Origin of the sequence: Paenibacillus sp. FSL R7-269, from assembly GCF_000517865.1 — a bacterium.
In the GTDB taxonomy this organism is placed as follows: domain Bacteria; phylum Bacillota; class Bacilli; order Paenibacillales; family Paenibacillaceae; genus Paenibacillus_AQ.
Genome location: NZ_ASPS01000114.1, coordinates 1 through 57,671 on the forward strand (window position 1 = coordinate 1; position 57,671 = coordinate 57,671).

General features: G+C 53.5%; 50 protein-coding genes (1 of these 50 running past the window's edge). 14 read left to right on the plus strand and 36 right to left on the minus strand.

Annotated features, from left to right (window positions below):
- The 5 genes from C162_RS31290 to C162_RS31310 form a co-directional block, all read right to left on the minus strand.
- The coding region (locus tag C162_RS31290) for an ABC transporter permease (RefSeq protein ID WP_036701578.1) at nt 1-371 on the minus strand (371 nt) is incomplete at its 3' end.
- A 1-nt stretch (nt 372) separates the two neighbouring features.
- Nucleotides 373-1,119 (minus strand): ABC transporter ATP-binding protein, encoded by a 747-nt coding sequence (locus tag C162_RS31295; RefSeq protein ID WP_036701580.1) that lies wholly within the window; start codon nt 1,117-1,119, stop codon nt 373-375.
- Nucleotides 1,116-2,600, minus strand: coding sequence for a DEAD/DEAH box helicase (locus C162_RS31300; protein ID WP_036701582.1), 1,485 nt, complete (start codon nt 2,598-2,600; stop codon nt 1,116-1,118). Before C162_RS31300 ends, C162_RS31295 begins: the two co-directional genes overlap by 4 nt.
- Before the next feature lie 174 nt (nt 2,601-2,774).
- Entirely contained in the window at nt 2,775-3,551 is a 777-nt protein-coding gene (locus C162_RS31305; protein WP_036701584.1) for an SDR family NAD(P)-dependent oxidoreductase, read from the minus strand.
- A gap of 28 nt (nt 3,552-3,579) precedes the next feature.
- Nucleotides 3,580-4,035: a chemotaxis protein CheX gene (locus C162_RS31310; protein ID WP_036701585.1), complete on the minus strand. Its 456-nt coding sequence runs from the start codon at nt 4,033-4,035 to the stop codon at nt 3,580-3,582.
- Nucleotides 4,036-4,421: 386 nt separating this feature from the next.
- Here C162_RS31310 and C162_RS31315 point away from each other — a divergent pair, with 386 nt between their 5' ends.
- Entirely contained in the window at nt 4,422-5,324 is a 903-nt protein-coding gene (locus tag C162_RS31315) for a LysR family transcriptional regulator (protein WP_036701586.1), read from the plus strand.
- A gap of 45 nt (nt 5,325-5,369) precedes the next feature.
- Nucleotides 5,370-6,179, plus strand: coding sequence for a histidinol-phosphatase (locus C162_RS31320; RefSeq protein WP_036701587.1), 810 nt, complete (start codon nt 5,370-5,372; stop codon nt 6,177-6,179).
- A 216-nt stretch (nt 6,180-6,395) separates the two neighbouring features.
- On the opposite strand, the gene C162_RS31325 is transcribed toward C162_RS31320, so the two are convergent.
- From C162_RS31325 to C162_RS31355, 7 genes are all read right to left on the minus strand, one after another.
- Nucleotides 6,396-7,136 carry an NADPH-dependent oxidoreductase gene (locus tag C162_RS31325; protein ID WP_235218590.1) on the minus strand — a complete coding sequence of 247 codons (741 nt, stop codon included), beginning with the start codon at nt 7,134-7,136 and terminating at the stop codon, nt 6,396-6,398.
- A gap of 485 nt (nt 7,137-7,621) precedes the next feature.
- The gene (locus tag C162_RS34830) at nt 7,622-8,164 is read right to left on the minus strand and encodes a GNAT family N-acetyltransferase (protein WP_051494077.1); all 543 of its coding nucleotides are present in this window, start codon (nt 8,162-8,164) and stop codon (nt 7,622-7,624) included.
- 52 nt (nt 8,165-8,216) lie between these two features.
- Entirely contained in the window at nt 8,217-9,152 is a 936-nt protein-coding gene (locus tag C162_RS31335) for a metallophosphoesterase (RefSeq protein ID WP_036701589.1), read from the minus strand.
- 73 nt (nt 9,153-9,225) lie between these two features.
- Complete coding sequence (locus C162_RS31340; protein WP_051494078.1) at nt 9,226-10,059, minus strand: DUF3891 family protein; 834 nt, start codon at nt 10,057-10,059, stop codon at nt 9,226-9,228.
- A 276-nt stretch (nt 10,060-10,335) separates the two neighbouring features.
- Nucleotides 10,336-11,100, minus strand: a complete 765-nt coding sequence (gene sdhB, locus C162_RS31345; RefSeq protein WP_036701591.1) for a succinate dehydrogenase iron-sulfur subunit — start codon at nt 11,098-11,100, stop codon at nt 10,336-10,338.
- A gap of 38 nt (nt 11,101-11,138) precedes the next feature.
- A complete protein-coding gene (sdhA, locus tag C162_RS31350; protein ID WP_036701593.1) occupies nt 11,139-12,881 on the minus strand; it encodes a succinate dehydrogenase flavoprotein subunit in 1,743 nt (580 codons plus the stop codon).
- A 223-nt stretch (nt 12,882-13,104) separates the two neighbouring features.
- Nucleotides 13,105-13,770, minus strand: a complete 666-nt coding sequence (locus C162_RS31355) for a succinate dehydrogenase cytochrome b558 subunit (protein ID WP_036701595.1) — start codon at nt 13,768-13,770, stop codon at nt 13,105-13,107.
- 413 nt (nt 13,771-14,183) lie between these two features.
- Between C162_RS31355 and C162_RS31360 the strand changes: the two genes are divergently transcribed.
- Nucleotides 14,184-15,083: a LysR family transcriptional regulator gene (locus C162_RS31360; RefSeq protein WP_036701597.1), complete on the plus strand. Its 900-nt coding sequence runs from the start codon at nt 14,184-14,186 to the stop codon at nt 15,081-15,083.
- Nucleotides 15,084-15,197: 114 nt separating this feature from the next.
- On the opposite strand, the gene C162_RS31365 is transcribed toward C162_RS31360, so the two are convergent.
- From C162_RS31365 to C162_RS31395, 7 genes are all read right to left on the minus strand, one after another.
- A complete protein-coding gene (locus tag C162_RS31365) occupies nt 15,198-16,847 on the minus strand; it encodes an ABC transporter substrate-binding protein (protein ID WP_036701598.1) in 1,650 nt (549 codons plus the stop codon).
- Between the two features lie 65 nt (nt 16,848-16,912).
- Entirely contained in the window at nt 16,913-17,812 is a 900-nt protein-coding gene (locus C162_RS31370; RefSeq protein ID WP_051494079.1) for a carbohydrate ABC transporter permease, read from the minus strand.
- A 14-nt stretch (nt 17,813-17,826) separates the two neighbouring features.
- On the minus strand, nt 17,827-18,786 hold the full coding sequence (locus tag C162_RS31375; protein ID WP_036701600.1) for an ABC transporter permease: 960 nt from the start codon (nt 18,784-18,786) through the stop codon (nt 17,827-17,829).
- Nucleotides 18,787-19,368: 582 nt separating this feature from the next.
- Complete coding sequence (locus C162_RS31380; protein ID WP_036701603.1) at nt 19,369-19,776, minus strand: hypothetical protein; 408 nt, start codon at nt 19,774-19,776, stop codon at nt 19,369-19,371.
- Between the two features lie 131 nt (nt 19,777-19,907).
- A complete protein-coding gene (locus C162_RS31385; RefSeq protein WP_036701606.1) occupies nt 19,908-22,175 on the minus strand; it encodes an AraC family transcriptional regulator in 2,268 nt (755 codons plus the stop codon).
- A 246-nt stretch (nt 22,176-22,421) separates the two neighbouring features.
- Nucleotides 22,422-23,090 carry a potassium channel family protein gene (locus C162_RS31390; RefSeq protein WP_036701608.1) on the minus strand — a complete coding sequence of 223 codons (669 nt, stop codon included), beginning with the start codon at nt 23,088-23,090 and terminating at the stop codon, nt 22,422-22,424.
- A 12-nt stretch (nt 23,091-23,102) separates the two neighbouring features.
- Nucleotides 23,103-24,464 (minus strand): TrkH family potassium uptake protein, encoded by a 1,362-nt coding sequence (locus tag C162_RS31395; RefSeq protein ID WP_235218586.1) that lies wholly within the window; start codon nt 24,462-24,464, stop codon nt 23,103-23,105.
- Between the two features lie 265 nt (nt 24,465-24,729).
- Here C162_RS31395 and C162_RS31400 point away from each other — a divergent pair, with 265 nt between their 5' ends.
- The 4 genes from C162_RS31400 to C162_RS31415 all read left to right on the plus strand — a co-directional run bounded on the left by C162_RS31400 (nt 24,730) and on the right by C162_RS31415 (nt 29,191).
- On the plus strand, nt 24,730-25,110 hold the full coding sequence (locus C162_RS31400; protein WP_051494081.1) for a GntR family transcriptional regulator: 381 nt from the start codon (nt 24,730-24,732) through the stop codon (nt 25,108-25,110).
- A 4-nt stretch (nt 25,111-25,114) separates the two neighbouring features.
- Nucleotides 25,115-25,846, plus strand: a complete 732-nt coding sequence (locus C162_RS31405; protein WP_084649104.1) for an ABC transporter ATP-binding protein — start codon at nt 25,115-25,117, stop codon at nt 25,844-25,846.
- Entirely contained in the window at nt 25,843-27,411 is a 1,569-nt protein-coding gene (locus tag C162_RS31410) for a hypothetical protein (RefSeq protein WP_036701609.1), read from the plus strand. Before C162_RS31405 ends, C162_RS31410 begins: the two co-directional genes overlap by 4 nt.
- A gap of 76 nt (nt 27,412-27,487) precedes the next feature.
- Nucleotides 27,488-29,191 (plus strand): CPBP family intramembrane glutamic endopeptidase, encoded by a 1,704-nt coding sequence (locus C162_RS31415; protein WP_036701612.1) that lies wholly within the window; start codon nt 27,488-27,490, stop codon nt 29,189-29,191.
- Nucleotides 29,192-29,813: 622 nt separating this feature from the next.
- Here the strand turns inward: C162_RS31415 and uvrC are convergent.
- The 3 genes from uvrC to C162_RS31430 form a co-directional block, all read right to left on the minus strand.
- Complete coding sequence (uvrC, locus tag C162_RS31420; RefSeq protein WP_036701614.1) at nt 29,814-31,862, minus strand: excinuclease ABC subunit UvrC; 2,049 nt, start codon at nt 31,860-31,862, stop codon at nt 29,814-29,816.
- A 178-nt stretch (nt 31,863-32,040) separates the two neighbouring features.
- The gene (trxA, locus tag C162_RS31425; RefSeq protein ID WP_036701616.1) at nt 32,041-32,358 is read right to left on the minus strand and encodes a thioredoxin; all 318 of its coding nucleotides are present in this window, start codon (nt 32,356-32,358) and stop codon (nt 32,041-32,043) included.
- Nucleotides 32,359-32,577: 219 nt separating this feature from the next.
- Nucleotides 32,578-33,063, minus strand: coding sequence for a GNAT family N-acetyltransferase (locus tag C162_RS31430; protein WP_036701618.1), 486 nt, complete (start codon nt 33,061-33,063; stop codon nt 32,578-32,580).
- 170 nt (nt 33,064-33,233) lie between these two features.
- On the opposite strand from C162_RS31430, the gene C162_RS36280 reads away from it, so the two are divergent.
- Both C162_RS36280 and C162_RS31435 read left to right on the plus strand, forming a co-directional pair.
- Nucleotides 33,234-33,395 (plus strand): YqzM family protein, encoded by a 162-nt coding sequence (locus C162_RS36280; RefSeq protein WP_156949756.1) that lies wholly within the window; start codon nt 33,234-33,236, stop codon nt 33,393-33,395.
- A gap of 207 nt (nt 33,396-33,602) precedes the next feature.
- Nucleotides 33,603-34,976, plus strand: a complete 1,374-nt coding sequence (locus C162_RS31435; RefSeq protein WP_036701621.1) for a glycoside hydrolase family 43 protein — start codon at nt 33,603-33,605, stop codon at nt 34,974-34,976.
- A 71-nt stretch (nt 34,977-35,047) separates the two neighbouring features.
- Here C162_RS31435 and dnaI read toward each other — a convergent pair whose 3' ends face one another.
- The 3 genes from dnaI to C162_RS31450 form a co-directional block, all read right to left on the minus strand.
- Nucleotides 35,048-36,007 carry a primosomal protein DnaI gene (gene dnaI / locus C162_RS31440; RefSeq protein WP_036701624.1) on the minus strand — a complete coding sequence of 320 codons (960 nt, stop codon included), beginning with the start codon at nt 36,005-36,007 and terminating at the stop codon, nt 35,048-35,050.
- A gap of 18 nt (nt 36,008-36,025) precedes the next feature.
- The gene (locus C162_RS31445; protein WP_036701626.1) at nt 36,026-37,576 is read right to left on the minus strand and encodes a DnaD domain protein; all 1,551 of its coding nucleotides are present in this window, start codon (nt 37,574-37,576) and stop codon (nt 36,026-36,028) included.
- Between the two features lie 290 nt (nt 37,577-37,866).
- The gene (locus C162_RS31450; protein WP_025707684.1) at nt 37,867-38,163 is read right to left on the minus strand and encodes a YuiB family protein; all 297 of its coding nucleotides are present in this window, start codon (nt 38,161-38,163) and stop codon (nt 37,867-37,869) included.
- Between the two features lie 268 nt (nt 38,164-38,431).
- Between C162_RS31450 and hemQ the strand changes: the two genes are divergently transcribed.
- Nucleotides 38,432-39,190 carry a hydrogen peroxide-dependent heme synthase gene (hemQ, locus tag C162_RS31455; protein WP_036701632.1) on the plus strand — a complete coding sequence of 253 codons (759 nt, stop codon included), beginning with the start codon at nt 38,432-38,434 and terminating at the stop codon, nt 39,188-39,190.
- A gap of 76 nt (nt 39,191-39,266) precedes the next feature.
- Here hemQ and C162_RS31460 read toward each other — a convergent pair whose 3' ends face one another.
- Both C162_RS31460 and C162_RS31465 read right to left on the minus strand, forming a co-directional pair.
- Nucleotides 39,267-39,527 (minus strand): hypothetical protein, encoded by a 261-nt coding sequence (locus tag C162_RS31460; RefSeq protein ID WP_036701635.1) that lies wholly within the window; start codon nt 39,525-39,527, stop codon nt 39,267-39,269.
- Between the two features lies 1 nt (nt 39,528).
- Entirely contained in the window at nt 39,529-40,722 is a 1,194-nt protein-coding gene (locus C162_RS31465; RefSeq protein WP_036701637.1) for an NAD(P)/FAD-dependent oxidoreductase, read from the minus strand.
- 324 nt (nt 40,723-41,046) lie between these two features.
- Between C162_RS31465 and C162_RS31470 the strand changes: the two genes are divergently transcribed.
- Complete coding sequence (locus tag C162_RS31470; protein ID WP_036701639.1) at nt 41,047-42,021, plus strand: NAD(P)/FAD-dependent oxidoreductase; 975 nt, start codon at nt 41,047-41,049, stop codon at nt 42,019-42,021.
- Nucleotides 42,022-42,153: 132 nt separating this feature from the next.
- On the opposite strand, the gene C162_RS35735 is transcribed toward C162_RS31470, so the two are convergent.
- Both C162_RS35735 and C162_RS31475 read right to left on the minus strand, forming a co-directional pair.
- On the minus strand, nt 42,154-42,297 hold the full coding sequence (locus C162_RS35735) for a sporulation histidine kinase inhibitor Sda (RefSeq protein ID WP_036721967.1): 144 nt from the start codon (nt 42,295-42,297) through the stop codon (nt 42,154-42,156).
- A 327-nt stretch (nt 42,298-42,624) separates the two neighbouring features.
- Nucleotides 42,625-43,287 carry a YheC/YheD family protein gene (locus tag C162_RS31475; protein WP_036701641.1) on the minus strand — a complete coding sequence of 221 codons (663 nt, stop codon included), beginning with the start codon at nt 43,285-43,287 and terminating at the stop codon, nt 42,625-42,627.
- A 199-nt stretch (nt 43,288-43,486) separates the two neighbouring features.
- Between C162_RS31475 and C162_RS31480 the strand changes: the two genes are divergently transcribed.
- From C162_RS31480 to C162_RS31490, 3 genes are all read left to right on the plus strand, one after another.
- Nucleotides 43,487-43,696 carry a hypothetical protein gene (locus C162_RS31480; protein ID WP_036701644.1) on the plus strand — a complete coding sequence of 70 codons (210 nt, stop codon included), beginning with the start codon at nt 43,487-43,489 and terminating at the stop codon, nt 43,694-43,696.
- A gap of 341 nt (nt 43,697-44,037) precedes the next feature.
- On the plus strand, nt 44,038-46,833 hold the full coding sequence (locus C162_RS31485) for an O-antigen ligase family protein (protein WP_036701646.1): 2,796 nt from the start codon (nt 44,038-44,040) through the stop codon (nt 46,831-46,833).
- Between the two features lie 262 nt (nt 46,834-47,095).
- Nucleotides 47,096-52,234, plus strand: a complete 5,139-nt coding sequence (locus C162_RS31490; RefSeq protein ID WP_036701648.1) for a bacterial Ig-like domain-containing protein — start codon at nt 47,096-47,098, stop codon at nt 52,232-52,234.
- Nucleotides 52,235-52,411: 177 nt separating this feature from the next.
- Here the strand turns inward: C162_RS31490 and C162_RS31495 are convergent, their stop codons facing one another.
- The 7 genes from C162_RS31495 to C162_RS31525 form a co-directional block, all read right to left on the minus strand.
- A complete protein-coding gene (locus C162_RS31495) occupies nt 52,412-52,957 on the minus strand; it encodes a GNAT family N-acetyltransferase (protein ID WP_036701649.1) in 546 nt (181 codons plus the stop codon).
- A 23-nt stretch (nt 52,958-52,980) separates the two neighbouring features.
- Nucleotides 52,981-53,460, minus strand: a complete 480-nt coding sequence (locus C162_RS31500; RefSeq protein WP_036701651.1) for a DinB family protein — start codon at nt 53,458-53,460, stop codon at nt 52,981-52,983.
- A gap of 122 nt (nt 53,461-53,582) precedes the next feature.
- Nucleotides 53,583-54,350, minus strand: a complete 768-nt coding sequence (locus C162_RS31505) for a VOC family protein (protein ID WP_036701653.1) — start codon at nt 54,348-54,350, stop codon at nt 53,583-53,585.
- Entirely contained in the window at nt 54,350-55,159 is an 810-nt protein-coding gene (gene proC, locus C162_RS31510) for a pyrroline-5-carboxylate reductase (protein WP_235218587.1), read from the minus strand. Before proC ends, C162_RS31505 begins: the two co-directional genes overlap by 1 nt.
- 22 nt (nt 55,160-55,181) lie before the next feature.
- Nucleotides 55,182-56,015, minus strand: a complete 834-nt coding sequence (locus C162_RS31515; protein WP_036701659.1) for a MetQ/NlpA family ABC transporter substrate-binding protein — start codon at nt 56,013-56,015, stop codon at nt 55,182-55,184.
- Between the two features lie 12 nt (nt 56,016-56,027).
- Nucleotides 56,028-57,047, minus strand: coding sequence for a uroporphyrinogen decarboxylase family protein (locus C162_RS31520; protein WP_036701662.1), 1,020 nt, complete (start codon nt 57,045-57,047; stop codon nt 56,028-56,030).
- 27 nt (nt 57,048-57,074) lie between these two features.
- Nucleotides 57,075-57,671, minus strand: the 3' portion of a protein-coding gene (locus C162_RS31525) for a methionine ABC transporter permease (protein WP_036701665.1). Its footprint extends 63 nt past the window's final position; 597 of the gene's 660 nt are visible here — the last part of the coding sequence; its start codon lies off the right edge, out of view — the gene reads right to left on this strand; it ends in the stop codon at nt 57,075-57,077.

The window sequence follows — 57,671 nt, forward strand, 5'->3', positions numbered from 1 at the left end:
TACAGCGGCCATAATGTAATGAGGATAAAGGCTAGTCGCAGAATCTTCCACACATTGCCGCTAACCCAGGACGGGGCGAAATACTCTCTCATCCGGTGGCCCTGCGGCAGCAGGAAGATTGTATCCGGGGTCTGCAGATACGTCCGGAAGCTGCTGTGTACCGCCGCAGGCACCAACAGGACGAACATAATCCAGCGGATCGGTATGCCAGTCGGAATATCGCGCAGCAGCGCTGTGTACCAGGCGGAGAAGATAATCAGCACCAGCAGGAACACCATGGCAACACCGCTCTGAATGATATATCCCATATAAGGGACCAGGCTTCCCGTGAACCGGCTGCGCCGCTGCCGGCGCAGCTCCTTCAAATCCATATCATTTCCCTCCTTGAACCAGCTCGTAGAACAGCTGCTCCAAATTCAAGCCCTGCCGCCCTGCCTTCGCGGTCATCTCGGCGAGGGTCCCTTCTGCAATCACCTTACCGCCGTGCAGCACGATGAACCGGTCACAATAGTTCTCAATCGTGGAGAGAATATGCGAGCTGAGCAGAATCGAAGCTCCGGACTTCTTCAGGTCCAGCATGAAATCCAGCAGGGAGCGGATACCCAGCGGGTCGAGGCCGAGGAACGGCTCGTCGATGACATACAGGGCCGGGCGCGCTACGAACGCGCACATGATCATCACCTTCTGCTTCATGCCCTTGGACAGATGGGAGGACAAGGTATCCATCTTGTCCTCCATATTGAAGAGTGCAGCCAGCTGGCTGGTGCGTGATTCATAATCACTGCGCTCCACGCCATACGCTCTGGCTGTGAATTCCACATGCTCACGAACCGTCATTTCCTCATAGAGCAGAGGGGATTCCGGCACGAAGGACAGCGCACTGTGGTAGCTCTCTGGATCGCTGCTGCGCGTCTTCCCCTGTACCGTAATCTCACCCTTATGGGGGGACATCAGCCCCAGGATATGCTTCATTGTGGTGCTCTTGCCCGCACCATTCAGTCCGATTAACCCAACCATCTCACCGGGCTGCACCTGCAGGCCGATGTCATGCAGCACCGGCTTGTTCAGGCTGTAGCCTCCGCTGAGGCCCGTAATTTCCAATACGGGAGCTGTATTCATTGACCGTCACCTCTCGGGGTTTTGTTCTTGAGCCATTTCGGGGCTCCTTTATTCTTGCGGTTCTTGTCCCGCTCCGCCTGGCTGCGGGCCTTGCCCCCCGGCCCCGCCGCGCTGCGCGTGCCGGCGCTCACTCCCGGGCGGTGCTGCTCGCGCCGCACCGTAACGCCACTGCCGCCAGGCGCTGGGCCTGGCTGGCCTGCCGGCGCGTCGCCGCCCGTCCCTCCGGCTGTTCCAGCCGCAGAGGTCCGCACCTGCGGCTTGCCGGTGCGCGCTGCAATGCCGCCGCGCGGTTCAGCCCCTTCGCGGCGCTCCTTCGTGCCGCCGCTGCGCAGCTCGGCGCGTCCGCCTTCCGCCAGCGCCTTGCCGAAGGCCATCTCCCGCTCGTCCAGCTGGATATCCAGCTCGCGGGCGAATTTGCGCATGATGAACGTCTGCTGCTCCGTAACGATCGTTACGGATAAGCCGCGTTTACCCATGCGCCCGGTCCGTCCGGCACGGTGGACATAGTGCTCGGAGTCAAAGGCAGGATCGAAGCTGACGACAAGCGTCAGATTCTCAATGTCCAGGCCCCGCGCCGCTACGTCACTGGCGACCAGGACCTTGAGCTTGCCGTCCCGGAAGCGGGTCAGCACGTTAGCGCGCGTCACCTTGTCGGCATCGCCGTACAGCGCTGCGGCCGGAAGGCCCAGGTGGTTCAGCTTCGCTGTCACCTCGGCGATGTCATCCGTCGCGTTCACGAAGACAATGGCCCGGTCCGGCTTATAGTGGCGGATGACCCGGCGCAGCATATCAATCTTGTTCCGCTCCTCGCACACCACATAGTGATGTTCGAGGCTCTGGGCAGTCATCATGCCGGGGTCGATGCCCACCTCCGCCGGATTCTTCATCTCCCGGTTCGCCAGCAGACGGGTCTCCGGTCCAATCGTGGCCGACAGCATAACCAGCTGCCGCGTACGCAGCGCGCTGCTGACGATCTTCGTCACTTCGCCCGCACCGCTAAGCTGGAACATCTGATCCGCCTCATCGAGAATAATCGTGCTCACCTCATGCATCTTGAGCTTGCGCAGCCCGATCAGCTCACGTATGCGTCCCGGGGTGCCTACCACCAGCTGCGGATGCTCCCGCAGCTTGTCAATCTGGCGCTTGATCGCCGCCCCGCCGATCAGTCCTATGGCGCGGATGCCACGGTGTGCACCGTAGCGCTCCGCTTCACGGAGAATCTGCATCGCCAGCTCCTGAGTTGGCGCCAGCACCAGCTTTTGCACCGATTTCGAGTCCGGGTTAATCCCTTGCAGCAGCGGCAGCAGATAAGCCAGTGTCTTGCCTGTTCCTGTCTGGGATGCGGCCAGAACATCTCTTCCTTCCAGCAGAAGCGGAATCGTCTGCTCCTGTACAGGGGATGGTTCGGTGATGCCGAATTCAGACAACCGGGCAGCAAGGTCTTCCTGGATGCCGATAGCCGCAAAAGAAGCTTTATTCATAATAGGGTTTCATCCTTTTCACTTAAGATAATATGTTCATTATATGCCAAAAAGGCCTCTCCACCAAATGGAAGGCCATAAAATCTAAGTCCGAACCGTATTTAAACGGTCATACCATCCTGTATACCAAAGGGGGACAAGTCGTTCACGCCACACATCGAAACTACAATTTATTCATTTTCTGTTCATCAGGTTATAGGTCAGCTTGTCTGCCAGCCGCGGGAACAGCCCATAGAGCCGGATGCCGAAGCCTGCCAGACCGGGCAGGTCCACTTCCTCTCTTCCCTTGTCCATCAGCTTGACGATCTTCGCGGACACATGCTGCGGCGTCATCATGATCCGGCTTACGCTTCGTTCATAATTACCGGAGGGGTCGGCGGTCTTGAAGAATTCGGTGGCGATAGGTCCAGGGTTCACAGCCGAGACAATAATACCGCTCTTCCGCAGCTCCTGGCGGAGCGCATTGGTGAAGCCGAGAACGGCATGCTTGGTGGCCGTGTAGGACACTGAGCGTGCGGTTCCGATTTTGCCGGCCATGGAAGCCACATTCACGATCTGACCGCTGCCGCGCGTAAGCATATGAGGAACGACAGCCTTGGTGCAGCGCACAATTCCCATATAGTTAACATCCATCATATCGGCGAACTCTTCAGACTCCATCTCTGTAAAAGCCGCAAACTTGCCGTAACCGGCATTATTGAGCAGAATGTCAATTCTGCCGTATTGCTCCAGGATCTCCGCAAAGGTACGCTTCACTGCCGCCTCATCGGTCACATCACAGACGAACAGCCCATGCTCGCCCTGGATGCCCGCCGCAACAGCCTGCAGCTTGTCCCTGGACCGGGCCAGCAGAACGGGAACCGCCCCGTGCCCGCTGAGCATCTGCGCCGTAAGCGCGCCAATCCCGCTGGAAGCTCCTGTAATTACCACAATCTTGCCTTGTAATGCCATGGAATAGATTCAACTCCCGATTATCCGCCTAAGAGATCATAACCTGAATATCAAGCTCGCCGATCCCTTCCATCACAAGAGGAATACTCAGCGCTTTGCGCGGCAGTATGGACATGCTCTCCGACTTCATCAGCTTCGGCGGGGTAATGTCTACGGACACCCCTTGATTGGAGAGAATAGTACTGGCATTGCCGCTAATCATATTGCCCAGCTCGGAAATGGCGCTCTGGCCCATCTCATCCATCTCCGTAATTACATAACCGCCCATCATGGCCGACACCATCTTAAGTGCGACCGGTTCGGCAATCCCGAAGATAATATTCCCGCTGAGCTGACCTGTCATTCCCACTTGAATCCATATATGATTATCGATCAGTTCAATATCCTTAATCCCCAGCATACCGGTGGACGGCGAGACTTGGATCACCTGTTCAATTACAATGCGCGCAGACTCTAGAAACGGATTAATTACTTCTGCTTTCATGAAAGTGCTGTCCCCCTCGACCAGTCTTTAGTCATATACCAAAAGTCCTAAGCAATAAAATTTATTATACTTCATATATCGGCATTATTCACCAAAAATTAATGGTCTTGTCGAATGATTTCTAAAGATAGTTTGGAGCTCAACATTGCCCTCCCGGGAGGAATCTCCTATAATTTAATCAATAAACGTAAGATCTGCGGCGTCACACCCTCCGAGTGCAGCACTCACAGCGACCCTTGTACCTATCTACTTTGTCAGAATCCGCGGCTTGCAGACTCTAATTCTGAAAGCTTGCATGTGCACATACGCCCTCCGGAAAGCTGCGGCTTTCCCTGTTTGTACAAATATACGGCGGCACCATCCGGTAGCCATAAGGGGGACAGTCCATGAATATCAGCCAGCTCGAAACACTGATCACCATCTCCAAAACCATGAGCTTCCGCAAGGCGGGCGAGCTGCTCAACCTGACGCAGCCGGCAGTCTCGGCCCAGATCAAAAGCCTGGAGGAAGAGTTCAAAACCCAGCTTGTTGACCGGAACCAGCCGGTTACGCTGACGGACAGGGGCAAGGTCTTCCTCGCCCACGCGGAACAGATTGTCGGAATCGTAGATGAGCTTAAGCAGCGCCTTGCCGATCTGGAAGAGAATCCCCAAGGGCATATTATTCTCGGTACCACCACCTCCATCGCCATCCAGATTCTCCCCAGGGTGCTCTCCTATTTCCAGGATCAGTTCCCTCATATCAAAACCTCGATCTCATCCATGTCCTCCTCCCAGATCTACCAGCAGGTCGAGAACGGTATTGTGGATGTCGGCATCGGCTATCTGATCGGCCGCAATCCGGGAATGACGACCTCGGTCCTGTATTATGATACTTTCGAACTGGTTGTTTCGCCCCGCCATCCGCTGGCCCAGGTCAAAACAGCCGGGATCGAGGCACTGGGCACCATCCCGCTCATTCTGCTCTCACCGGATACAGTCGGCCGGAAATTTGTCGATGAGGTGCTGGCAAGGCACGGTATTCAGCCGCTGGTGATTATGGAGCTGACCAGCAGTGAGGAAGTGAAGCGGATGGTCGAGCTTGATCTGGGAGCGGCGGTCATCTCCAAGCAATCGGTCACTGCCGAGGTCAGAAGCGGAACCCTGCGCATCGTCCCGATCATCGAGCTTGAGGTTACCCATCCTGTAGGTGTTATTACCAAGTCCGGCAAGTATGTCAACTCTGCGATGAGGCAGTTCCTGAGCGACCTTAAGGGAATGCCCGAGACCCAGTTCATCGGCTCAGAGTAACCTGCACCCTATTTAGCCATATTAGCCTAAGGAGATGTTCCCATTATGAAGTTCGACCTGCATACCCATCATTTCCGCTGCGGCCATGCTGACGGCACGATCCGGGATTATATTGAAGCCGGAATAGCGGCGGGGCTGGATGTTATCGGTATTTCCGATCATTCGCCTTACTTCGGAAGCCCGTCTGAGCAGGCTTTTCCGCGCATTGCCATGGCCAAGTCCGAGCTGGTCCACTATGTGGAGGAAGTATTGTCGCTGCAAAAAGAATACGAAGGCCGCATTGATGTCCTGCTCGGCATGGAATCCGACTTCTTCCCGGAGCATGCGGAGCTGTACCGCAAGACCTACGCCGCCTACCCGTTCGATTATGTAATCGGCTCTGTGCATCATGTTGAGGAGGTCAGTATCTTCAACCAGGGACGCTGGAAGGGGCTTGCCCCCGCGCAGAGGCTTGCTTCCAAAAGCGAGTACTATCGGCTAATTGCGGAATCCGCACGCAGCGGCATCTTCCAGATTCTCGGCCATATCGATGCCATGAAAGGCAACTATCCGCCCTTCTCCGAGATCGCTGCTCCCAAGGAAATTGACGAAGCCTTGCGCGTGATCGGCGAATGTGGTCCGGCCATCGAGATCAACACCTCCGGCGGCACCAAGCTGTGCGGCGGCTGGTACCCTTCCGATGAGATTCTGGAGCGGGCCCTGCACTTCGGCGTGGAGGTCAGCTTCGGCTCCGATGCCCATCTCCCTGCCCGCGTCGCCGACCAGCGCAATCAGGTGGCTGCGCGGCTGAAGGAGATTGGATTCGAATACTGGGTCTATTACAAGCGGCGCGAGAAGGTTAAGGTCGCGTTATAGGCAGACACATAATTCATTTAAAAAACCCCGCCTTGCCAAAGTCTGCACCAGACTTGCAAGGCGGGGTTTCTATTGGGCTAAGGCGATACTATTAGAGAATCAGAGACAAACTGTTAGCTGCTACCTTCCAACTCTTCACTAGCATCTAACAGCTACCTGCCCACCGACTGAGCCGCAGATCCCGGGAGGATCTGCATTCCTCCAGATGTTAACTAGTTACTCCTTATTCAGATTCACACAAGTGAAGCCCTGCTGCCTCAGCGTACGCTGCGAGTCCCCATACTGCGGATTCAGAGCGTAGAAGCGGGCAATCATGCTGGTCCAGCTCCGCTCCGTCAGCCCCTGGGACTTGAGCAGCTCCCGGTGGGTCTCATTATATTCTTCGATCAAGTGTTGCTGATCTGGGTTATAGACCTCTTCATGGTATACCGCCGCTATAGGCAGGCGTGAACTCTTCGGCTGTTCTCCCTCCGGATAGCCAATGCAGAGTCCGACCACCGGGAATACATACTCTGGCAAATGCAGCAGCTCAATTACTCCTGCCGTGTTACGGCGCACACCCCCAATGGGGATAATCCCCAGCCCCAACGACTCGGCGGCAGCTACGGCGTTCGCTAGTGCAATGCCGACATCCGTGGCTCCAACGAGCAGCGCGTCTACATCCGCAGCCGTTTCGAACGGCTGGCCTTCCAGCTCCGCCGCAAGCTTCGCGCGGTGAAAGTCCATGCAGAACACCAGAAATACCGGCGCTTCCGCCACATGCTTCTGGTTGCCGCTCAGCGCCGACAGCTGCTGCCTGCGTTCCTCGCTGCGTACCGCAATCATCGATACCTGCTGGCCGTTCACCCAAGAGGGTGCCGCCTGGGCTGCCTCAAAAATCGTCTTCAGCTTCCAAGGCTCCACCGCCTGCCCGCTATAGTTCCGGAACGAACGGTGGTTCATAAGTAATCTAATCACATCATTCAAAGGTTCATTTCCTCCCCCATCTATACTTATCATATCCATGTACACTATCATAGCCCAATCCCCTTGGAGACTGCCAGCACACAATGTTCGATACCGCAAGTATGGTGGCTGCAAATTCAGGGGCACAAATGCTATTCATTCAGCCACTTAACCAACTATTTACGAATTCAAGTGCACTAATGCTCTTCATTCAGCCATTTAGCCATTTATCTACGAATTCAAGTGCACTAATGCTCCTCATTCGGCCATTTAGCCAACTATCTACGAATTCAGGTGCACTAATGCTCCTCATCTCCTCGTCCAGCCCACTTCCGGCCAATCCAAAGGGATTTATCCCTCTCATCAGGAGCCCATGCCCGCACACGCCCAAAAAAAATGGACCCGAATCATCGGGTCCCAACAGCAGTTATATTTTCAAAAGGGGGTCATGTACTTAGTTTAACCGCTGACTGTTAGAGTTTGATAACGGCATTATTTCATTTGTGTAACAATGTGAATACTTTCATTACATCGCCCGAGCCGTCCGCCATCGGCAGGGTCCGCTCCAGGGTCAGGCCGTTCCTCAGCATGACCTGGGCGGACCGGTAATTATCCCCCCGGCAGCGCCCCTCGACTCTCTTCAGGCCAAGTTCCCTGAAACCGTAGCCCAGCAGCAATCCCAGTGCCTCAGTCGCATATCCGCGACCCCACCACAACGGATTCAGCATATAGCCCAGCACGGCATGGCCTTCCTGCCGGTTCCAGTTCTGAAGGGAGACTGATCCGATCAGCTCCGGCTGGCCTAAGATATAGATTCCTGCATGCAGCGCGCCGGGATCATAGCCGTGCAGCATCCGGGTCACCAGCTTATCCAGTACGCCCTGCCGGGAAGTCGATGCATGACGCAGCTGAATATGCGGCTGTACCTCCGGGTGGGAGAGCAGCGACTTCAGCAGCGCTCCGTCGCCGGACGCCATATTCTTCAGTTCCACCCTAGAGCCTTGCAGCGACATCCCCATGATCATCTCATAAGTGCTCATGAACTTCTCCCTCTTCTTCTCTCGCCTACGGTGCCCCTCTCTTGCAGTCCGGCTACCCCCGGCGCAGAGTCAGCACGGTAAGCTCCGGGCGGCACAGGAAGCGCAGCGGCATCATTGTCTCACCGAAGCCCCTGTTCACATACACCGGCATCGCCTTATTCTCTGTATAATACAAGCCGTCTATGTATTTCTTAGATCCGTAAGGCGTGAACGGCGCGCCGACCAGCGGCAGACGAATCTGACCGCCATGGCTATGACCTGAGAGCTGAAGGTGAAAAGGATAGGCTTCCGCCACCTCGGCGTAATCCGGCTCATGCATTAGCAGCACCGTGAAGATGCCGTCTGGAATATCCCGGACAACTGCCTCCGGGTCCGGCTTACCGTGCAGCATGTCATCCAGTCCTGCTACGGCAATCGTTGCTCCGCCTTGCTTAATCAGATAAGACTCGTTCCGCAGGACGCGGAATCCGGCCTCCGTCAACAGACGGGTCAGCAGCTCCGTATTCTTATAATCATGATTCCCGAGGATGGCATACTTTCCAAGCGGGGCCTGTAGCTCTGCCAGCAGGGGGACTGAGTCGGTCAGATCTTCGGCATAGCTATCCACGATATCCCCGGTGAAGCAGATCAGATCCGGCTGTTCATCCTTGATATGCTTCGTCAGCCGGGCCAGATCCTTCGCATCCTTATTGAAGCCCAGATGCACATCGCTGAAATGGACCAGCCGGGTCCCGGCGAACGCGGACGGCAGCTCCGCAAGCGGCAGCTCCCGGCGGGTCACCTCTAACCAGTTCGGCTCCCCTTGCCAGGCATAGCCGCCGGCGAGGAGACCCGCCCCGACCACCGCTCCTGCCCCACGGGCCAGGAACTGGCGGCGGGTCATCTTGCGGCCGCCCCGGCCTTCCGGCTTCGGGGGGCCTATTCCCGCTCCATTCGTAGCAGCAGGAACCGTACGCCCGGGAGAGCCCCCGAACGGCTTTTTGCTCATAGGGAGTGTCTCCTTTCTGTACTCTAACTCTAATCTATTCCATTAGGTCCGCAGTGGATTATATATCGTCGGATTACCCTTCAGCACGCTGGCTGCTCCCGGACTTCACAGGTGTGTCTTCCTCCGGTCCGCTAACTACCTTGATCCGGCATTCTTCCTCAGGAGCTTCACGGTAGGCGAGGGCAATTCCCTTATCCTTAATGTCCGCCCGGCTGACCCGCCGCTGCTTGAAGCTCACTTCAACCTCCTGCGTGAACGGGAACGGAGTCAGGGTCAGCGTAGCGCTGTCCTGCCACTCCGCTTCAATGGCACGGCCGGAGGTGAAGCTGAACTCCTCACTGCCGGAGAAGCCGTCTACGAACCAGGGGTGCTTCTCGGATTCGGCGCTGCCCGGCTTGCTCAGCGCCAGGAACAGCGACAGATCATCGCAGAATTGCAGCAGTCTGGCGTCATAATACAGCTCGCCTTCTTCAAGCGGCTTGCTCTGCTCCAGCTCCCGGTGGATACGCGCCCGGCGGTCCGCTTCACCCTCCAGATATTGTGTCAGCTCCGGGCACTCCTCACCCGACACCTCAATTAACCGTTCAAAATGCGAGCTGCACAGCAGCGCCCCGTATGGCGTCTCCGCTTCCACCTCATCGATTCCCCGTCTATAGAAGGTCAGCTTCGGCACAACCGGGAAATCGAGGAAGCTGTACGGCTGTCCCTCTGCATCATTCCAGAACGGTGTCTCATCCAGATCAATCCAGCCCCGGTCATGGTTGCTTACTGCCCACAATACCTCAGCCCGGCGGCCTTCCGCGGGCGTATGCTCTTCCTTGAACCACTTCGCAAATTCTCCGGCCAGCAGCCCGTGCTCATGCTGCTTCGTCATTACAAGCGTTCCATCCTGTTCACGGCAAATCACAGTCATTCCTCCCCGTTATCCGCTGTCAGACGGTTATCTTCAGCTATGTAGATTATAACATATTCACCTATATTTATCGGAACCTGCGGACGTATGGCTATTCTATGCAGCTTCAGGCTCTTCATTACAGGTTGTCTACACATGTACCCTTTTTGCGGCCCCCCAGAAACACATCTGTACCTCTTGTTCAGCCGTGCACAGCCAAACAGGCCACCCAGTAATAACACTGAATGGCCTGCTACGATTGTGCTTATAGACGAATGGTCTGAAAAATGGTCAGACACCCAGCCAGCGCTTGAACATATGCTTGGTTGTCTGCTTGTTGATCTCGGCAATGGAGGTTGTGAGCGGAATGCCCTTCGGGCAGGCCCGCACACAGTTCTGCGAGTTGCCGCATCCGTCGATGCCGCCGTCTTCCATGAGCGCATCCAGCCGCTCTTCAGCGTTCATCTCACCTGTCGGGTGAGCGTTGAACAGCCGCACCTGCGAGATGGCTGCCGGTCCGATGAAGTCGGTCTTCTCGTTGACATTCGGGCAAGCCTCCAGGCAGACGCCGCAGGTCATGCATTTGGACAGCTCGTATGCCCACTGGCGCTTCTTCTCCGGCATACGCGGTCCCGGACCGAGATCATACGTGCCGTCAATCGGAATCCAGGCCTTGACCCGCTTCAGGGCGTTGAACATCCGGCTGCGGTCAATCACCAGGTCGCGCACGACCGGGAAGGTCTTCATCGGCTCAATGCGCACCGGCTGCTCCAGATTGTCGATCAGCGCTGCGCACGCCTGACGGGGCTTGCCGTTGATGACCATGGAGCATGCGCCGCATACCTCTTCCAGACAGTTGGATTCCCAGCATACAGGAACCGTATTATCGCCTTTCGCATTCACCGGATTCCGCTGAATCTCCATCAGCGCACTGATTACGTTCATCCCCGGACGGTAGGCAAGCTCGAACTCCTCCGTATAGGGGCTGGTCTCCGGTTCATCCTGGCGGGTAATAATAAATTTCACATTTTTGGGAGCTGCTGCTGTTTCCGCCATGTCAGTTACCTCCTAGAAAGTTTGGTTAGTCTAACCGGTCAGTCCTTCGAGTAATCCCGCACGCGCGGAGGAATCAGCGATACATCGACTTCCTCGTAGGAGATCTGCGGGCCGTCTGCTGTCCAGGCGGCTTTGGTGGTCTTGAGGAATTCCTCATCGTTACGCGTCGGGAATTCCGGCTTATAATGTGCGCCCCGGCTCTCATTGCGCAGGAGGGCTCCAAGCGTCATCGCCTCTGACAGCTCCAGCATGTTCCACAGCTGGCGGGTGAAGGCTACCCCCTGGTTGCTCCAGCGCGAAGTGTCGCTCATATTGATATTCTTGTAGCGTTCCTTCAGCTCTTTGATTTTGCCGATCGTCGCTTCCAGCTTCTTGTTCTCACGCACCACGGTCATGTTCGCCGTCATCCATTCGCCAAGCTCCTTATGGATCACGTAAGCATTCTCTGTGCCAGTCATCCCGAGCAGCGACTCATATTTATCGGTCTGCGTCTTGTGGAAGCTGTCGAACACCGTTGAGGAGATATCCTGCACCGATTTCTTAAGGCCCTTGATGTATTCAACAGCCTTCGGGCCGGAGACCATTCCGCCATAAATGGCAGAGACCAGCGAATTCGCTCCAAGACGGTTGGCCCCATGGTATTGATATTCACATTCCCCTGCCGCGAACAAGCCGGGAATATTCGTCATTTGATTATAGTCGACCCACATGCCGCCCATCGAATAATGCACCGCCGGGAAGATTTTCATCGGAATTTTGCGGGGATCATCCCCCATGAACTTCTCGTAGATCTCAATAATCCCGCCCAGCTTGACGTCAAGCTCCTTCGGGTCCTTATGCGACAGATCCAGGTAGACCATGTTCTCGCCGTTAATGCCCAGCCCCTGATCCACACACACATTGAAAATCTCACGGGTAGCAATATCGCGCGGCACCAGGTTACCGTACGATGGATATTTCTCTTCTAGGAAGTACCACGGCTTACCGTCTTTATAGGTCCAGATCCGTCCGCCTTCACCGCGCGCCGATTCCGACATCAGCCGCAGCTTGTCATCGCCGGGAATCGCCGTCGGGTGAATCTGAATGAATTCCCCGTTCGCATAATGCACACCCTGTTGATACACGGCGCTTGCTGCGGTTCCTGTGTTGATGACCGAATTCGTCGTTTTGCCGAAAATAATCCCCGGACCGCCGCTGGCCAGAATGACCGCGTCCGCCGGGAAAGTCTGGATCTCCATCGTCTTGAGATTCTGGGCGCTGATGCCGCGGCAGACCCGCTCGTCATCCAGAATCACCGAGAGGAATTCCCAGTTCTCGCTCTTGGTAACCAGGCCTTCCGCTTCCCAGCGGCGCACTTGCTCATCCAGTGCATAGAGCAGCTGCTGACCGGTAGTCGCCCCGGCAAAGGCTGTGCGGTGGCGCTTTGTTCCGCCGAACCGGCGGAAGTCGAGCAACCCCTCAGGGGTGCGGTTGAACATTACGCCCATCCGGTCCATCAGGTGAATAATGCCTGGTGCCGCTTCGCACATGGCTTTCACCGGAGGCTGATTGGCCAGGAAGTCGCCGCCGTAGACGGTATCGTCGAAATGCTCCCAGGGCGAGTCGCCCTCGCCCTTGGTATTCACGGCGCCATTGATGCCGCCTTGCGCGCAGACGGAATGTGATCTTTTGACAGGGACCAGTGAGAATAGATGTACATGCGCGCCGGATTCAGCGGCCTTAATGGTAGCCATCAGGCCGGCCAGACCGCCGCCCACGATGATGATATCGGCTGATGCCATGATTGTTCCCCTCCTAAAAGTTTTGCGGAAGATCCGCTTCTTCGAGATAGCTGTGCAGCAAAACTTGCTTCGGAAGCATAGGCTTAAGTTTTGTGAGCGTTTGCTTCCTGACTCCTCATCGTACAAAACTCGCTTCGGAAGCATACGCTCTAGTATTGCGGAATATCCGCTCCTAAGTGGTGTCAGCAGTATAAGTTAACCGCTTCCACACACCAGTGTATTCTTAAATAAAACTGCGCAGGGACTGCATCGCCGTAGCGGCAGTTTGGAATTCATCGTTACGGAAGGTGACCAGCGACAGGACGAACATGAAGGTAACGATAACGAAAATACCGAGGCAAAGTACGGATGATACTCTCTGCGAACGCGGACCCACCGTGATCCCCCAGCTGATCAGGAACGACCATAGACCGTTGGAGAAATGGAAGCAGGCAGCCACGATTCCGACAATATAGAGAGTCATCAAGAGCGGCTGGGTCACAATGTTATGCATCACTCCGCCAAGCTGATCATGCTCCACCTTGCCGAGTGCTACCTGGACGCGGGTGTCCCACAGATGCCAGACAATGAAGATGAAGGTGACGACTCCGGTGATCCGCTGCAGCGTATAACGCCAGTTGCGCTCAAGATTGTAGCGGTTCAGGTTCGGCTTCGACTGGTACGCGATGTACAAGCCGTATACTCCGTGGTACAGCAGCGGCAGCCAGATGCCGAACAATTCCAGGAAGAAGACCAGCGGCAGGCTGTTCAGCCACAGCACACTGTCTGTGAAACCAGAAGCGCCACCCTCTACTGCTGCGAAGTTCGTCAGCATGTGCTCAAGGAAGAATGCCCCGAGCGGGATAACGCCGAGCAAGGAATGAATCTTTCTGGAATAAAATCCTCTCATGCAAAGTGTCCCCTTTCCATATAAAACAGCGTTTTCACAAGTCTTTTTAAAGAGCATACACCGCCGGGAGTACAGTTGAAACAGGGCAGCGGCAGGCTTGATTTACCGGCTAATAGTCTGTTTGCACCACTATCCATTGTTTTCCCGGACTTTGCTGAATAATTCACAATATGTGAATATCTTGTGTCACTTTTCATGTTACTCTTTTTTTGCTTATAAGGGAATTGCAATCTAATTATTAATCGTTATACAATAATTGCATAAGAATATTTTTAATATGATAATAATTCTCATTTAGCTTCATTAATAACTTACAATTTAGGGTTGTCTTCCTGCACATCAGGAGAACCTTGGCTCATCGGCTATGCCTTTTATCACAGTTGTATGGGATTTGGAAGAGAGGAGCACTATGAATGTATGATGATTTAGATGCTTTTGCTGCGGTGGTGGAGCACTCCAGCCTGAACCGGGCCTCGCGCCAGCTCAACCTGTCCCAGCCGGCCCTCTCCCGCAAAATCTCCAAGCTGGAGGAGCGGCTCGGCGTCGCCCTGTTCAACCGCTTCGGCAAGCGCCTGGAGCTTACAGAGGTTGGCCGCCTTACCTACACCTATGCGCTGGAGCAGCGGCAGCAGCGTTCCAAGTTCCTGGAAGCGTTATCGAAGTTCAAGGAGGGCGAGCCGCAGCTCGTGACGCTGGGGGCCAGTCTGACCACGCTGCAGACAACCCTGCCTCCCCTGGTAAAAGCATACACAGAGAAATATCCGGCAGCCGAGCTGAAGCTCATCACCGGGAAGACTCATGAGATGGTCACCGCTGTCAGCGAAGGCAAATGCGATGTCGCCATCATCGCCTCCCAGGTTCAGGAGCCGGGGCTGCGCTGCATCCCGCTGTTCGAGGACCAGCTCCGGCTGGTCGTCTCCGAGCAGCATCCGCTGACCCTGACACCGCGGCTCACCATGGAGCATCTCTCCCGGCTGCCGATGATTCTTTTCTCCAAGGGAACCTGGTACCGCCGGACAACAGATGATCTGTTCCAGCGCTGCGGGGTTGATCCCGATGTACGGATGGAGATCGACTCCTTCGAGGCCATCGTCCGCCTGCTGCCGACGATCAAAGCTGCGGCCCTGCTGCCGAACTCTTACTTGCGTCCGGAGCTGTTGAACGGCGGGGGACTGGTCTCCCTGCACATCAAGGAGCTGGAGCAGACGCAGCGGACCACTTGCCTCATCTACCAGAGCAGCGGCGGACTCAGCACGGCAGCACGCTGCCTGGTGCAGGTAACGGAGGATGTCTTCCTGAACAGCCGCGAGTAGCAGCGGGGAACACAGCAATCACCCGGCAAGCTTCCGTAATGCTACGGATCAGCCTGCCGGGTGAGGATACTGCCGGGTAATTCTTTTGCTATACTAAACCAGACTTACACCGGATTAACGGAATTTGCCTGCATCAATTGCTGCCTGCTTCTCATCGAGAATCTCCTGGTAGCCTGCCTCCAGATACGTCTTCTTGGCGGCTTCATACGTAGCATCGAACTCAGCCTCCGGAGCGAGCACCACCTTCACGTACAGCTCCTGGAACAGCGTGTTCAGATCGGCCTTGTATTCGTTCACCTTCTCCAGCACCACATTGAACAGGGCATCCGGTGTACGGAATTCGGCAACCTCGTCATAATACTTCACCAGATCATCAGCCAGCGGCTCATAACCGGCCGGTGCCCAGTTGCGCAGGTTGGCCTTGCGGGTTTTGGCTTCATCCGGGTACTGGGCAATTTCCGTCACCAGCCCCCAGTAATCCTTGTTATTGTTCTGTGCCAGCACCGCTTCGCCCTTATAATCCGGGTTCTTCAGCGCTATGCCGTCTGCGTCAAGCGTATAGTTCTCCCCTTCGATTCCGTTCTGGAACTTGAACAGGTTCTCCGGCTGGCTGAGCCATTCCAGATACATCCACACGGCTGCGCGTTCTTCCGGCGTGGATTCATAGTTAATTCCCATAATGAAGCCGAACGGCCAGTAAGCGCGTCCCTGAGGCTTGTTGCCCTCCGGTACTCCCGCAAGCGGAGGCACGACCGCAAATTTGGCATCCGGGTTATTCTGCAGCGTAGCCGCAAAAACATCCGTGTTGTTCGCCAGATAGAAGCCGAAGTTACCGGTTTTGCCTGCCACGAATTCAGCCTTAATCTTCGGTTCATCGTTGCGCAGATAGAATTCCTTATCAATCAGGCCATTGTTATACTGGTAATTGAGGTTACGCAGGTAAGCCTCAGTCTCTTCCGTAGTCAGATCAGCCACGCTGAGATCGGAATACAGCGCACGATACTTCGCATCCACCGGCCATTTGCGGAACGGATAGTTGAAGTTGAAGAAGTTCTGCAGCAGATTGCCGCCGCTTACGCCGAGTCCGGCTTCCTTCCATTTGGCCAGCATCTCGTTGTACTTCTCGAGCGAGGTCAGATCCTCAACCTTCATGCCTACCTTTTCCACCCAGTCCTTGCGGATAATGTTGACGAAGTTGTCGGCTTCAGGGCGCGCAGCGAAGAAGAAGGTCTTCTGATCATCCACGGTACCGTACTGTTCAATTGTTTCACCCATGCTCTTCCAATAGGTCGGCGCATAATTCTGGATCTCTGCATAGTCGAGCGGCTGCATCACATCCTCGCCATAATAAGTAAGCGCTTGCGGCATATCATAGTGGAAAATAATATCCGGAGCCTTGTGCGAAGCCAGGAGCTGCTCGAAATCCGTTACTTCTTTGGAGCGGGTGATCGGCACATAATTAACTTCTATATTATATTTGTCGCCGAACTCCGCCTGCACCCAGCGGGTATAGTAGTTATCGGACACGTTCCAGCCTTCATAGGCACGCTCATAGACCGGAATGTCGAGCGAGACTTTTTTCTCGAAGCCCTTGGAATAATCAGGATAGGCTCCTTCGGCCTGGTTCGTAGCCGCGGCTGTCCCGGCCGGCTTATTGCTGGATTCTGCCGTATCCTTGGTGTTATTTCCCCCGGAGCACCCGGCCAGCAGGCCTGCCGTCATGACGGATGCCATCATTAACGAATACACGCTTCTTTTATTCATCGCAATTCCCCCATTTTTTGAATTTTCGTAATTCCAAAGAATGACTATATACAAGGGACGCAGGATTACTCCTTAACGGCTCCGAGCATAACACCTTGAACGAAGTATTTCTGGACGAACGGATACACACAGAGGATAGGCAAGGTAGCGAATACAACGACTGACGCCTTCAGGACTTCCGGATTGCTTAGCTGCACCTGGCTGGCCTCCAGCTGGAAGCTTTCACTTGCCTGAATGACCAGATAATACAGCTTGAGCTGAAGCGGCCGGAGGGAGGTCTCATGCTTGATATAGAACAAGGCATCCTGATAAGCATTCCAGCGGCCCACCGCGTAGAAAAGGGCAAGTGTTGCCATAATCGGCTTGGATAAAGGCAGCACAATGCTGAACAGAATCCGGAAATGCCCGGCACCGTCGATCCGCGCAGATTCCTCCAGACTGACGGGAATCCCGCTGGTCAGCGAGGTTTTCATAATCAGCAGATTGAAGGCACTGAAGGAGAGCGGCAGCACCAGTGACCAGATGGTATCCATCAGCCCCAGATTATTGATGTTCATATAGTCAGGAATGATGCCCCCGCTGAAGTACATGGTGAACAGGAAGATGAAGGTGATCACCCTACGGCCCTTGAACTGGGTTCGGGACAGCGGATAGGCGGCGCAGATGGTCAGGATCATGCCCAGAATGGTGAACAGCACAGTCACGATGACCGAGATGTACAGGGAACGGAGGATACTGGCATCCGCGAAGATTTTTTTATATGCTTCAATGGTGAAGCCCTGCGGCCACATAAAGACTTTATTGGCAATGACGAAGGAGTCAGAGCTCAGCGATTTCGATACAACATGAATGAACGGCAGCAGGCAGAATAGTGAGATGATAATAATGACGAGACGGATCAGCGTTTCCCAGATATCGATACGTGCTTTATGGGGTGCGGCAGTGCCTCCGGCTATTGCTTTCATGGTTCCTCTCCTTTCTACAAAATCCCATCCTCGCCAAGCTTCTTGGCTACGCGGTCCGCGGAAATGACCAGAATAATTCCGATGACGGACTGGAATAGTCCGATGGCGGTCGCCCGGCTGAAATTGCCGCTCTCAATCCCCCAGCGGTACACCAGGACCGGTATGGTAGTGGTGAACTCCGTGGTCGCTTTATTTTGCAGCGCATAGATCCGCTCGAAGGAGCCGTCCATTACTTTGCCCAGCGCCATAATCAAGAGCGTCACAATCGTTGCCCGGATCGATGGAAGAGTGATATTCCATACCTTTCTCCAGCGGCCCGCCCCGTCTACCGTAGCAGCTTCATACATCTCGGGGTTGATCCCGCTCATCGCCGCCAGGTAGATAATTGTGCCCCAGCCCATGCTCTGCCAGACCCCGATCACGAGATAGCTAATGAGCCAATTCGTATCCTGCTGCAGGAATGGAATCCGGGTGCCTCCCATCAGTTCGATGAGGTTATTGACCACACCGCCCCCCTCACTGAGGAGCTGATAGGCGATGGCTCCGATAATGACCCAGGACAGGAAGTGGGGCAAATAGAGCACCGTCTGATTGATTCTTTTGAACCGTACGCTCTTGATCTCGTTCAGCAGCAGAGCCAGCACAATCGGCATCGTGAAGCTGAAGCACAGGTCAAGCACGTTCAGCAGCAAGGTGTTGCGGACGGCCCGGATGAAATCAGGCTTGGCGAACAGGTCCTGGAAGACCTGTAGTCCGGCCCATTCACTGCCCCAGAAGCCTCTGGCAATCTTATAGTCCTTGAAGGCGATTACAAGTCCGGTCATTGGCAAATATTTGAATACGATGACAAAAGCCAGCGGAAGCATCACCAGCAGATAGAGCTGCCAATCCCGCTGTAAATAATAGCCGAACCCCTGTTTTCTTCTTAATAAAGGACTGTGATTCGTTTGTGAAGCGCTTGCAGCTTTCAACATATTCACCTCCTGCCTTGAATTCTTCTTGCCGGCTGCCGGCTCCTATTCTCCGGCCTGGTTCCTATGCTACCGTCTTTGCCCAGGCTTGAATATCATGAGTATTGATGATCACCTATCACAATTGATTCACAAATGATTGTTGCCCGGCGCCGAAGGCCTCAGCCGCAGGAGAATAATCAAAAATGATAGGCATTCCCAAAAATAATAAAGCGCTTTCATTTAGGAGGTCAGGTATATGCCTGATAAAAATTGCGTGATGAGGGAAGGGCCCAGGGGGGATTGGGGAGGGACCGGAGAGCGGGGAGGGGCTATTGGGAAACGATGAGGGGGCAATTAGGGAGCAACTAGAGCTATCAGGGAATGATTGGAGAGCTACTGTGGCTCAACACGGTATCCTTCAACTATTTCAGGAGCACTTCTGCTCCTCATTCGCTCGTTTAGCCAACTTTCCTGAAAATCAGGGGCACTTGTGCTCCTCATTTACTCGTTTAGCCAACTTTCCTGGAATTCAGGGGCACTTGTGCTCCTCATTCGCTCGTTTAGCCAACTTTCCTGAAAATCAGGGGCACTTGTGCTCCTCATTTACTCGTTTAGCCAACTTTCCTGGAATTCAGGGGCACTTGTGCTCCTCATTCGCTCGTTTAGCCAACTTCCAGCTCCATCAGAGGAATTTATCCCTTTCATTTCCACCTCCAGCCCACTTTCGGCTCCATTAGAGGGATTTATCCCTTTCATTCCAGCATCCAGCCTACTTTCGGCTCCATCAGAGGGATTTATCCCTTTCATTTCCACATCCAGCCCATTTTCGGCTCCATCGGAGGGATTTATCCCTTTCATTCCAGCATCCAGCCTACTTTCGGCTCCATCAGAGGGATTTATCCCTTTCATTCCAGCATCCAGCCTACTTTCCGCTCCATCAGAGGGATTTATCCCTTTCATTTTCCTATCCAGCCCACTTTCGGCTCCATCGGAGGGATTTATCCCTTTCATTCTGTCACCTGCCCACTTTCCACAGACCTGCCGAAACAACACGGTCCTTGATACGAGATGCCGTTCCGCCGGCGATGGGTTTCTATGGGTTCTATGATTTTCTATGGGCTTTGATGGCCATCTATGAGCTTCTAAGAGCTCTTGCTCTTCGCTGACTTGTAGCCGCTTGGCGGCATGCCTTCATACTTGCGGAAAAAGCGGTTGAAGCTCTGCGCATTGGCGTAACCGACCTCAGCGGCAATCTGCTTGATCGTTAGCCCGGAATCCAGCAACAGCTCCTTGGCCTGCTCGATCCTTAGCTGGTTGACGAAGTCAATCATGCTGCTGCCGGTCTGTTCATATACAAGCTTGCGCATATAGGAGTAGCTGATGCCTATCTGCTTGGCCATGTTCTCGAAGACGATCTCTTCCCGGTAGTGCTGCTTCAGGTACTCCATGATCCGCTGCGCATAATTGGTCTCATGGGCGCTGCGGTCCAAGCTCTGTACAATCTCACAGTAAAAATCATACAGGTACTCCTCCAGCTCATCCAGCGTATCCATGGCGGCGAGAATCGAATATACGTTGCCCCGGCCCATAATCATCCGTCCGGTCCCGAGGTGATTCTCGCGCAGATGCTTGATCGTCGCGCCCATCAGCTGATGATAGATGAACATAATATTATCGTAGGAGATATTGTCCTCTGCGGAGATCTGGCTGCGGATGCTCTGCAGCTCCTTGAAGATTCCCGCCAGGTCGCCGGCATCCAGGAAATTCAGGATTCGCCGCTCACTGCTCTCAGAGTCAACATACTTGCGGCTGTTATCCTCCTCGTCATGCCAGTACATGATGCTTCCGGCCCCCTTGATCATCCTGCGCTTGATCACCTCCAGCGCTTCGAACAGCCGCAGCGCCACCCGCTCGGGAGCATCCGTCATCTCACTTACCCCAATCGTGACCGAATGCTCCAGCAGTTCAAGAGACTGGTCGCGGATCTCCTCCAGAGCCTGATGAATCAGAGTACTATGCGCCTCCCCTTCCTCCGGGGCAAAGTTCAGTACAATCACTGTACAGCCCTCATTATGGTAGACACAGCGGGCTACCAGCCCCTCAGGGAAAACACTCTCATACTTGGCACTCAGCAAATACCAGTGATAGCTGCGCGTCTCGCCATTGGTATGTCCCACGTATCTTCTATATTGGTCGATGGAGACCACTGCCACTCTGTAACAGGCATGCGGAAAAACCTCCGTGATCCGCGGCGGAATCTCACCGCGCAGCAGACGGTGTACGGCCAGACTGCGGGTATCCTGTTCACGCTCCTGAAGCAGCTGGAACAGACTCTCTTCCTCCTCCTGCATCCGTTTGAAAGCCAAATCCAGGAAGGCCAGCTCATTCTTGTTCACTACGCCCACATCAATCTTCGAGCGTATCGTCTGCACCAGTTGCCTCAGGGGCCTGGACAGCCAGGTGGCCAGGAAGATGGCCAGCAGCGTCCCCAGTACAATGATCGCCCCCGTCAGCAGAATAATATTCCCCTGCATCTCTCTGGATTTGGTCATCAGCTCATCCATGGAGCTCCAGCTTACATTCCACCACCCGGACAAGGAGGATCGGCTCCAGGCATACACCGTCCGTTTGCCCTCCAGCTTGCGGAAGGTGTAGCCTTCACTGGCTTCCTGATTCAGAATCTCCTGTAAGAATGGCAGTTTATGGCTGTCGGAGAGCAGCATGGACCGGTCGTTGAAAGAGATCACCGTACCCGCAGCGTCCAGCAGCAGGTAGTTGCTGTCCCCCACCTCGGTAGCATGCAGATATTTGCCGATCTGGCTCTCCTTCATATTGACGACGATTACTCCCCGGGTGGTGGTGGACAAGCGGTTGAGCGGGTACACATAAGATACCACGTTCTCGCCCGACGCAAGCTTACGGGGCACCCATACCCCGCTGATCCCCCTGCGTCCCTTAAGCGCTTCTGTGATCCATCCGATAGGCTCATAGCGGGCAAGCGTCGTGATGCTGCTGTCTGTAGAGAAGACATAATCCGAATCCTCCAGGACAAAGAATGAAGAGTACACACCGTCCACCCGGCGGTTAAGGTTAAGCAGTTCCTTGGTCACGGACAGCGCCAGACTTACATTGTTATAGTTGGCGTTAATTTCATCGTAGGTTTCGAAGCTGCGGATGCGGTCAAAAATATTTGTTGCCGCCAGACGTGACGTATCCTGGGCCAGATTGGCCAGCGCGTTCTCGTTCAGCCTGCGGTTAGCATTAAGCCCGGCCAGCGTGGATTCCCCGATAGCTGCTTCAGAGTTCTGTATAATCTGTGACCCGCTGTACCAGGTCAGGACTGCTGTAGGAATAGCCATAATGCAGAATAGAATCAACGCCAGCTGCAGGATCATCGGTGTTCTTTTCATCACATATCCCCCTAAGGATTTCTATGTTACCGCTTACAATATTTTTATTTTATCATTTCAGGATACATTTTACATATGTGTATAAGAAAAATTTCCAACCCACGCGCGGCATGTTACAGGCTGGTGTACAGGCGTACTAATGCACGGCTGCAGGCTTACGCCGAAACAGCAAAAACGCCTGGATGCATAACCATCCGGGCGTTTATAGCTTTCTTTTATCAGGATAGGCTGGCTGACAGGAAGTGCTTACTCCACATTCACCGCTTCATCCTCGAACTCCTCGATACTGTCGTTGGAGCCGATCACCACCATGATGTCCCCCTGATGCACATGATCATGCGCGGTCGGGGCAACAATGATGCCATCCTCGCGGTTCAGGGCAATGATGCTGCAGCCGTATTTGGCGCGGGTGTTCAGCTCGGAGAGGCTTTTACCGTTCATGCAGGCAGGTACCGTCAGCTCAACAACCTTGTAATCCTTGGATATCTCGATATAATCAAGCAGATTCGGCGTCACCAGCTGATGAGCCACGCGGATACCCATATCCCGCTCCGGGAAAATCACCCGGTCCACCCCCAGCTTCGACAGCGCGCGGCCGTGAAGAATGGAGATGGCTTTGCCGACCACCTGCTTGACGCCCAACTCTTTGAGCAGAATCGCTGCTAGAATACTCCGCTCCATATTATCCCCGATCGCCACAATGCCGCAGTCGAAATTACGCACTCCGAGTGAGCGCATAATCCCTTCATCCGTAGCATCCGCCATGACTGCATGGGTCAGTTGCCCGGTCATAGCCTCTACCCTCTCCTCCTGGGGGTCGATCCCGAGGACCTCGTAGCCCATGGACATCAGCTCCAGCGCCAGACTTGAACCGAAGCGGCCCAGGCCGATTACAACAAACTGCTGTGGTTTCATGACTTGATTCCCCTATCCAATTATCATTTTGCCTTCCGGATATTTATATAATGGTTTACCCTGTCTCGGGCCGAGCGCATACGCCAGCGTCAGCAGCCCCAGCCGTCCGGCGAACATGGTCAGGCAGATCAGGATCTTGCCGACCTGCGTCAGCTCCGGGGTCAAGCCCAGACTTAGTCCGACATTGGCAAACGCCGAGATCGTCTCGAACAGAATCATCAGATACGGCAGCCCCTCTGTAGTCGAGAGCATCATGGAGACCGTAACGATCAGCAGCAGTGCTAACAGCGTAATGGTCAGTGCCTTGAACACGCGCTCCTGAGCCAGCCGGTAACGGAAGAGCACGATGTCTTCGCGGCCGCGCAGCATGGAGATAACAGCTCCAAGCATCAGCGTGAAGGTAGTGGTCTTGATGCCGCCGCCGGTAGAGCCCGGGGATGCCCCGATGAACATCAGGATCACGATGAAGAACTGCGTGGCCTGACGCAGGCCCGTGATATCCAGCGTATTGGCTCCTGCCGTACGCGGTGCCACGGATTGGAACAGGGAGGCCCACAGCTTGCTCCCGAGATTCAGCGGTCCCAGGGTCCGGGAATTGGTGAACTCGAAGATGAAGATGACCACCATTCCGGTCACAACCAGTCCGGCTGTCATCGACAGCACCACCTTGCTGTGCAGCGACAGCCGCCGGGTGCGGCGGAAGTCGGCCAGATCGGAGATTACGATGAAGCCGATTCCCCCGGAGATGATCAGGAACATAACGACCAGGTTAATGACAGGGTCTCCGACATAGCTGATTAAGCTGTGATCATGCCCGCCGAACAGATCGAATCCGGCGTTATTAAACATCGACACCGCGTGGAATACCCCGTAGTAGACTGCGCGGCCTAACGGCATATCTACCGCCCAGCGGATAGACAGGAGAAGTGCTCCCGCAGCTTCAATGACCAGGGAATAGAGCAGCACCTTGCGGATCAGCCGCACAATCCCTTCCATCGAGCTCTGATTCATGGCTTCCTGAAGAATCAGCCGGTCACGCAGTGAGATTCTGCGCCTGAACACCAGGGCAAACAGCGTGGCCATGGTCATGAACCCGAGCCCGCCGATCTGGATCAGCACCAGAATAACCGCTTGTCCGAAGCCGGTAAGATGGGTCCCGGTATCCACTACAGCCAGACCGGTCACACAGGCGGCGGAGGTGGCCGTGAACAGCGCATCCATGAAGCTGAGCGGCTGACCGGGTACGCTGGATACCGGAAGCATAAGCAGCAACGTGCCGATGAGGATGACCGCAGCGAAGCTCAGCACCAGGATTTGCGGAGGAGCCAGCTTCAGGAATCGGAAGCCGGTGATCTTGGAAGACGGTGGTGCCAAACTTCTCATCCTTTCAGGGTTCCTTATTAGAAGTTACGAATCGGTCATTATCAGATAAGCATACAAAATTATATACGTTATTGCCTAACTTCACAAAGACTCATTTTCTATATACAAAGCAAACACTGCTTGAGATGCACGTTAAGTCCTGCTTTTCTAAAATTTGGCTTGAAATTGTATGGTGGTTGGTGGTACACTGGGTTCATAAAGTGTATGGTCAGTATCCATACACACCATAAAGAGAGATGTAGAAGGGAGGACATAGGTGGATTCTACCTTTGAGCTATTACCGGAGCACTTCCTGATTAATCCGTCACTTCCGATCTATGAACAGTTTGTTGGCGCTATCCGGGAGCGGATTGTTAGCGGCATCATTCCACCGGGATCACGTCTACCCTCTGTCAGGGACCTGGCAGCCGGCAGAGGTGTCAATCCCACTACTGCCGCCCGGACGTACCAGGAGCTGGAGCGGATGGGGCTGATTGTAACCTACCGTGGTCAGGGAACCTTTGTCACCCGGGAAGAAAGTGTCATTAAGGATGCACGTAAAGCAATCATCCGCCAGGCTGTACAGCAGTTCAAGGACACTGCCGCTGCGCTTGGTCTTACTGCCGAGCAAATGCTGCAATTCGATAAGGAGGATTGAAATAATGACTATGAATAGATCGGTAATAGAAACGCCCGCCCTTCCCGCTGCAGTTGAGTGCAAGGATTTACGGTTCGAGATTAAAAACCGGGTGATCCTGGACGGCATCAGCTTCCACATTCCCCAGGGCAGCATCACCGGCCTGCTTGGACCGAACGGTGCAGGCAAGTCCTCCCTGCTGCGGATTATATCCGGTCTGATCCCCGCAGGGTCCGGCACGGTCAGCATTAACGGAAGACCCGCTGGTGTTGAGCGGCTCGGAGAGCTCTCCATGCTTCCTGACCGCAGCAGTCTGCCCGGCTGGCTGACCGTGCAGGAATGGCTGGGCTTCGCCGCAGGCATCTACCCGGACTGGGACAGCGGCAAGGCCGCAGAGCTGCTGCTTAGCCTATCCGTCACACCGGACTCGCTAATCTCCACCATGTCCCGCGGCGAGGAAGCCCGTCTGCAGCTCTTAACCTGCCTCTCTCGTCAGGCAGCGCTAATTATTCTGGATGAGCCGTTCACCGGTGTGGATCTGATCTCCAGAGAAGTGATTGCCTCTGCTGTGGTAGGGGAGATGGCAGGCGGCTGCCGGACCTTCCTGATTGCCACACATGATATCCGGGAAATGGAGCTGCTCTTTGACCGGCTGATTCTGATCGGCGGCGGTCGGATTCAGGGAATTGATGATGTGGATCAACTGCGGCACTCCGGTTATTCTGTGGAGTCACGCTACCGGGAAGTGTTCGCATGACGGCGCTTAAGACTCTTGTGAAGCTGGAATATAGCCGCTATCGTCTGAAGAAGGTACATGAGCTGCTGGCTGGCCTGGCTCTGCTGGCTGTATTGCTGCCTGCCGGTCTATTCTTCCCGCTCTCCTGCATAACTCCACAGTCTCCGTTCCTTACAGCTGCGATGCTGCTATGGATTATCGCGATGGGAGTATCCTCTATACATATGATAATCTTTTACGGGCAGCGGCATAAGGATTGGTTCCTGACTTTTCCGGCCCCGCGGCTTACCCTGCTCAAGGCCAAGGCGCTCAGCCTGCTGAAGCTCAGCCTGAGAATAGCCGTTCCCATCTTCACTGCTGCCGCTGTGCTCTATGGACTCTCTGTTCTGTCCGGCCGGTATGAGCCGCTGTCTGCCTTCGGGTTCATCTATACATTGATTGCTTACAGCTTGCTTATTCTCACCCTGTTGCCCTTAGCCATCATGAGCGGTCTGCTGGTCAGTGTGCTGATGGCTATTCGCAACCATGCTCTGCTCCTGCTGCTTGGAGTTCTTTATCCACTGCTCTGGCTGGCACCTTTAACCACCATCATTGTGTTGAATGATAACGCCACTACTGCCGCCTTCTACGAGTCTGAGTATCTATCGACGCAATATATGCTAATATATAGCGTGATATTGCTTATACTCGACTTGAGCGCTTACTATTTCCTGCTGCCCGTAATTGCCGGCAAGAGCTTCAGTATGCTCCCGCAACCGGAGAGCAGGCTAGCTGAAGGCTCACTCCTGCGTTCCAGCTATACAAAGCATCGGGGACTGGCCCGTTCTGCACGTTCTACAAGCAGCCGATCCCCCTTCTTGAGCTTATACAGACTGGATGCAAGCCTTCTGCGCTCAATGGAAAGGCACAGGCTTGTCATCGGACTGAAGCTCACTCTTCCAGTGCTTATGGCCGTTGCCGCCTATTTTTTAACCGGCGACCTCGAGGGTTTCCTGACATGCATCGGAATTCCCTTTACCTTTCCCGTGCTGTTCGGGTTCTTGTGGATGATGATCCGCAGCAGTTCCAGCCATAAGCAGCTGGCCTGGTGGCTGTTATTTCCGCACAGCCGGCTGCGTCTGCTGCTCTCCGGAGTTGCCGCTGTATGGGTTACAGTCATGCGCATCCTTCTCGTGCTGTTCTGTTCCATGCTTGCCGGCATTGCAGCAACACAGGTTATTGGGAGTCCCGCTCCATATCACATCAGCCTATATATATCCTGGCTGTGGTATTCCCTTGTTGTCTACACACTGGCATTGACACTGGGGCTGGGTGTGCTGCAAAGCATCTATTACCTGATGAGATCCAAGGCACTGCTCCCGTTGATCTTTGTCATGACAATGGCTGTCATGCTCATCCTGCCTCAGATCAGCAAATATCTGTATCCAGAGGAGTTCACCAGTGCTCCTTATCCGTTATGGTCCATTCCTGGCCTCGCCGCCCTGGTCGGCCTCCCGCTTGCCATGTGCTGCACCGTAGCAGGCGCCAAGTATTTCCACCTGGCACTGGGAACAAATAAAGAGCAGGCGGCTAAGAAACAGGCATAAGCCCGGCCATCTTCACGTAAGAGGATAGTACGGCTTTTCAAGAAAGCAAGATAAATTCAGACTAAGGAGGCGTTCCATGAATCCCGTCGGCCAGCCCCTGCATCAGCGGCCCCTTACTACCAAGCTTATCCTTGCCGGAATTCTCGGACTCATTCTATTTGTCATGTTCCAGATCGCTCCCCAGCTCATCTCCAGTTCAGATGGGGATACAACTATTCTCAGCAAAAGTGAAATCCGGGAGAAAGCCGCCACGTTTGCCGCCGGGCAGCTCGGCTACGAAACCGCAGCCGGAGATGAATGGGTGATCCTGTACAAGACAGACTCTTCTTTCTATGGCTATATGTCCCGGGAGAAGCTGCTCCCGGACTATTCCAAGAACAAGCTCGACCAGCGTTATCCATTCGATGTGTACCATGCGGTGCTCTATACGTCCGGAGAGGCGGCAGCCCGACTGGCAGTTGACCTCAATATGTATACTGGCGAGCCCGTAGCTTTTGCCGTTGGTGCCGATGCCGATGCAGCGGCCGGACTGAATTACGGCGAGCGGCCCGCGGCAGCAACCAAACGTACCGGTACTGCCAATCCTGCAAGCAGCATACCGGACTTGAGCCTGGAGGCAAAAGAAAGCCTCGCCCGCCCCTGGCTGAAGCTCTGGGGGGCCAATCCCGCCAAGCTGAAGATTGAGGCTAACCTTGATGGCTACGGACTTGTCTATTCCGACAGCTCCGTCACCATAGGTGAATTACCGCTTAGGTACCAATTCAATTATCTGAACGGCGAGGTCTCGTACTTCCGTGCCGGATTCTCGGCCCCTGCCTGGCATGATGCCTACGTGGATGGTCAGACCTCGCTGGCCAAGAAGCTAACCTTGTACGGCTATGGCCTGCCGACCCTGCTGCTGGGCCTTCTGGCGCTGATCTACGGCATTCTGCGCAGGAAGCATACTTCCTGGAAGCGCGGAATCTTCCTGAGCTCCGTCCATTTCCTGATCATGATGGTCAGCAGCTACAATGTGGTGTCCGAAACCGGCAGCGGCAGTGCTGAGGCAAGAGTTACAGCCTTAGTCATGTTCATCATCTACGTTCTATATAGTCTGCTGATGTCGCTCCTGCTCTACTTCTCCCTGGTTGGAGGGGACGGCTTGTGGCGTTCCGAGGAGAAGCTGAATCCTTGGCCCCGGGCCTCCGAGCCCGGCTACGGCCAATATGTACTGAAGAGTATCCAGGCAGGTTATATCTGGGCCTTCATTCTGCTTGGCGTACAGACCGTCATGTTCATTATTCTGTCCTATACGCTGGATAACTGGTCCACCACAGACGCCAGCCAGTCGCCTTACAATATGAAATATGCCTGGCTGCTGCCGATTGTAGCCTGGCTTGCCGGCCTCTCGGAAGAGGCGGTCTACCGTCTGTTCGGCATCCGCATGCTGAAGAAGCTGGTCAAGAATACGCTCATCGCTTCACTGATTACGACCCTGATCTGGGCGCTCGGACATACGCTCTACCCGATCTATCCGGTCATCTCGCGGCCGATTGAGCTGACGGTGATCGGTCTGCTGTTCAGCTATATTTTCATCCGGTACGGGTTCATCGCGGTGATGTTCAGCCATGTGGTATTTGACAGCATCCTGATGGGGGCGACGCTGATCTTCATGAAGGATACAGTGAATATCGGAGCCGGTACCGTCACGATCATTCTGCCGTTCATCGTAGGTTATCTGGTGTACCGCTTCAACCCTCCGCGGGAGCCGAAGCTGGTAGAATCGAATCCTGCTCCATAAGAACCAGCAGCGGCTGCGCTTCCTCCTCCGGGATAGCGCAGCCGCTGCTTTATTGCTATAGCAGTTATGCCTCTTCCATCAGAGAACGATACGGGCGGACGGGAGAACGGAGTCTGTTATCCTCCACTTCAAAGACTACATCTCCCTCTTTCAGATAAGCACGGACAACCAGTGAAGCGTATCCTTTACCGGAAACGGTCAGAATTATACAAATATCAACGATCCTATGCAGAAAGTAAAGATTAAGTTAATTACGCAGTAGCTCATAGTGTTCAGTTTGCTATGTAAATTCGGCGCGCGTCTCTGCCACGCTAAATGTAATCGATTTTTCGATTACATTTAGCACGCACAGCACCACCCGGCGCAATGTAGTCGGTTTTTCGATTACACTCGGCCCGCACGCCACTAACCGGCGCAATATAATCGGTTTTTCGATTACATTTGGCCCGCACGCCCCTGCAACTCTAATTGTGTTCGCTTTTTCGCATACATTTGATCCACCCTTGGCCTGCCTTCCGGGGGATTTAGCCGGATTTCTGGCGATATCATCCATTCCTAACCCAGTCCAAAGAAGCCGGCCCACATGGGACCGGCTTCAGCTGCGTTACCGTTCGAACTTTTTTTAGATTGACGGCTCCTCATCATTGAGCGCCTCCAGAATCTGACCGGCCAGCTTCTCACCGATGGACAGCACCTTGAAATCCTCGATGGAGGCTTCCTTAATCTTCTTAAGCGACCCGAAATGCTTCAGCAGCAGCTTCCTGCGCTTATCCCCGATGCCAGGAATCGAATCCAGCTTCGAGGTGACCATCGATTTGCCGCGCTGCTCCCGGTGGAACGTAATGGCGAACCGGTGAACCTCATCCTGGATACGCTGCAGCAGGTAGAACTCCTGGCTGTCCCGCGCGAGCGAGACCGGCTCGGCGGAGTCGCCGACCAGCAACTGGGCGGTTCTGTGCTTGTCATCCTTGACCAGACCGCAGACGGGAATGAATAATCCCAGCTCATTCTGCAGAATATCGATCGCCGAAGAGATCTGGCCCTTTCCTCCATCGACTACGATCAGATCCGGCTGCGGCAGATTCTCCTTCAGCACCCGTTCATAACGCCGCCGGATCACCTCGCGCATCGTCTCATAATCATCCGGCCCCTGTACGGTGCGGACCTTATACTTACGATACTCCTTGCGGGCAGGCTTGCCGTCGATGAAGACCACCATGGCCGAGACCGGATTGGCTCCCTGGATATTCGAATTATCGAACGCTTCGATCCGGTTCAGCGAGTCCAGCCCCAGGCTCTGCCCCAGACTGCTGGCCGCCCCGGAGGTACGCTCTTCGTCCCGCTCGATCAGGCGGAACTTCTCATTCAGCGCGACCCGGCTGTTCTGGCAGGCCATGCCGATCATCTGCTTCTTCAGCCCGCGCTGCGGCACCAGCACTTTGATGCCCAGCCATTCCTGCAGGGCGGCTGCGCCCCCGGCCGCATCCACGGTCCCTTCGGCTGCCGCCTCCTGCTCCGCCTGCTCCTGCACAGCTTCATCAGCCGCTGCCGGAGCACCCGCAAGACCCTCACCTGCAATTCCCGTCTCACCGGTCTGCGCAATAGCCTCCGATTCATCTTCTGCGCCTAAGGCCGCCATCAGCGCCTGGCCGCTCGGCATAACGCCGGCCGCCTGCACACTGCTTCCCTGGCCGGGAGCGCCGCCTGCTTCCGGCGGAAGCATTCCGGCGCTTGCCATATCCGGCAGCAGGATTTCCTGCGGCAGCGCGGGGTTGTCGCTGTAATACTGCGTCACATAAGACATGAAGTCACTGTACGCCTCCCCGTAGAACGGAAAAGCCGACGAGTGGCGCTGAATCATTTTCCCCTGCCGCATATACAGAATCTGCACACACATCCAGCCCTTGTCCACCGCATAACCGAAGACGTCACGGTCCTTGGTGTCAGCCGTATTGATCTTCTGCTTCTCCATGACGGCATCGATGTGTTGAATCTGGTCGCGCAGCTCCTTGGCCCGCTCGAAATACAGCTCCTCGGCCGCCTCCTGCATCTTCTTCTGCAGATCCTTCTTCACCGCATCATGTCCGCCCCCGAGGAAGGAAGAGATATTCTGAATAATCTCCTCATAAGCCGACTTCGGCACTTCCTTCTCACACGGCGCAAGGCACTGGCCCATGTGATAGTACAGGCAGACCTCCTTCGGCATCACCCCGCATTTGCGCAGCGGATACATCCGGTCGAGCAGCTTCTTGGTCTGCTGGGCGGCGTAGCTGTTCGGATACGGGCCGAAATATTTAGCTTTATCTTTCAGCACCCGGCGGGTAACCTCCAGGCGCGGATGGGCTTCATTAGTGATTTTCAGATAAGGAAAGGTCTTGTCATCCTTAAGCAGCACGTTGTAGCGCGGCATATGCTTCTTGATCAGATTGCACTCCAGAATGAGTGCTTCCATATTGCTCGATGTCACGATATATTCGAAATCAACAATATTGGCGACCAGCCGCTGCGTCTTCCCGTTGTGACTGCCGGTAAAATAAGAGCGTACACGGTTCTTCAGCACTTTGGCCTTGCCGACATAGATGATCGTGCCCTCTTGATTCTTCATCAGATAGCAGCCGGGCAGATCAGGCAGCAGCGCAAGCTTGTTGCGGATATTATCCATATAATCCATAAGTTCTCCCCCACCTGTTACTACACGGTTATAAGGTAAGTTTAGAATAGAATGTACTACATATTCAAGCCTTAATATAGAACACCCGTTTCTATTGACAGACAAAGCGCCCTCGGAGTACCGAAGGCGCTTTGTCTGAAGGGGCCGCGAGGCCCCGGTTACAGCATATGATCATACATTATTGGTGCTTAGCTACGATATTCTTAAGGGAATCCTTGGAGTTCAGTCCTACGACTTTGTCTACAGGCTGGCCGTCTTTGAAGAAGATCAGAGTAGGAATACTCATTACTCCAAAACGGGAAGCTGTCTCCGGATTCTCATCCACGTTCAATTTAGCGATCTTCACATCGTCACCCAGCTCGGTGGACAATTCCTCGAGAATTGGGGCAAGCATTTTGCAAGGGCCGCACCAAGGTGCCCAGAAATCTACTACTACAGTACCTTGACCTTCCACTTCATTCACGAAGGATTGGTCAGACACGTTCACGATAGCCATGATATTGTTCCTCCTCAAAAAGTTTTGTGAGCTTAAGCTGTACGAAATAACTTCCGCTTCTATAGCCTGAGCCAAGTCCGCAGAATTTACTCCGAAATCATAGCGGGATAAAATGCTTCATGTAATATGATAACCAAATTATCATTTACCGACACATTCTCAGTATAACATAAATACAATGCATTTGTTATATATTTTAAGAAATTATATTGTATAAAATTAATTTGTAATATCCAGCTTCATCGTCCAGGAGGTTCCAGAAATTCCGTGAAACTGAAATCCGAGTCTGTCATATAGCCGGACGGCCGCCTGATTCTCCGGATCAACGCTGAGAGAAAGGGCGGTGTACCCCTCGGATACAGCTTGTTGAGTGATGGCCTGCATGAGTCTGATTCCTACCCCCCGCTGCCTATAGTCAGACCGTACAGCCACACCTAATTCTGGCGTCTGCGCATCCACAAATCCGTAGCCCTGGTTCGTCTCGTCAAATAGCCTGTACCAGGCGGCACCTGCGGGAATATTATCAATAAGGGCAATAAGAGCCGTATCGCCTTGTCTGCCCCAATTCTCGTTATATTTCACCATCCCCGGAGAATTCAGCAGCTCACTTCTGGGAGGCTTCCCTTGTTCGATATGTATGGACTCATAATGCATATCCATAAGAAAATCATATTCCTGCGGTTCCATAGGTCTTATATGTATCATAAAATCACCCTTCTGGCAGCAGATATAGGAATGAACGCCGATCTTATCTTTACATCTTCTCTGCATCTTCGTATACTTGAAGAAATCGCATTAATTGTCAATGACTTCTCTCACATGTATAACTGTAACCCACTTCATGCAGTCATGCAACAGCAAGGAGGAAGAAGCGAATGGACGTCAATGTCAACGCACAGGTCCGTGACCCGCGGGAGCATGTCAATGAGGAGCCCCGCAACGATCTCGGTGATCTGCTGACCGGTTTCTTCGGAATGACCGGCTTCATGACCGTGGTCTTCTTCGGAATGGTGATTATCAAGTATCTGTCCGAATAGCTGCTTAGGTGCAGTGTCCGGTATTCTTCGCCCGCGTCAGGGCAGGATGCCGGATTTTTTTGCGTTCAGGTTACGTTCTATCACGGATCATTAATAATAACATAAATTTACAATTTATTAAAAATAAAACACATTTTTGTTTCACAGGAGCCGTGTTACTCTGTAAGCGAAAGCGCTCTTATACCCTATTTTGAGGAGGATAAAAGAATGAAAAAGCTTGTCAGCCTTGCTGTCGCAGGCTTGTTGGCATCGGCGCTATATTCCCCGGTATCGTTCGCCGACAACCCTGTTGTACAGACCATCTACACGGCAGACCCGGCCCCGCTTGTATACAATGATACGGTCTACCTGTACACCGGACATGACGAAGACAACTCGACCTACTATACGATGAATGATTGGAGGGTCTACTCTTCCAAGGACATGGCGAACTGGACAGATCACGGGTCACCGCTATCCTATAAGGCGTTCAGCTGGTCGAGCGGAGAAGCTTGGGCCAGCCAGGTCATTGAGCGCAACGGCAAATTCTACTTTTATGTCACGGCCAAAAGCACTTCGCTCGGACGGCCCGCCATCGGCGTCGCCGTCTCAAACAGCCCGACCGGGCCGTTCGTGGACGCCATCGGCAAACCGCTCGTCTCCAGCAGCTGGGGCGACATTGATCCGACGGTATATGTGGACAGTGACGGCCAGGCTTATCTCTACTGGGGGAACCCGACACTGAAATATGTGAAGCTGAACCCGGATATGATCTCCTACAACCAGAGTACGGGTATTATCCAGGTGCCTATGACCACAGACAGCTTCGGTGTACGAAACGGCAATGCTGACAGACCGACCCTCTACGAAGAAGGTCCCTGGTTCTACAAACGCGGCAGCTTATACTACATGGTCTACGGCGCAAGCGGCATTCCTGAGAATATCGCCTACTCCACCAGCTCTTCGCCTACCGGCCCGTGGAAGTACCGGGGAATTATCATGCCCACGCAGGGCGGCAGCTTCACGAATCACCCGGGCATCATCGACTTCAAAGGACGCTCTTATTTCTTTTATCACAATGGCGCACTGCCTGGAGGAGGCGGCTTCACCCGGTCAGTGGGGGTAGAGCAATTCACCTACAACGCGGACGGAAGCTTCCCGGTCATCAACATGACAACCGCCGGGCCACAGCCCCTCGCCACCCTTAACCCCTATGTCAGAACACAAGCCGAGACCAGCGCATGGGCAGCCGGGGTAGAGACCGAGCCCACCTCGGATACAGACGGGGGAATGAATGTCGGCTTCATCGATCACGGCGATTATCTCAAAATCAAGAATGTGAACTTCGGCGCCGGAGCTTCCGGCTTCGAGGCCCGGGTAGCGTCAGCAGGCAGCGGCGGTAATATTGAGCTGCGGCTGGACAGTCCAACTGGAACACTGATCGGCACCTGTGCGGTACAGAATACGGGGGGCTGGCAGAGCTGGGTAACCAAGACCTGCACGGTCAGCGGAGCAAACGGGACTCATGACCTTTACCTGAAATTCACGGGCGGCAGCGGATATCTGTTCAATATCAATTGGTGGAAATTTATCGCCAGCTAAATCTAAGCATAGCAAAAAGGGGACCCCGGCCAGATCCTGGCGGAGTCCCCTTTTTATAAAACAATAAAAACTCAGCCTCTGGCCTTGCCGCGCTGGTTCTCCCCATGCAGCGGAATAACATCCACGAACGGGGCGATCCGGTCCATCAGCCTCTGGCCCTTGTAGGCTTCTTCGCCGTCCTTGCTAGTGATGCTGAGATGCTTCTCCAGCCCGTCCAGCGGATAATTCGAGGTGTAGAAGGTCGGCTTGCGGTTCATCCGGTAGTTCAGGATCGCTCCGAGGACATGGTCACGCGCCCAGGGATTGAGATTCTCGGCTCCGATGTCATCGAAGATAAGCAGATCACAGTTCTTCATCGTATCGACCATTTCCTTCAGCTTCTGGTTGTCCATCATGATCAGCTTCAGTTCCTCGATGAAATCCGGCATATAGACAATCACGCCGCTGTAGCCCGAGATAGCCAGCTCATGGAGCAGATAGCACATCAGGAAGGTTTTGCCGGTGCCGAAGCTGCCCTGCAGATAAATGCCCCGCGAAGTCAGGCCCTCTGCCCGCACAGCTCCTATATAGTCAAATATCTTGTTCACAGCTGAGGCCCGCCGGGGGTCCTTGCCCATAATATCCATCTCATCATATCCGCCGTTCAGCACCCGCTCATCCACATAGAAGCTGCGAATCCGCTTGCGGACATTATCCTGATTATCCTGCGCAATCTTCAGCTTACACGGTGTCTTGCGTTCATATAGATCCGTTACACCGTTCACCGTCTCCACCGACAGCTTGCTGTAATGCCCCTGGAAATCATTCGGACAATTCGCCAAGCCGGGACAGTTCTTACAATGCCGGTCCTCCTCGACATATTGGTACAGACGGCTCAAGTGCAGCCGCAGCCGGGACTCGTCCAGCTCGGGGTGCTCAGCCTGAAGCTCCTTGACCAGGGGATGATTCAGCAGGGTCTGCTCCAGGTCACGGGAGCGCTGGCGCAGAGCAGGGTTGTTCATCGAACGCAGCACTTCGCCCATAGACTCCATCGCTGCACCTCACTTTCTTCAGGGCGTTCTCAGAACGCCTTTTTTCTTACTGGCCTTGATCTCGGCCGCTTTCTTCATCATCGCCGCGAATTCCTCTTCCGATACGGTTCCGGCGCTGCCGTCATCAAGCACAATCGGAATCTCCTGCTTGCCGGACCGCCCGCCGCTCTTCGCATAAGAACGCTGACGGGTTCCCGCGGTGCCTGTGCTTGAGGAGGCGGAAGCCGCCCCCTTGCCCTTCACCTTCGACTGGTCGCGGATATAGCGCACAGCCTTCTCGTAAGTATTCACCTGCTTCACCAGCATATTGGAGGCAATCGCCTCCACGAAGTTGCGGTTCATCCGCTGATCGCCGCCGGAAGCCACCATCGTCATCAGATAATGGATCAGCACATTGATCACTTCGCCGCTGAGCTTATAGTTCAGATCAATCTTCTCGAAGATATCCATCAGCTGGCCCGGAACCGCCCCCGGGAAGAACGTCTGCAATAGCCGTGTATAAGGCTCGTTACGCAGCATCATATTATATTGGTGAATGTCACATTTGGACAGAAATTGCGGAGGCACTTCTACATAGAACTCCATTTCGACAGCCTGCTCCACCGGCACTACAGAAGGATCACTCTCTTCCTCAGCGGCGGAGCGCAGCGACACCACCTTGGCGGCGGCGATCTCTCTTTTCTCCTGGCGCTTCCTATCCTGACGGAAATGCTGGCTCGCCTTGTATTGCAGCGTATCCAGAATCACCTCTCCGTCCGGCGTGAAGACATCATCCTCATCCAGCAGGCGGCATACATCCTGCGGGCCAAGCTCGTATTTGCGGGCCACATAATTAATGACACCCATCTGATTATGGTCAAAACGCAGCTTCTCGACATGCGCACGGTTCACCGATTCACGCGGGAAGCGCAGGATAATATCGCTGTAGGCTATATTCGAATCAGCGTCTTGGGTGGTGCCGGGTTGACGCACGGAAGCTACCTCGGCCAGGGCCTGCTCCAGCTCATAGTCGATTACATGGGTATTCAGCTCAAAAATATCATAAAAGGGCAGTGAAATATTCTCTTTTCCCATCGACCGCCCGCTCCATTCCTCGGGTTCCCGGTGCCAGAACTGCTCACGCAGCGACAGCACAGCGAACTTGCCGATCTTATCCCGGAGCAGCAGTGTCAGATGCTGGGTTGCAAAAAAATCAGCCGGCGACAGCGGCGGCATTAATTCGTACTCGTACATATAATCATCGTTCTCCGCGGCATACAGCCGGCAGGTCTGCAGCAGTCCCACTGCTTCCAGCCGGGAAGCCTGATCTACCATATATTTACGGCCCTTCTCGTTAGGTTCAACGCCCAGGGTCATAAAGAGCCTGCGCTGCTGCTCCACCCCGGAATAACCGATAGATTCAGCCGGAATATGCTCGAACAGCAATCTGTACAGGCTGATGGCGAACGCGCCTACCATTGGCTGATAGACTGAGCCCAGCATACGGCCGTCCAGCTGGCTTAGACCAAATTCGCGGGAAACGCAGTACCGATGATGTTCAGTGAAATGATGCAGGTTGCTCATACGCATCTGCGGATACCTCCCCCTCTTCTATACGATATACGAATTCATATAGATTTCTATTCTATCACAAAACACCCGGCCGGAAATGTAAAATAAAGATGAATCCTTGTTCTTTTTGGCGGAAAAAGCCAAGTGGAAACGACTTTACCGTCCTTTTAAGGACGGTACCGTTTCAGCGAGAAATAGAAGGATAATTTATAGCGTGGAACATATAAATTCTAATATTTCAGAAAAAAAACGGCTTCTCCCCGGCAGGAGATTAGCCGTTTCTTGTTGTACCGCCCTTCAGGCAGCGTTTAGAACATCTTGTATCCGCCCAGCCGCAGCTTCTGAATGGTCCAGCCGCTCAGCACCGCTCCGGCAAGACCAGCGATCCCGGTAAGATAATCCACGATGTGGAAGGTAGAGAGGTGCTCCCATAGTGACATCGCGCTCCGGTCCCAGATGGAATAGACCACCACCGGAAGAATGACAATGACGAACAGATAGGCAGGGAACCAGGTAGTCTTCATCAGCATGTTAAGAATGAAGCCAATGCCGAACATCATCACAAAGAATAAAACGGCCAGAACAAACACCGGAATAAATCCCATCGTACCGCCATCCCCTCTCTCTATAAAGAACCGCACACCCAAACTTATATAATAGTAAGTTTACTAGAAAAAATGTAGCGAAGCAATGAACATTATCGCGCTAAATACCGGAATAAGCGTGAATGGGGGCCCCGGCGTTTGCTCTCTGCCGCCCGCTGCGCTACAATGCAAATAGCACCCGACCTATGTTCATACATAATTAAGGTATGCGGACAAAGAAGATTTTACGCGAGGATATTCCACCGATAATTGATAAGGAGTGAACAACTTGAACGAAGCCGCTTTGACACTGGAAGGCTGGTATGCGCTGCATGACTTCCGCTCGCTGAACTGGACAGCCTGGACGGCAGCAGATGATGAGGAACGGGCAGTTGCCCTGGAGGAACTGCATGCCTTCATGCAGGAGTGGGGACCTGTCGAGGAAGCGAAGGAAGGCAGCACTGCCGTCTATTCCATCGTGGGCCAGAAGGCTGATTTCGTGATGATGTTTCTAAGAGAGAGTCTGGAGGCGCTGAATGCGCTGGAGACCGCTTTTAACAAAATTGCCTTTGCCCAATATACAACGAAGGCCTACTCCTACGTAAGCATCGTTGAACTCAGTAACTACGCAGCAGGAGGAAGCGCCGGAGACGGCAGCGACCCGATGCAGAACCCGCATGTGGCTGCCCGGCTGAAGCCTGTACTGCCGCAAATGAAGCATATCTGCTTCTACCCGATGAACAAGAAGCGCGAGCTTGCCGACAACTGGTACATGCTGGATATGGACAAACGCCGGGAGCTGATGTATTCGCACGGCCTGATCGGCCGCAGCTATGCCGGCAAGGTGAAGCAGATTATCACCGGCTCCGTCGGCTTCGATGACTGGGAGTGGGGCGTAACGCTGTTCGCCGAGGATGCCCTGCAGTTCAAGAAGCTCGTCTACGAGATGCGCTTCGATGAAGTCAGCGCCCGTTACGGCGAGTTCGGCCCCTTCTATGTCGGCACCCTGCTGACTGAGGAATCGTTCGAGGAGATGCTGAAGCTGTAACAGCATCAACGCAAATAGACCGCCCCCCTCTAGCAAAGGTATGCGGTCTATTTGTCGTATCCTGTTTGTCCGAGGCCTACCGCCCATCCTCGTCCGCTTCATCCTCATCCCGCAGGCTCTCCAGATATTCCGCTGTCGCCTGGTCGCGGGCGCGGCTCTTCTCCTTCAGGCGCTCGATGGCCGGGAGGATCAGCAGGTCGATCTCCTTCTGAACAGGGTAGGCCAGATCGTACCGGGTCTGATCCTCCAGATAAGAGCCTACCTCAATCAGAGCATTATAGCGGTCCAGCTCCTCGCGCGTCAACAGTCCGCGTACTTGCACGCTGCAGTGGCGCATCTTAGAGGAATCTTCCTTTTTTGAGGACGAGCGGAATGCCGCCGATGATGAGCAGGTAGCGCATATCGACAACCTTCTTCAGCTGCGCTGCCTTCCAGCCTTTGTATGTCTTCTCGCCGACTACGGCAATTCCCTGGCCCTTGCCCAGTGAAGCTACGGTCCCCTTGTTGCTGAAGGCGAATTTCTTCGGCTGCTGGCTGCGGATGGCCGCTACGAGATTATGCGCACAGCATTCTCCCTGCTGCATAGCAATCTGTGCCGTTGGCGGGTATGGACGCCCTTCCGGATTAATCATGAGGGAGCCGTCACCAATGATGAAGATGTTCTCATGTCCCGGAGCCCGCAGATATTCGTCTACCTTCACCCGTCCGCGCATCGCTTCGAAGCCGGCAGCTTCAATCAGACGGTTCCCGCGGATACCGCCGGTCCATACGATGGTGGAAGCTTTGATCTCTTCACCCGTGGCCAGAATCACGCCGCCAGGCAGGCATTCCTTGATTGCTACGCCCATCTTGAAGGTTACGCCCTTCTTGGTGAGCACGGTCATGGCGTGCTCCACCAGCTCAGGCGCAAACCCGGGCAGTGCCGTAGGCGCAGCTTCTATATTATAGATGTTGACCATACTTGGATCGACATCAAATTCTTTGCACAGCGCGGGAATCCGGTCTGCCAGCTCCGCTACAAATTCAATCCCGCTGAAGCCCGCACCGCCAATGACGAAGTTGATGTGCTCCTGTGCATTATTCTCATTCTTGTATTTGGCGAACTGGTACTGGATATGCTCCCGGATCAGCCGCACAGAGTTGATGCTGCGGATGGTCAGCGCATATTTGTCGAGTCCCGGAATCCCGAACGTTTCAGGCTCACCACCAAGGGCAATCACGAGGTAATCATACGAGAGCGTTCCATCCTCCAGAATAACCTTCTTCTGCTGGGTGCGAATCTCCTGCACCGAGGATTTGACAAGATCGATCTTGAACTCATCGATTAATTTGGAGATAGATACGCGTGTATGCTCGATGCTGTCCGTGCCCGCTGCAGGCATATGCAGATGGGTCGTGAAATAGTGATATTCATGGCGGTTAACCAGGGTTACATCGGCTTCATTATAATTCAAAGCTTTCTGCAGCCGCTGGGCGGTCAAAATCCCTCCATATCCCGCGCCTAGAATAACGATTTTGGGAATACTGCTCATGTTCCGGCTCCTTCCAACAGGTGAATCTGTCTATGTGTTATTTTTTGTTAAAAAATCAGGTTTCTTTTGTGAATTTATACACTTAAATTCAGAAGAATTTCCAATAAAACTTAAAGGATTTCTAAAATAACCATATCCATTGTAAACCTTAGTATCGTTTTAATCAAATATAATCATACAACAAAATGTCACATTTTTCATTGAAATCAAAGGCTTTGCAGGCAGGTGAGACTATGTTTATAATGAGTAGGTACGCTTGTATGGCAAATTGAAACTATCAACTCGGAGGTGTAATATTACGTGACATTAGAGCAAACCGTTCCTATGAGCGATCTGCTGATTATAGGCGGAGGACCAGCCGGTATGTTTGCCGCTTTTTATGGCGGTATGCGCCAGGCTTCAGTAACACTTATTGAGAGTATGCCCCAACTTGGAGGGCAGCTTGCTGCTCTGTATCCTGAGAAATATATTTACGATGTCGCCGGCTTCCCCAAAATTACTGCACAGGAGCTGGTGGATAACCTGTCCCGGCAGATGGAGCTGTTCCAGTCCGATATCCGTCTGGAGGAGAAGGTCGTATCGGTTGTGAAGCAGGATGAACGCCATTTCATTGTCACCACCGACAAGGCAGAATATCACTCCAAAGCTATCATCATCACGGCAGGCGTAGGCGCATTCGAGCCGCGGCGTCTGGAGGTTGCGGATGCACAGCGCTTCGAGAAAGCCAACCTGCATTATTTCGTAAGCGATCTGAATGCTTATAAAGATAAGAAAGTACTGATCAGCGGCGGCGGCGATTCCGCTGTAGACTGGGCGCTGATGCTGGAGCCGATCGCTGAGCAGGTAACCCTGATTCACCGCCGCGATAAATTCCGTGCGCATGAGCACAGTGTAGAGAATCTGATGGCCTCTAAGGTAAATGTAATTACACCATCCGAGATTACGGAGCTGCACGGTGAAGAATTCATTACCAAGGTCACCTTGTCCCATATCAAGACCAAGGAAACTCAGGAAATCGAAGTGGATAGCGTTATTGTCAATTTCGGCTTTGTCTCCTCCCTGGGACCGATTGCCGAGTGGGGAATCGACATTGAGGGCAACTCCATTGTGGTTGACTCCCGCATGGAGACCAGCATTCCGGGAATCTTCGCCGCTGGCGATATCACGACCTATCCGGGCAAGCTGAAGCTGATCGCTGTCGGATTCGGAGAAGCGCCTACAGCAGTGAATAACGCCAAGGTGTATATTGATCCCGATGCGAAGCTGTCTCCAGGACACAGCAGTAATCTTAAGCTCTAGGTTGTCTATAACCTTATAGCCATAATAAAAGGGTATCCTTTCAGGTTGATTCCACCTCAACTTGAAAAGATACCCTATTCCTTGATGCTTGCGGTTTGATGAAGTACGATGCTGCAGGATGTGCTCTGATCTTTAATGAAGAACCGCATGGTCTGGAGAGTGTAAGTTCCGTTTGCGAATTTCAGCGAGAAGTAGGGCGATGAAATCATGCTCCAAATGCAGCTCTATCGCTCTGTGATAAGAGTCAAGCAGCATCTCATCCGACAATTCAACCATAACGTTCACCTACCTTTCCTTTATTTGGATCTGAATCTATCATAGCAAACTATCATTTTTCGAACAAGCGTTCTCATTATCCACAAGCTGCTGTGGAAATCCTGTGTATAATATGTGAGTAAGGGTTATAATGTCAGGAATTACACAGTGGACTATGGGGATAACAGTTATACACAGGGCTGAAACCTGACATCTCCACACAAAAACTTTTTTAGAATGTTCATAATTGGCTGGGATATTTCTTGTTGTATTACCTCTGAATCTGAACAACTAAACGCAATATTAGCCTATTACTGTATTTATCGTCAAATATAAAAATTTTATTAATCATTTTGGTCTTGTATTTACTTCCAGAATCCAAATCTTCCCCCGATGATCTACGGCATAGTCGAAGCCCAGTTCACCGATCCCCGGAAAATGCCGCTCCAGCAGCTCGGTGCAGACTAAAGTCAGCCTGCGCATCTCCGCCTTTTTGGATGAGGTCCCCACTCTTGGCAGTGATCTTCGCAGTCCCTGGCGGCAGCTTAGCATCGTCCCCCCTTTGCAGAGATTCGTAACGAACAATCCCGGCCGGGCTACTCTCCCTACCATAGAGCGAAACTCCCAGTGCTCGCCGTTCTTCACCACCTTGACCCGGTAATCAATCGGTCGCCCGGAGATCCGTGCAAGGGAGATACCCTGCTGGATCAAATATTTCCGTTTCACCTTGAATCTGTCCAGTGCCTGGCGCATGGAAGTGAAGTCTCCATAGATACGTGTGCTCTTCATATACGTGAAGCCGTACCCCCTCTGATCCCGGAACACCTTGATGACACCATAGCCTCCTCCGCCTACAACCGGCTTGATGACAACATTGCCGTATCTTCCAAGCATCGCGGACAATCCGGCAGCACTATATTCCCGCGTTCTCGGAATGTAACCGGCAACCCGTGAATCGCTAAGCAGCGCCGCCGTCTTCAGCAGCTTGCTTGCCAGTTCTCTCCCCGCCATTATTTGCCCTCTCCTTTCGCATTCCCAGCCTACCCTATAGATTACTCACCAAAGGCCGTGCCCTCCTGTATGATTGTCCGTGGTATCGCAGTCCACAGCAAAAAAGGGCATATGGCTGCAGGGCCTTATGTCCCTGATTCATTTGACTGGAAAATCATTAAAATTCGTTGTATTATTGCCTGAAAGGGAGGGTTTCCTAATGGCAGAGTTTTTTGAAATCCTGTATTGGTTTGCGATGATCGGCATGTCTGTTGTACTGGCAGGAACGACAATACTCGTCTGTGCGCTTGGCTTCAAATTCATCAAAGACCGGCGCAGAGTGCTCGGTGCCGGCTGCATCGCCTTTTCCCTGGGGGCCTCCGCCCTGATCGTGTTCATGATTAACCTGAAATTTATTATCCCTGCCTGAAGCTTGTTCCCGGCAGCAGTGGCCCAGGAAGCGTATCGCCTAACTCCTGCTGCCACTGCTGCCTTCAGGCGGAACTCTTAAGCGTCCATTCTTACATGATTCATAGATTCGCTCCGTTACATTATTCTATGAAAACTGCATCAGGCTGGCCTGTGCGGACAGACTGCTTCATTCGCTGAGCAGGTTCCGGCCTATTCCTCACTTTTTCGCTCCCTCCCTCTCCTGCAAGACAATCCAATCTTTGAAATTTCCGTTCAGACAACAACTTTTTCACTTTATATCCGTAATATGTATGTACAATAAATTGGAAGACCAAATATTTTGAAAAAGGAGATTCTATTGTGTCGAAACCTGTGTACGGAAAACAAGCAGCTTCGGTTCAAGCTAAGGACAAGCTTTCAGGAGCAGCTTGGACGCTTTGCGCTGCGTTCCTGCTGTTTTTTGGCTGGGCTGCTTTTCAAATCGGATTGTTCAACGGAATGACGGCGGAGTTCGAGAAGCCCATTTATGTTGCCGCATTATTAAGCTGTCTGCTCCTGCTGGCCGCTGCCGTCCTCTATTTCAGAACCTTCCGGCTTGAGGGACAGCGTGACCTGCTCACCCTAGCGGCTCTACTGCTTCCATTAACCTATGCGCTGTCGCTATTCGGCGCTGCTTCCCGGTATATGGCGATGAACATGCTGTTCACCCAGTTCACCTATGCCGCAGTCTTCATCGTCAGCATCCTTCTGCTCCGGCAAAAGCGGCTGAATTCCGTCATCCAGCATGGAGTGCTTGCCCTCGCTTACCTGATCGTCGGCTTTGGACTGCTCAACTGGCTCGGAAGCTGGAAGCTGGCCGGCAGCCTGGTGGGCTGGTTCTCAAAGACTGTAATTAACGGCCAGTATAATGCTGCCGTCATGACCGACTCGAACGGCCTGCGCCTGACCTCTATTTTTCAGTATGCCAATACATATGCAGCCTTCCTGATGGCTTTTCTGTTCGTGGCCGTATTCGCGCTGATCCGCTCCCGGAAGCGGGCCGGACAGCTGATGCACGGCTTCATGCTGGTGCCAATCATCGTCTCGCTGCTGCTTACCTTATCCCGTGGCGGACTGGTGCTGCTGCCGGTGGTCTTCATCCTCCTGCTGCTCTTCCTGAAACCTGTGCAGCAGATTCTGTGGATTGTCCATCTCGCCATTGCCGGCCTATTCTCTCTGCTGATTACCAGCCCGGTCACGAGACTTGGCCTGGAGCTGAATGCGGAGTTCAACTCCTCTGCTGCCCTTAAGGGCTGGGGGTACCTGCTGGGAGCATCCGCTTGTGCGGCTGTGCTCTGCCTGGTGGTCCAGCGTTACCTGGCGCCTTGGCTGAGCCGCAAGCTCGGCGGACTGGAAGTCCGCCGGATGAGCGGATTATGGATTCCTGCCGTGTCGGTGGCTGGCGTCGCGATCATCGCCTTCCTGTTCATTGGCACCAGTGCGCGTAATATTCTCCCGGCGAATATCGGAACACGGCTGGAGAATATCAACTTCAGGCAGCACAGTGTCCTGGAGCGTTTTACCTTTTACAAGGATGCCCTGAAGGTCGTCAAGGATTATCCGGTACTGGGCGCGGGCGGCGGCGGCTGGGCCACACTCTATGAGCATTATCAGAACAACCCTTATCTGAGCCGCCAGGTGCATAACTTCTTCCTGCAATATCTGATTGAAGTGGGCATTGTAGGCTTCCTGGTGTTCATGGGCTTCATCCTGTTTATCTTCTACAAATTCAGCAGGGAGTACCTGAAACGGGAGACCGATGACTATAACAACGGATTCTTCTATCTAATTATCGCCTTGTCCATTCTGGTGCACAGCCTGCTGGATTTCAACCTCAGTTTTGCATTCATGGGTATGCTCGTATTCCTCGCTCTGGGGGGAATGGCTGTGGCCATGGAGAGCAAGCCGCTCCGTCTTCAGTGGAACAAGCTGTGGATCAGAGCAGGCTATTTCGCAGTACTCGGAATCGGCACGGGCTATTTGCTCTTCCTGTCACTAAATTACATTCGTTCAAGCAGTGAAGCTAATGCAGCCAAGAAGCTGATCCAAGTAAGCCAGTCCTATGAGGAGATCAAGGCTCCTTTGATAAAAGCACTCCACATCCGCCCATACCTCACGGAATCGGCTATATACCTGTCCATGCTGGACCAAAAAGTGTATGAGCAGACGAAGAACGAGCAGTTCCTGGACGAGGCCTATGCGGTATTGACCCGTGCGCTGAAGAATGAGCCGTCTAACAAAGAGCTGCTGACCCAGCTCGCAAGCTACTATGACCTGAAAGGCGAGAGTGATGCGGCCTATCATGTCTATTTGGACAACGCAGACAAGTTCATGTGGGATATTAACTGGTATGCCGGTCTGATCAGCCGGGCCTCCCTCCTTGGACTGCAAGCTTACTCCAAGCAGGATGAAGCCGGACAACAGACGTATTTCGCTTCCGCACTCTCCGCCTACACACATGTAACGGACGGTATTGCGCATCTGAAGAGTCTTCCTCCAGAGCAGTTTCAGGGCCGAGAATTCTTCGTCACGCCTGCGATTGGCCTGAACGTAGGGAGAGTACACCTCCTGTCGGGGGACAAGGATGCGGCTGACGCGGCTGTGAAGCAGGGCTTCGTGAACGGATACGAGGATCTGACAGACAGCGGAAGCCTGTGGACGACCGCCTGGTACAGCGGAGTCATTGCCCGGTCCCAGGAGCTGGGTGCCGCAGCCCTGAAGCGGTCGCAGGAAGCTGCGACTGAGGGCAAGCTGGAGATCAAGGACCAGGAGACGCTTAACAAGCAGCGGTATTTCAAAACCGGCTTGGATGCTTATACCTACGCCGTCGCAGACCGGGATGCACAGCAGCAGGGAGTCACAGTGACACCGGAACTGCTGCTGAACACCGGGAAGATCCAATACATGTCGCAGGACATGCAGGCCGCAGAATCCACACTGAAGCAAGGCCTCAGTGAAGATTACAACAACCCTGTTAACCGGGAGGTTGCCCGCTGGCTTCTGGCCGTTCAGCAACGGATGCAGAGCGCCCAGGATCAGGCGGTCTATCAGAAGCTGATCACCGCTGATCCCGAAGAAGCGGTAAGAATCAATGAGATAGCGGGTATGCTGCTGTAACCGCACAGTATCACTTATCCCTCAAATAACAGCAAAGAGCGCCTGCCTGCGGCAGTGCGCTCTTTGCTGTGTGGGGCCGTGCCGCCGTCATCCATGTATAAACCAAGTGTCATTAACTCATATCCTCGCTCATTCGTCCAATATATGGAAGGTTGTGAAGGATTGATTATAGCTGTACTTTTCATGGGCAACGTATACTTTCAGTGATCAGACTTAAGATTTGATCCAAATCGGTCCCATATAAGGAGAGGTTGTAATCATTGTGAAGAAACTACAACGCTTGTTATCCCTGTTCGTAATCGTTCTGCTACTATTCTCATCCATTCCTATATCCTTATCTGCAGAAGCAGCAGGGACTTCCGGACAAGCAGCTCCGGGTCCTTGGGCCTTCAGCGCGTTCGGAGGTAATACATCCCCGGGCAAGAACCCCGAGCCTGCCATAGAGAATCCTTCCACCGTAACGCTGACTACTTATGGCGGCAAAATTTCAGGCACCGATGAGGGGCTCTCTTTTTATTACCGGGAGCTTCCGGCCAGCGCGAACTTTGAGCTCAGCGCCAGGGCTACAGTTATTGCCTTTAACAGCAATTCCGGCGTCAATGCGCCTAATCAGAAATCCTTTGGCCTTATGTTAAGGGATTCGGTTAATCCTCATGGAAGTTCAAGCACCACCACCTCCAATTATGCTGCGGCCGGTGCATTAGATTTGGTGATGAAGGGTTTTTATAAAAAAACGGCGCAAGTGAAGCTGAATCCGTTCGCCGGGCTGAGCGCCCCTGCTGCGGGCGAAGTCTACGATCTCAGCCTCCGGAAATCGGGCGATACCTATCTGCTGAGTGTTAACGGCCAGACCGAAATCGTAACCTTGGAGGATACTTTTACGGATACGGTCTTTGCCGGGATTTATGTCTCCCGGGATGCAACCGTAACCTTCAGTGAGCTGGACCTTCAGATCGAGACCAAACGTGTAACAAGCTTGTCTGCAGACACGGGCGGGATGACGAAGAGCTCTTATCTGGTGGGTGAACCACTGGATCTGACCGGGCTTATCGTGAAGGCTGTATTCTCCGATCACAGTGAGGCCACTCTGTCTTCTGAGGAGTACATTGTAACCGGGTTTGACAGCAGCACAGCCGGGGAGAATCGAATCCAGATTAACTATAACGGTGCCTCTGTTAATATTCCGCTGCAAATCATCCCGCTGACCGTCAGCTCATTATCCGTCAAATACGAGCCTGTCAAAACCGTCTATTATCCGGGCGATTCCTTTGATCCACAAGGACTTATTCTTGCTGCCCATTATAATAACGGCTACCTGATCAAGGAACTGGCTGATGATCTGTACACCCTCTCCATTAACGGCCATCCTGTAACAGACCAGTTTCCGTATACTTTTGCTGAGCCGGGCTTCTATAATCTATTGATCGCTTCCACAGAGACCCCGGCTGTCACCACAGCATTGAAGCTTGAGGTTATTGATGCTACCCTGTCCGAATTAGAAATAAGACATGAGCCTAAGCAGACTGTCTATTACATCGGTGATACCCTTCAGCTGGAAGGACTCTCCCTCTACGCCCATTATTCTGATCATTCCCAGGTCAGGCTGGCCAAGGACGAATATCACGTCTCTCCCCTAGACACCCTGAACCCAGGAGACAAGGAGATCAAGGTAACCTACAAGGAATTAACGGCAAGCTTCACGGTTAAAGTCCGAATAAAAGAGCTGACCGGCATCGAGGTAACCGGCTATCCCAGAGCCACCTTTTTTGTAGACGAACCCTTTGACAGCAGTGGTCTGGTCGTATCGAAGGTATATGACAACGCTGACCGGGAGGTGCTAAGCAGCTTCACGCTGGACAGCTCTAAATTCGATAACCGGCTCGCAGGAGTGTATCCGGTTAAGATTATCCCCGATGATTCATCCATACAGCCAATTACTTATCCTGTCACGGTAAAAGAAAAGACCTCGCCCGTCTGGCATAGTATCACCTTCGGCCAGTCTACGTCTGCTGCGAATAACAAAGTCGTCGCTCAGGACGACGGAACGCTCCGGGTGATCGCCTTGGAAGGCGGCGGTAAGGTCACAGAAGACCACGATGGCATAACGTTCTACTACACAGAGCTTAATGCCCTGGAAGATAACTTCGTGCTATCAGCGGATATTGAGGTGCTGAACTTTGCCAAAACCCCTTATGACGGGCAAGAATCCTTCGGGATCATGGCGCGGGATGCAATCGGGACACCCGGAACTTCGAGTGTATTCGCATCGAATATCGCTGCCATCGGCGGCTACAGCGGCGGGACAAGAAGCGCTCTGGGTACCCAGCTGTTTGTCCGTTCCGGTATCGAGAAGCCGGATGGAACCGAAAGCGAAGGCATTAAGACAATTATGCTCAAAAATGAGCGGCCTGCACCCGGCAACACGGCCCCTGCTGCACCATACCGCTTAACGTTGTCCAAGACGAACAGCGGCTTCACAGGCCGGATCAATTCGGAGCAGGAGGCTATCCATTTCGAGCCGGATATTCTTAGCGTACAGGATTCCACGATGTATGTCGGCTTCTATGCGGCCCGTCTGGCTACGATAGATATCCGCAATATCCAGTTGACAGTGACAAGCGCTGCTACTGATGCGCCTAAGGTGGAGCCACCCGCGGCTCCTGTAACACCAGATTTGAGCATACTGTCCCGAAGCAAAGCATCTACACCCGAATATGAAGTGATTGTCCGCCCTAACGTGAACGGAACCGTAACGGTGAAGCAGGGCTCCAGGATTATCGCACAGGATGTAGCGGCAACAGCCGATAAGCGTCTGGCGGTTCCTGCGGTACTCAGCGGACATGGGGATACGAACTTCAGTGTTGTTTTTTGGCCGGAGGATACCCAGTACTTGACCGCTTACGATACAATTGTCCGCAACTTCACTGTTAATATGAACAGCTATGGCAACGGGGAAGACATCTATGTATCGCCTGCCGGAACAAGTGCCGGGGACGGGACAATGGCTCTCCCGCTGGATCTTGATACCGCGATTGATTATGTGAAGCCGGGACAGCATATCATTATGATTGACGGGCATTACGTGCGGAAATCACCGCTGGTCATTCAGAAGTATAACAATGGTACCGAAGCTGCCAGAAAGGTTCTGGAAGCGGCACCCGGTGCAAGGCCCATTATCGATTTTGACAAAAAAACAGAAGGGGTGCTGCTTAGTGGGGACTACTGGCATGTGAAGGGGTTAGATTTCACCCGCTCGGCTGCCAATACTAAGGGATTCACGGTTGGCGGTAACCATAATATCGTTGAGAATAGCCGCTTCTATGCTAACGGCGACACCGGCCTGCAAATCAGCCGCACCGACGGAACCGCACAAGACCTGGCGGAATGGCCGTCCTACAATTTAATTCTGAACAGCACCTCCTTCGATAACCGCGATCCGTCTGACAATAACGCAGATGGCTTTGCGGCCAAGCTAACCTCCGGCACCGGGAATATTTTCAGAGGATGCCTGGCGCATAATAACATTGACGATGGCTGGGATCTGTACACCAAAGCAGGCTCGGGTGCCATCGGTCCGGTACTCATCGAGAACAGCGCCGCCTTCAACAACGGGTATTTAACGGACGGAACCGTTGGGGCCGGTGATAAAAACGGATTCAAGCTCGGCGGAGAAGGCATTCATGTCGCGCATATCATCCGTAATTCGGTCGCCTTCGGCAACGGTGCCTACGGGTTCACCAGCAACAGTAATCCTGGAGTTATTGCGGTCAACAATATCGGCTATAACAACACCCGCGGCAACCTGAGCTTCACCACATATGGTCAGATTACTCCAGACTTTAAGATTGACGGCTTTGTATCCTACCAGTCGGGCAGCATCGGCAAGGATCAATATCCGGCTTCCTTAGCAGCGGAGAATAACTTCTTGTACAATGGTACCGCATCCGTCAACAAGTCAGGCAAGCAGCTGACCGATGCCAACTTCGTAAGTCTGCAGCCGGTGACCTCTTATCTGCGGGATGCAGAGGGGAATATCATTTGGGGGGGATTTCTGAAGTTTATTCCTTTTGAGATTCAAGTACAGGAGCCAGAGCCGGGGACCCAGCCGTCACCAAGTCCTTCCGCTGCACCTGTTCCTTCTGCCACACCCAGTCCAACATCTGCACCTAATACTAGCAGCTCTGGCACTGGATCAGCCGACTACGACTCTATTCCGGCGGTTCTCTTGCTGGACGGCAGCGTAAGCATTGAGTTACCCGTAAGTCTGACCACAGGAAAAGCAGTAGCCCGGTTAAGCGAATCCGCTCTGCACCGAATAGTTCCAGTAGCCAAAGCCGATTCCACAGGTACCAAGACCTTGCGGATTCAACTCACTGCTGATACGGCACAGGATATGAAGGAAGTCGAGTTAAGCCTCCCTGCTGTGGCATTTCGTTCAGGAGACGCTCCCCTCAAGCTTGAGATCCGTTCTTCCTTAGCGACCATTGGATTACTTGACAGTATCTTCGCAGCGGAGGCGCTTGACGGCGTAAAGACCATTACTTTATCGCTAAGAAGCATGACTCCCGGCGGGAAGCTGCAAGCCAAGCTGGGAGACAGCCCGCTTATCGGTTACGGGCTTCAACTGGATGGAGCAGCACTGCAGCCTGACCGTCTTCAATCGGCTATAGAGATCGGAATCCCCCATCCGCCCGCTGTTCCTGCAGCGGATAATGCCTATATTGTTGTATGGGGTATCCAAGAACAGGGAATCATCCAGCCAGTGATACACGGGAAGTACAACGCAGATACGCGGCAGGCCATTTTCTCAACAACACAAGCCTCTGGCCAGTATGCAGCGGTCTATCATCATAAGACCTTCCAGGATATCAACTCATTCCACTGGGCCAAGTCCGCAGTTGAAGTGCTTGCGTCCAATGGGGTTATTCAAGGCATCTCAGCAGCCGAGTTCAGACCGGAGCAGTCCGTTACCCGCGCAGAATTTGCGATTCTCTTAGTCCGGGGAATGGAGCTTACAGCGTCAGAGGGGCCGGGCTTCACGGATGTGTCACCGGGGAATTATTATTACAAGGAACTTATGACTGCCCAGAAGCTCGGCATCATTACAGGCCTGCCGGGAGGTCTATTCCAGCCGGATGTACCGGTATCCAGGCAAGAAATGTTCGTTATGACAGCTAGAGCATTGCGGGCAGTAGAGCGCATGAATCCAGGGGAGAATACTTCTTCTGTATTAAAAGGTTTTACCGATCACCAGCAAATTGCAAGCTATGCGGCAGATGATATCGCCGCCCTGACCGCCGCCGGTCTCGTTAAGGGAGATGCACAAGAGCAGCTCATGCCCGCTGCATCCTCGACACGTGCCGAAGCAGCTATGCTGATCTATCGGATGCTTGAACTATAGTTCAGGGCTGAATAAATTCAGCCTCTTACGCTTGAAGCGGGCTGAGAGAGGGAATTGAAAGAGGCTGTTCCAAGAGTCATCGTAGATGACCGAGGAACAGCCTCTTTGCAAAAGAACAAACATAAAACCACTCTTTGGTAACATAGAGGTGCGAACAACCACTTCAGCTGAGGCAACTTATTCGCTTCCGCGATTGTTCCTATACTCATCCTCCAGAATCGAATATTGATAGGAATCCATCCACTTCTCTTTATGATACATATGTCCTCTAAGATGCCCTTCGTATGTCATGCCTAGCTTCTGCATCACACGGGCGGAGCCGATATTCCCGGGGCGGCAGGTCGCATAGATCCGGTGAAGCTCCAGCTTATGGAAGCCCCAGTCCAGCAGTGCAGCAGCAGCCTCAGTAGCATAGCCCTGTCCCCAGTACAGCCGGTTGTAGCAATAGCCGATCTCTCCCTGCCTCGTTCCGGTAATATGCAGGCCGCAGCCGCCGATCAGCCGCCCGTTCTGCTTCAGAACCACCGCATACTCGAAGCCCTGGCGGGGCTCCTCCCGCTGCAATGTCAGCGTATGGCGGATATATTCGCGGGTATCCTCCAGTGAATTCGGCCCCCAGATCGAATGTGTCACTACTGCGGGATCAGATGCATACTCATGCACCTGCTCTACATCCTCTGGAGTGAACTCTCTGATCACCAGCCTTGCTGTTTCAAATTCCATATCTCTGCGGCCTCCTTACTCTTTTATTTGTCAAACAACCCTCTGCCAATCAAATTAGCCGTAATCGGCGGCTTGCCAATCTCCCGTGCCCATACCGAGAGCTGGCCGATATGATGGATCTCATGAGCGATCACGTGCCGCATCACTTCTCCGTAGGGGTGAGGCTCGCGTTCCCCTTCATCTGTAATATCAACCATGATCCGGTCTTCCAGCTCCTCCGACCACCCATAGACAAACGGAGCCAGTTCCGCATGGCAGCGGGCAGAGAAATCCTGTACCAGCTCCAGGCTGGCTACTTCCTCAAACGATGGAATTTCAATGGCTCTCTCCTGAATCCCTCCGCAGATCCAGCCGTATTCAACCGCAACAATATGATACAACGTGGGCAGGATATAGCCTAAGCCCCCGGTGCGCTTTTTCATCAATTCGTCCCTGTCCACTCCGCTGCACCAGTTGAACCAATCCTGGCGCACTTGCCAGTTATACTCAAATAGCTTCTGCATCCGCTGCCTCCATTCTCCATTTATTTCCTTACTTCATTCTTGTGTCACACTTTAACACAAACAAGACAGGCCTGCTACCGCTAATTACGGCAACCAGCCTGTCCCATACGCTTGTCCTGCATTTATTCAAACACGTACTCGCCTTCACCCACAGTCAGCGTCTGTCCCTTCAGCTGAGGGGAATCGGTCCGGAGAACGACCCGGCTGAACTGGTTCTGCATGCCCTGCACGAAATTGAAGGTCTGCTGATCTCCTGCCTTAAGATTGTAGCTGCCGTCCGCAAGCCCGGTAACGGGCAGGCAGAACAGCTCACTCCAATGGTTAGCGGCAGCGGCAGGCTCGGAGACACGGAAGACAGCGCCCGTCATGTCCACCTTCCCGGCAGGATGGGGCTGGTTGATTCCGGCAGCGTTCAGGCTATCCAGCCGCTCCTCATCCGCCTGACTCCACTGGATAATGAACGGATAGACCAGTCCCTGAAAATCGCCGTCAATAGTCATCATCCGCCACTCGATTAACCGGCCCTGGTTGTCCAGACGCCGGCCGTCAATAATGGGTGACAGCGCCAATCCCGCAGCCTTCAGTGTACCCTCTACTGCCTCAATATCATCTGTCCGCAGCACCACTCTGCTTAATACCTCATGCTCCGGCAGAACGGTAACGGCATCCCGCACAACCACATTATGCTTGGTCGCACGCGCCAGCTCCAGATTCTCAATCCCGAGGAACTCTAGGTAGGTGAGCCCGAAATAGCTCAAGGCGTTATACGTTCCCCAATCCTTATGCGATCCGCCCCGGAAGGCCGTCAGGCCATGCTCCGCGAAGAGCTTCACCGGCTGGTCCAGATCGTTGACATAGTGCACCAGATGATCCCATTTGAGCAGGCTCATTACTTCTTCACTCCCAGCTCTGTCGTCCGCTTCACAGCTGCCAATACACTCCGCTGTAATCCAGCCGCGAAGTCACTATTATTCAGCTCGTACAGCCCGTGCATCCCAACCCCGCCAGGCGAGTTGTTGATATCCAGCAGCTGTCTCGGGTGGAGGCCAGTCTGCTGTAGCATCGCTACTGCTCCCAGCATATTCTCCAGCGCCACCTTCCAGGCTTGTTCCCGCGGCAATCCGGCGAGGACTCCGGCATCCGTGAACGACTCAATGAAATAATAGATATAGTTCGGTCCGGCAACCCCGAAGCCGGTGAAGATATCGATGTAGGACTCGTCCAGAACCTGCACCTTGCCGAAGCCAAGCAGGAATGCTTCTACCTGCTTAAGCGATGCGGCTGCATTCAGGGCTACACCGCTGTATCCGTAACCGGTATCGGTTAGGGTATTAGGAATAACGCGGACAATCGGGCGTTCGGCTCCGAAATAATCTCCAAGCTGGGCAATCGTTACCCCCGCTACAATCGATACAATGACCGCAGACGGTGAGGCGGATTGCCGGATCAGAGTTCCAAGTGTAGCCAAATCATCCTGCGGACGAACAGCGATGACGATCAGCTCTGCGGCGGAGAGAGCTTCTTGCTGCGTACTGTCCGTGTCTACGTTATATTTGCTTTTTAATAGCTGAAGCCGTCCTTCATGAATATCCGCTACACTGATCTGTCCGGCAGCCAGCGTGCCGCCTGCCAGGCAGGCCCGGATGATCGCTTCCGCCATCTGCCCGCCGCCAATGAAATGAATCTTGCCTTTTGACACTTCCATTCACTCCCTGATTAGATTAGTTATTAGCCCAAGCCTCCGGCAGTATGAACCCGGCATATTTCTCTTGTCCAAGGATGTATTCCTCGAACTCTTTGGATTCATAGGCAGCCTTCAGATCCTTGGCCCACTGGGCTTCCTGGTCCTTCTTGTTCACCGATACGATGATTCTATGCTGCATAGGCGTATTCTCAATCTTCAGCGCATCCGTAATCTTGCGGTCGGGAGCGTTAGCGATATAATTCCCGTTCACCACACCATAGTCAACATCCTGCAGCGAGACCAGAATCTGCGCCGGGTCCAGCACCTTCAGGTCAATCTTGAACTTGTCCGGCTCCACGCTGTTCACATTGAAGTCCGCTACCCCGGCACCCTCTTTGATCTTGACCCAACCCAGCTCCTCCAGAATCCGCAGCGCGCGCTCCTGATTAACCGGGTCGTTTGGAATCGCAACGGTAGTGCCGTCCTTCACATCGTCAAGCGTCGTGTGATTAACCGAGTACAGCCCCTGCGGTGCGCCTGGAACATAAGCAATACCTACCATATCGCCGCCAATTTCCTTATTGATCGCATCCATGTATGCGGTACTCTGGAAGATACTCGCGTCAATCGAGCCTTCCTTCATCGCCGGGTTGACCTGCATATTCTGCGAGAAGGTTTTGATATCTACAGTATACCCTTTTCCTTCCAGGATCGGGAGAATGGATTGCCGGAACTGCTCCTCATACGTACCTACGCCGAATCCGACTGTGATTTCCTTCTTGTCCCCGGAGCTTGCCGCTTCCTTATTGTTACCGCAAGCTGCCAGCACCGCCATCGAACTAATCAGTAGAACCGCCAGTAATTTTTTCATCACTCTCATCCCCTATCCTAATACTGTGTTTTTAAAATGCACTAATGCCTCGTCTGTAACCGTCAGCGGAATGGCGCAATTTGGCGATAGAATAAACGGCTGACCCTTCATCTTGGCCAAAGCTTCCTTCGCCTGTTGTTCAATCTGATCCAGATCATTTCCGGCAAACAGCCCGTGATCCACTCCGCCCACCTTCGTGGCCTTGAGATCGGCGTCCAGCCCGGGATTGCCTTCCGCTACCGTATCCCAGCTGATTCCGTCAATCCGGTAATCATTGAATTTCGCAGGCTGGGCATGAGCACCGCAGGTATGTAAAATATTCTTGCCGTAGCTCGCCGCCTCCAGCACGATAGAATCATACGGTCTGGACAGCTCATCGAACATCGCCTCATCGAATAAACCGGGGTGGGCTGTGCCTGTCACCGCATAGAATAGACCATCTGATCCCGCCTGCCGCAGCTCCTGCACATAATCGGCCAAGGTTAAGGCAATCGCATGCAGGGCATGATGCGCGGCGGCACGGTGTTCCTTGAAGAGTGATTCCAGCGTCACCGGCTGCTCGATCCCGAATACGGTCTCCGTAACATAAGCAGAACGTCCTACGATGAACAGCAATACCGTGAGCGGGGAGAATACCGTCTGAATCAGCGGCGTATCTGGCAAGCCCCGGCGGATCTTCCTTACGGCCTCCAGATGCTCCAGCAGCGAAGGGGTTTGCGCGGCTTTTTTCACCTCAAGATCCCAGAGATTCGCGGCAGCCGGAACCGCCGTAGTCAGCTGTCTCGGGAATACCGTCCGGTAATCTGCGAAGTTATACTCATTTCCCCAGGCTTCGGCCAGATAGGTCGCTCTCGGGTTGATTTTGACCCAGTCCCAATTATATTTGTCCGTAAAAGAAATCGTAGACGACGCCAAGTCCTCCGCATTCTGCTCCTTGTCAATAAAGTGGCGCCACCCGCTGACAATCGGCCGGTCCGCAAGTTCCCCGGATAAGATCGCCTGAAAACGCTCCTGCTTGCTCCATACACTCATCTGCCTATCCCCTTTGTCTCGTAATCTCTAGTAACGGCGAATCTTGCGCGCCAATGTGTTGCCCAGGGACTGAATACCCTGCACCAGAATGATCAGAATAATGACCGTCGCGAACATGACCACCTCGTCAAAACGTTGATAACCATACACGATTGCCAAGTCGCCGACCCCTCCGCCGCCTACTGCCCCGGCCATTGCCGTAGCCCCGATCAGCCCGATCGTCGCTGTGGTCAGGGAGAGAATTAACGAGCCCACCGCTTCCGGCAGCATAAAATACCATATGACCTGCAGCGGTGTTGCGCCCATCGCTTCCGCAGCTTCGAGAATGCCCGGATTCACTTCCAGCAGCGAATTCTCGACCAGCCGTGCGATATAGGGTGCGATATAGATAATTAGCGGAACAATTGCCGCACTAGTCCCAATCGAGGTATGAACAATTGCTCTTGTTAGCGGAATAATGGCAAACAGCAGAATGATAAACGGAACCGAACGGATAACGTTAATTAAGGGATTCAGTAAGGTATACAGCCACTTGCTCTCCAGCACGCCGCCCGGACGGGTAATAACCAGCAGGATGCCCAGCGGAATACCCAGCAGCGAGCCGATGAATAGCGATACGCCCAC

What these genes read in the sequence shown, in the direction of transcription:
- C162_RS31520 (WP_036701662.1), bottom strand. Translation starts at nt 57,047, where the DNA reads ATGAGTGTATGGAGCAAGCAGGAGCGTTTTCAGGCGATCTTATCCGGG.
- C162_RS31500 (WP_036701651.1), bottom strand. Translation starts at nt 53,460, where the DNA reads ATGCAGAAGCTATTTGAGTATAACTGGCAAGTGCGCCAGGATTGGTTC.
- C162_RS31385 (WP_036701606.1), bottom strand. Translation starts at nt 22,175, where the DNA reads ATGAAAAGAACACCGATGATCCTGCAGCTGGCGTTGATTCTATTCTGC.
- C162_RS31410 (WP_036701609.1), top strand. Translation starts at nt 25,843, where the DNA reads ATGACGGCGCTTAAGACTCTTGTGAAGCTGGAATATAGCCGCTATCGT.
- C162_RS36280 (WP_156949756.1), top strand. Translation starts at nt 33,234, where the DNA reads ATGGACGTCAATGTCAACGCACAGGTCCGTGACCCGCGGGAGCATGTC.
- C162_RS35735 (WP_036721967.1), bottom strand. Translation starts at nt 42,297, where the DNA reads ATGGTTGAATTGTCGGATGAGATGCTGCTTGACTCTTATCACAGAGCG.
- C162_RS31445 (WP_036701626.1), bottom strand. Translation starts at nt 37,576, where the DNA reads ATGCGTATGAGCAACCTGCATCATTTCACTGAACATCATCGGTACTGC.
- C162_RS31515 (WP_036701659.1), bottom strand. Translation starts at nt 56,015, where the DNA reads ATGAAAAAATTACTGGCGGTTCTACTGATTAGTTCGATGGCGGTGCTG.
- C162_RS34830 (WP_051494077.1), bottom strand. Translation starts at nt 8,164, where the DNA reads ATGAGCACTTATGAGATGATCATGGGGATGTCGCTGCAAGGCTCTAGG.
- C162_RS31310 (WP_036701585.1), bottom strand. Translation starts at nt 4,035, where the DNA reads ATGAAAGCAGAAGTAATTAATCCGTTTCTAGAGTCTGCGCGCATTGTA.
- C162_RS31460 (WP_036701635.1), bottom strand. Translation starts at nt 39,527, where the DNA reads ATGCGCCACTGCAGCGTGCAAGTACGCGGACTGTTGACGCGCGAGGAG.
- C162_RS31475 (WP_036701641.1), bottom strand. Translation starts at nt 43,287, where the DNA reads ATGGCGGGGAGAGAACTGGCAAGCAAGCTGCTGAAGACGGCGGCGCTG.
- C162_RS31370 (WP_051494079.1), bottom strand. Translation starts at nt 17,812, where the DNA reads ATGAAAGCAATAGCCGGAGGCACTGCCGCACCCCATAAAGCACGTATC.
- C162_RS31305 (WP_036701584.1), bottom strand. Translation starts at nt 3,551, where the DNA reads ATGGCATTACAAGGCAAGATTGTGGTAATTACAGGAGCTTCCAGCGGG.
- C162_RS31430 (WP_036701618.1), bottom strand. Translation starts at nt 33,063, where the DNA reads ATGATACATATAAGACCTATGGAACCGCAGGAATATGATTTTCTTATG.
- sdhB (WP_036701591.1), bottom strand. Translation starts at nt 11,100, where the DNA reads ATGGCGGAAACAGCAGCAGCTCCCAAAAATGTGAAATTTATTATTACC.
- C162_RS31450 (WP_025707684.1), bottom strand. Translation starts at nt 38,163, where the DNA reads ATGGGATTTATTCCGGTGTTTGTTCTGGCCGTTTTATTCTTTGTGATG.
- C162_RS31365 (WP_036701598.1), bottom strand. Translation starts at nt 16,847, where the DNA reads ATGAATAAAAGAAGCGTGTATTCGTTAATGATGGCATCCGTCATGACG.
- C162_RS31435 (WP_036701621.1), top strand. Translation starts at nt 33,603, where the DNA reads ATGAAAAAGCTTGTCAGCCTTGCTGTCGCAGGCTTGTTGGCATCGGCG.
- C162_RS31360 (WP_036701597.1), top strand. Translation starts at nt 14,184, where the DNA reads ATGTATGATGATTTAGATGCTTTTGCTGCGGTGGTGGAGCACTCCAGC.
- C162_RS31335 (WP_036701589.1), bottom strand. Translation starts at nt 9,152, where the DNA reads ATGAGCAAAAAGCCGTTCGGGGGCTCTCCCGGGCGTACGGTTCCTGCT.
- trxA (WP_036701616.1), bottom strand. Translation starts at nt 32,358, where the DNA reads ATGGCTATCGTGAACGTGTCTGACCAATCCTTCGTGAATGAAGTGGAA.
- C162_RS31295 (WP_036701580.1), bottom strand. Translation starts at nt 1,119, where the DNA reads ATGAATACAGCTCCCGTATTGGAAATTACGGGCCTCAGCGGAGGCTAC.
- C162_RS31415 (WP_036701612.1), top strand. Translation starts at nt 27,488, where the DNA reads ATGAATCCCGTCGGCCAGCCCCTGCATCAGCGGCCCCTTACTACCAAG.
- C162_RS31320 (WP_036701587.1), top strand. Translation starts at nt 5,370, where the DNA reads ATGAAGTTCGACCTGCATACCCATCATTTCCGCTGCGGCCATGCTGAC.
- uvrC (WP_036701614.1), bottom strand. Translation starts at nt 31,862, where the DNA reads ATGGATTATATGGATAATATCCGCAACAAGCTTGCGCTGCTGCCTGAT.
- C162_RS31495 (WP_036701649.1), bottom strand. Translation starts at nt 52,957, where the DNA reads ATGGAATTTGAAACAGCAAGGCTGGTGATCAGAGAGTTCACTCCAGAG.
- C162_RS31480 (WP_036701644.1), top strand. Translation starts at nt 43,487, where the DNA reads ATGGCAGAGTTTTTTGAAATCCTGTATTGGTTTGCGATGATCGGCATG.
- C162_RS31405 (WP_084649104.1), top strand. Translation starts at nt 25,115, where the DNA reads ATGACTATGAATAGATCGGTAATAGAAACGCCCGCCCTTCCCGCTGCA.
- C162_RS31390 (WP_036701608.1), bottom strand. Translation starts at nt 23,090, where the DNA reads ATGAAACCACAGCAGTTTGTTGTAATCGGCCTGGGCCGCTTCGGTTCA.
- sdhA (WP_036701593.1), bottom strand. Translation starts at nt 12,881, where the DNA reads ATGGCATCAGCCGATATCATCATCGTGGGCGGCGGTCTGGCCGGCCTG.
- C162_RS31355 (WP_036701595.1), bottom strand. Translation starts at nt 13,770, where the DNA reads ATGAGAGGATTTTATTCCAGAAAGATTCATTCCTTGCTCGGCGTTATC.
- C162_RS31315 (WP_036701586.1), top strand. Translation starts at nt 4,422, where the DNA reads ATGAATATCAGCCAGCTCGAAACACTGATCACCATCTCCAAAACCATG.
- C162_RS31375 (WP_036701600.1), bottom strand. Translation starts at nt 18,786, where the DNA reads ATGTTGAAAGCTGCAAGCGCTTCACAAACGAATCACAGTCCTTTATTA.
- C162_RS31465 (WP_036701637.1), bottom strand. Translation starts at nt 40,722, where the DNA reads ATGAGCAGTATTCCCAAAATCGTTATTCTAGGCGCGGGATATGGAGGG.
- C162_RS31470 (WP_036701639.1), top strand. Translation starts at nt 41,047, where the DNA reads ATGAGCGATCTGCTGATTATAGGCGGAGGACCAGCCGGTATGTTTGCC.
- C162_RS31380 (WP_036701603.1), bottom strand. Translation starts at nt 19,776, where the DNA reads ATGAAAGGGATAAATCCCTCCGATGGAGCCGAAAGTGGGCTGGATAGG.
- C162_RS31300 (WP_036701582.1), bottom strand. Translation starts at nt 2,600, where the DNA reads ATGAATAAAGCTTCTTTTGCGGCTATCGGCATCCAGGAAGACCTTGCT.
- dnaI (WP_036701624.1), bottom strand. Translation starts at nt 36,007, where the DNA reads ATGGAGTCTATGGGCGAAGTGCTGCGTTCGATGAACAACCCTGCTCTG.
- C162_RS31505 (WP_036701653.1), bottom strand. Translation starts at nt 54,350, where the DNA reads ATGAGCCTGCTCAAATGGGATCATCTGGTGCACTATGTCAACGATCTG.